Here is a 55,925-nt window from a genome sequence, read left to right as displayed (position 1 = left end):
AACCCGTTGGAGCCTTTACGTGAGCAGTTGCGTCAGTTGCTGCAAGCCAAACTGCAGCTGCTGTCGGAGGAGAACTTCCTCGACCTGGCGCGTATCGCCATTGCCGCGACCATACATTCTCCCGAGCGTGCCCAAGACATGGTGTCGCGCATGGGCCAGCGTGAAGAAGGCCTCACCACTTGGATTCGCCAAGCCCAGGTCGACGGCCGGCTAAAGCCCGTGGAGCCGGAATTTGCTGCCCAGCAAATGCACGGTTTGATCAAGACCTTCGCCTTCTGGCCGCAGGTATCCATGGGGCAGCCAAGCCTGACCCATGAGGAGCAAGCACAGGTGATCGAGTCAGCCCTCGACATGTTCCTGGTTCGCTACCAGGCTTGAGTGCCTGCCACCGGGAGTCGCGGTAAGGCGGGTCACTGCGCCGAGGGAGTGTTCACGAATTTCTGGTGCATCTCGGTGGTCAGGCTGTCGATACGCTCGGTCAGTGCCTTGGTCATTTCCGTCAGGCGGGTGTTCTGCTCCAACAATTCGAGCAATTGCGCCGTATTGTGCGCGGCCTGGGCCTGACGCTCGGTGTTGGCAACGGCCAGGGCTTCGCGATGTTGCGCATCGGCTTCCGCCTGGGCTTTATCCCGAGCGGCCTGGCGGGTTTGCGCCAGCAGGATCAGCGGGGCGGCGTAGGCCGACTGCAGACTGAATGCCAGATTGAGCAAGATGAACGGGTAGGCATCGAAATGAACGACGCCTGACAGGTTCAAACCGACCCAGATCAGCACGATCAGGGTCTGCGCGCCGAGGAACATCGGCGTGCCGAAAAAACGCGCGAACGACTCCGCTCGCAACGCAAAGCGATCATTCCCGAAGGTCGGCCCCAAGTGCGCGTGAGGCCGATGAAAACGCAAGTGATCAACGGGAGCTGCGGGGGTGGATTGGTAAGGGGTCGCCATGATGTTCTCCGCCTGGACTGGTGCTAAAGGCACTATAACCGCTGGACGATCATCATCTAACCCAGCGCGCTCCGCTCGTGAAACATCAGCGCTGCCGCAAACTACGCCCCAACTCGTCGAACAGTGTCACCACCGAACGCAAGGCGCGACAGTCTGGTCGTGTCAGCAGCCAGAGCGCCGTGTCATAGCCCGCCAGCGGTTCGCCGAAGGGGATCAGGCCCTGGTCTTCACCGATCAGAAAGTCCGGCAACGCGGCGACACCCAAACCGGCCCGCGCCAACTCGGCGACTGAGAGCATGCTGTTGCAGCGATAGGCCGGCATCACGCCGGGGAGATGTTGTCGGCGCCAGGCCACGGTGGGGTGATCGGGGAGGAAGTCGTCCGGGGCGATCCAGGTCAGGGCGGCCAAATCATCCAGATTCGCGCCGGGCAGGTAGGCCGGGCTTCCACAGACTCGGTAGACGACATCGCCCAAGTGTCGACCCACCAGATGTTCCGGCGGCGTGCGGGTCAGGCGCAAGGCGATGTCGGCATCGCGGCGACTCAGGTTGGCGAAGTCGTTCGAGGTGCTCAATTCGAGGGTCAATGCTGGATAGGCCGGCATGAACCGCGCCAGTGCCGGCAACAGCAACGCTTGCAGGACCGCATCGGTGCAGGTCAGGCGCACCGTACCGGTGACCACCTCACCGCCCTGCTCCACACCGATACGCGCCGCCTCCAGGGCCTGTTCGGCACGCTCGGCCTGTTCGGACAGCGTCTGGGCCAGGCTCGTGGGCAAATACCCGGCACGGCTTTTTTCGAACAGGGGTTGACCCAGGGCCGCCTCGAGCCGGCGTACCGAGCGGAATACCGTGGACACATCCACGTCCAGCAACCGCGCAGCCCGAGCCAGCGAGCCACCACGGACCAATGCCAGGATCAAAGAGAGATCCGGATATTCCAGACGATAGTGCGCAGCTGCATTGATCACTTGGATAAACGCCAATATTGAGTGCGTGAACGCCAATCTATAGTGGCGGCCAGGAATCAACAAGCGGCGAGCCCTCCATGGAAATCCAGCGTCCTTTGCACATCGCCTTGATCGGCGACCACGACCCGCAGATAACGGCCCATCGGGCCATTCCCATTGCACTTGATCTCGTCAGCAGGCAAACCGGCCATGGCGTCAGCTTTCAATGGTTGGCGACGGATCTGATCGCCAACACTACCCCTCTGGACGACTTCGACGGCATCTGGTGCGTGCCCGGCAGCCCCTACCGAAATGAAAACGGCGCGTTGCACGCCATTCGCTTTGCCCGTGAACAGCGTCGCCCTTTCCTGGGCACCTGCGGTGGTTTTCAGCACGCTGTGCTGGAATACGCGCGCCACGTGATGGGCTGGACCGATGCCGCCCACGGCGAGACCTCCCCTGAAGCGGAACGGGCGCTGCTGACGCCGCTGAGCTGTGCCTTGGTCGAAACCATCGACAGCCTTCAGCTTGTTGCGGGGTCGTTGATTGCCGAGGCCTATGGCCGCCAGACAGTGTTCGAAGGTTATCGCTGCCGCTTTGGGGTCAATCCCGCATTTGAGCGGGATTTGCTGAGCGACCGCCTGCATGCCGTAGCCCGGGATTCGGCCGGCGAATTGCGGGCCGTGGAACTGCGGGATCATCCGTTCTTCGTCGCAACCCTGTTCCAACCCGAACGCGCAGCGCTGGAGGATCGTGTGCCGCCGCTGGTCACGGCCTTTGTCGAAGCGTGTGCGAGGGAGAGGCCATGAGCGGTCAGTATTACGCCGTGATTTTCACCTCCCTGCGTACGGAGGGAGATCAGGGGTATGCCGAAGCTGCCGAGCGCATGGTGGCGCTGGCGAAAGAACAGCCAGGATTTCTCGGCATCGAATCGGCCCGGGGCGAAGAAGGCCTGGGTATAACCGTGTCGTACTGGAGCAGCGAGGCGGCGATTCTGGCCTGGAAGCAACATCCCGAACACAGCGCAATCCGCGAGCGTGGCCGCTCTACCTGGTATGCCTATTGCCATACACGGGTGTGCAAGGTCGAACGGGATTACGCGTTCCGACGCCAGTCCTGACATCCACCACCAATCCCCCTGTGGGAGCGAGCCTGCTCGCGATAGCGGTGGGTCTGCTGGCATCCACGCCGACTGTGCCGACGCCATCGCGAGCAGGCTCGCTCCCACACTTTTCAGCGTCGTGCATCCGAATCACGCCCCACCACAAGTCCCCTGTGGGAGCGAGCCCGCTCGCGATAGCGGTGGGTCTGCCTGCACCCATGCTGATTGTGCCGACGCCTTCGCGAGCAGGCTCGCTCCCACAGGACTTGCGGCGAGGGATCAGCCATCGACCAACTGCCGCACCGCCACGATTTCCGGCAGGTCGCTGCGCGCCATGTACACCCGCAGAGGTTCGGTGAGGTTGAGGCGATCATCGATGTTCTGGTCCAGCAGCAACTGGATCCGGTCGCGCTTGAGGGTCATGGTGCCGTCCGTGACAGGCGCCCAGACGAATTCGCAGGTAGGGATAATGCCGTCGTCCGCCACGTCCATGCCAAAGGCATCTTCGCTGAAGCGCACGATGTATTGGCCGGTCTTGCGGTTCAGGCCGACAAAACCCTTGAGTTGGTCGGCGGCCTGGCAGATCAAGGTTGAAGTGGTGCGCATGGTAAACCTCATGGATGCGTCCCGCTGGACGTCTGATCGATGGTTTACACGCAGGGCAGGCGAATGCTGGTTCAGGTTTCCCTCTGCCGGGGAAACTGCTGCGGCCAAGGGTACTGCAAACCTGCCTGCAAAGGCGTGGGAAAAATCTGTTTCCCGCAGATTTATGTCGGGCTGGCGATAGCGCTCAGAGCGTTCAGTTGTTAAAAGATAGGTTTTGCACAACGACGAAAGGATCTCGAGCATGCCCGTCACCTTCACCCGTAGCGCGTTGATGCTGAGCCTGTTGCTCGGCTTCGGTCAGACACAGGCCGCCGAGGCGCCGAACCCCAAGGCCTTGGCCACCCGCCAAGGTATCCCCCACCCGGCGGTCATCGCCCACCGTGGCGCTTCGTTCGATGCGCCGGAATCCACCGCAGCCTCCTACAAGCTGGCCCGCGACCTCGGTGCCGATTACCTGGAACTGGACCTGCAACGCAGCAAGGACGGCGTGCTGTTCGTCCTGCACGATGACAGCCTGCTGCGCACCACGGACGTCGCGACCAAGTTCCCCGAGCGCAAGGACAGCAGCGCCAACGCATTCACCATGGCCGAGCTCAAGACCCTCGATGCCGGCAGCTGGTTCAACACCGCCTACCCGGACCGCGCGCGCCCAGGGTTCGCGGGGCTGAAGATCCTGACCCTCGATGAAGTCATCGACATCGCCGAAGGTAATCCGCAGCACAAACCGGGGCTGTACATCGAAACCAAGGAGCCGAAGCTGTTCCCCGGCATCGAACGCGACCTGAAGGACAAATTGCAGGACCGCGGCTGGCTGAGCCCGGCCGGGTCCAAGTTGGCCAAAAGCGCCACCGGCGTAGGCCAGGGCAAAGGCAAAGTGGTCTTGCAGACCTTCGAGAAGAGCAGCCTGGAACTGCTGCACAAGGAAATGCCGAAGGTGCCGAAGGTCCTGCTGCTGTGGGTGGGCGAAGGCAACATCGAGCCCAAGTCCAAGGTGACATTCGCCGAGTCCGGTGAAACCGACAAGGCGGCCTACTACGCCAAGCAGCAACCCAAGGACCGCGCCGAGTTCGAGAAATGGGTCCAGTACGCCAAGGCCCAGGGGGCCATTGGTACCGGACCGTCCGCCGCGCTGACCCACGGCGGCAGCCAGAGCTATGCGGACCTGGTGCAGCCATGGATGAACCAATACACCCACGACCAGGGTTTGCTGGTGCATGTCTACACCGTGGATGAGCCGGTGGACTTCAAGAAAGTGATGGATGCCGGCGTGGATGGCATTTTCACCAACCGGGCCAGTGAATTGCTCAAGTACTTCAAGCGTCCCGAAACTGGCAGTGTGACGCAGTTGCTGGAAAAGAACGGCTATTGATCAACTGTGGGAGCAATGCTTGCTCCCACAGACTTCACTGTTCTTGTCCCAACAAACCCTACTTCAGCAGTCCCGCGCAAAGGTTTTCGAATTAAGGGTGAATTAAGTTGCCACAGTTAATCTGGTCCCACTTAAACGACACCCCCAAGGAAAGACCTTATGAAAACTTTGACTGCCCTGTTCACTGCCGCTGCCCTGACTCTCACTGCCGGCCTGGCCCAAGCCGACGTGCGGGTCGACCAGATCCCCCAGCTGGTCAAGGAAGGCAAAATCAAATCCCTTGAATCGATGAACGCAGAAGCCCTGAAGTTGCATCCGGGCGCGACCATCACCGATACCGACCTGGACAATCACTTCAACGGTTATGAGTATGAAGTTGAACTGAAAACCGCCGACGGCAAAGAGTTCGATGTCGACTTCGACGCCACTACCGGTAAAGTCCTGAGCAACAAGCAGGATACTTGATTCATCCGCTGGAAAAGAGCCGTGCAACTTCCCATTGCGCGGCTCTTTTTTTGCCTGGCAGAAACCTGTCGGCTACCCACAACTGTCACAAAACCATCAAGAAGTCTTGCCATGATCTCGCCCAAGTGAACCTGTAGCCACCACAGGCACTTCCCGCCAGCGAGCCTTCATGAACCACAGCATTGACCAAAGCCACCGCGACCCAGACCTGTTCGGCCTGCTCTACGGGTTTCGTTTTCGTCCCGGCGAGCGCGGACGGGAAATCGATTCGGCCCAAGCCCTGCAAAGCCTGCAACAACCGCAAGACGCCGATGAATTCCTCTGGCTGCACCTGAACCTGGCCCATGCCGCCTGCGAGCGCTGGATGAAAAGTCAGCTGGCCTTGCCGCAGGAGTTTTTCGAAGCCTTGCACGAAGGCTCACGTTCGACCCGCATCGAGCATGTGGACTCGGCACTGCTGGCCGTGGTGAACGATGTCGTGTTCAACCTGAGCAACCTGGTCTCCTCGGACGTCTCCACCTTGTGGGTCTGCGTTCATAGTCGATTGATCGTCAGCGCACGGCTGCAACCCCTGCATTCGGTCGACAAGCTGCGCTCATCGGTCAAGGCCGGCGAATGCTTTCGCTCGCCATTGGAACTGCTCGTCCATCTGCTGCGCGACCAGGGCGAAGTGCTGACCCAGATCGTGCGCAAGACCAGCCTCAGCGTCGACCAGATCGAGGATCAATTGCTCTCTTCGCGACTGTCCACCAACCGCGCCGAACTCGGCGCCCAACGCCGGGTACTGGTGCGCCTGCAACGCCTGCTGGCGCTGGAACCGGGCTCATTGCTGCGCCTGCTCAACCGACCGCCGCAATGGCTGCAGAAAGAAGACGTCAAGGAGCTGCGCAAATCCACCGAGGAATTCGCTCTGATCATCAACGATCTCACTGCCCTGGGTGAACGGATCAAGCTGTTGCAGGAAGAGATCGCCGCCAATCTCAACGAACAGACCAACCGCACCTTGTTCACCCTGACGGTGGTCACGGTACTGGCCTTGCCGATCAACATCATCGCCGGTTTCTTTGGTATGAACGTCGGCGGCGTGCCACTGGCCACTGATCCCGAGGGCTTCTGGATTCTTGTAGCGCTGGTGGCCACCTTTACGCTGATCGCCGGTCGCTGGGCGTTTCGCAAGCAAAAGGACCATTGAGATTGACCTGTCTAGACAATCCCATTTGTCGGTGCACCGGGATTTAAAAGTCTTTTTGTCATCTCTCCTGCGGTATCCTGCCCGGGCTTTATGAAAGCGAGGATCTACCAGATCTACCAACAGACTTTGCGAGGAGCGCGATATGCACGAGATTCCTAATCTCCCCTTCCCAAGCCTGCACGACACTGAGCAGACGACCACGCTACAGGCCGGAGGGCAACCAGACGCCCGGCAACCCGAGCCCAAGGAAGCCACTGAACGCCGCCAGGCCGACAGCGAAGACTGATCCACCCGCACCACCAGACCGTGTGGAAAGCGCAGGCTCTGGACGAAAAGCCTTGATACTCGTTCATGCTGCGTTGAAAACAGCCTCGGAATGCTCATGTACTCCAGTACACTGCGCTTCCTCGGCTGTTTTCGCCTTGCCTGACCTTCGTCTCAAGACTTTTCGTACAGAGCCTAAGATGCGCTTTCCATACTGCCTGAATCCCGAGCCCATACCATGACCGATGACACCTCCTCCTTCAGCAAAGCCCAGGCCAGCGTGCTGATCGGCACCACTGAAAAAATGGTCGAAATCTGGATGCGCCTTTCACCCGAGAAACAAGCCGCGCTGCTGGCCCGTTTCGGCACCGAAGAAAATGCCCTCGCCGCACTGGTCACCACACACCTGGTCGCCGGGCAAAACGACGACTGACCGGCAAATAGTTTTACTTTCCCACGCTTCATTCCCACACGCGCCGTTATCATAAGCAGCCTATCTATCCTGCTGCTCCGTGGACCCTTTCCCATGTCAGATTCCCAGCGCCCCCTGGCGGTCACGCTGCAAGTCGTTTCCATCGTCCTCTTCACCTTCATCGGCTATTTGAATATCGGCATTCCCCTGGCCGTGCTGCCCGGGTTCGTCCACGGCGAGTTGGGTTTTGGCGCGGTGATCGCCGGGCTGGTGATCAGCGTCCAGTACCTGGCTACCCTCCTCAGCCGTCCTTACGCAGGCAAGATCATCGACAACCTGGGCAGCAAGCGCGCCGTCATCTTCGGCCTCGCCGGGTGTGGCTTGAGCGGCGTGTTCATGCTCGCGTCCGCCTGGACCCATGAGCTGCCGACCCTAAGCCTGATCAGCCTGCTGATCGGTCGCCTGGTGCTGGGCAGCGCGGAAAGCCTGGTGGGCTCGGGCTCGATTGGCTGGGGCATCGGCCGGGTCGGCGCCGCGAATACCGCCAAGGTGATTTCCTGGAACGGCATCGCCAGTTATGGCGCGCTGGCGATAGGCGCGCCGCTGGGGGTGTGGCTGGTCAAGTCCCTGGGGCTGTGGAGCATGGGCGTCAGCATCATCCTGCTGGCCGTGCTGGGGGTGGCGCTGGCCTGGCCGAAAACCGCCGCGCCCATCGTCGTCGGCGAACGCCTGCCATTCATGCATGTGCTGGGGCGCGTCCTGCCCCATGGCTGCGGCCTGGCCCTGGGTTCCATCGGTTTCGGCACCATCGCCACGTTCATTACCCTGTACTACGCGACCCAGCACTGGGACAACGCGGTGCTGTGCCTGAGCCTGTTCGGCGCCTGCTTCATCGGCGCCCGCTTGCTGTTCGGCAATCTGATCAATCGCCTGGGGGGCTTTCGGGTGGCGATTGCCTGCCTGTCGGTGGAAACCCTTGGCTTGCTGCTCTTATGGCTGGCACCCGATGCGCAGTGGGCCCTGGCGGGCGCGGCGTTGAGTGGCTTCGGTTTTTCGCTGGTATTTCCGGCACTGGGTGTCGAGGCCGTCAACCTGGTGCCGGCTTCCAGCCGTGGGGCGGCGGTGGGCGCCTACTCGCTGTTCATTGATCTGTCGCTGGGGATCACCGGGCCGTTGGCCGGTGCGATTGCGGCAGGGTTTGGCTTTGCCTCGATCTTCCTGTTCGCGGCCTTGGCAGCGCTCGGCGGCCTGGGGTTGAGCGTCTACCTGTACCGGCAGGCGCCGAGGTATCGCGAGGAACGCAATAGAAGCTAGAAGTCTACCTTGCCCCGCCCGGCCTTGATCGACCCGCGCTTGCTCTTGGACTCCAGGCGACGCGTCTTCGACCCCAGGGTCGGTTTGGTCGGGCGGCGCTTCTTCTCGACCTTGGTGGCGCTGAGGATCAGTTCGGCCAGGCGTTCCAGTGCATCGGCCCGGTTCTGTTCCTGAGTCCGGTACTGCTGGGCCTTGATGATCAACACGCCGTCGCTGGTGATGCGGCTGTCACGCAGGGCCAGCAGCCGCTCCTTGTAGAACTCCGGGAGTGACGACGCCGGGATGTCGAAGCGCAGATGCACGGCGCTGGACACCTTGTTGACATTCTGCCCCCCGGCGCCCTGGGCGCGGATGGCCGTCAGCTCGATCTCGGCATCGGGGATGTGCACGTTGTTGGAAATCGCCAGCATGGAAGATGTCCGGTATCAGGCCCCACAGAATACCCCGAATCCCAGGAACAACGCTCCACCCCTGTGGGAGCGAGCCTGCTCGCGATTGCGGTGTGCCAGCCACCAATGACGCTTCTGACCCGACGCCATCGCGAGCAGGCTCGCGCCCACAGAGGGAGAATCAGAAATGACAAACCCGGCACTCGGCCGGGTTTGGGAGTATTTCAAGGATGCCTACTTGGCAGCCGCCATGGTCAATGCATGCTGGGCACTGCGCTTGTTCTTGATCACATAGCACACCCACATGAACACCAGCCACACCGGAATCGCATACACCGAGACCTGGATGCCAGGAATCATCAGCATCACGCCCAGGATGAACACCACGAACGCCAGGCAGATGTAATTGCCGTAGGGGTACCACAGCGCCTTGAACAACGGCACCTGGCGCGTCTGGTTCATGTGCTGGCGGAATTTCAAATGCGAGTAGCTGATCATCGCCCAGTTGATCACCAGAGTCGCGACCACCAGCGACATCAGCAGCTCCAGCGCATGTTGCGGGATCAGATAGTTCAGCAATACCGCCACCAGCGTCACTGCTGCCGAGGCGAGGATCGAACGCACCGGCACGCCACGCTTGTCGATCCGGGCCAGGGCCTTGGGTGCATCGCCCTGCTCGGCCATGCCCAGCAGCATGCGGCTGTTGCAATAGGTACCGCTGTTGTACACCGACAGCGCGGCGGTCAGCACCACGAAGTTGAGGATGTGCGCCGCCGTGTTGCTCCCCAGCATCGAGAACACCTGCACGAACGGGCTGCCGCTGTAGGCATCGCCGGAGGCATTGAGCGTGGCCAGCAGGCTATCCCAAGGGGTCAGGGACAACAGCACCATCAGGGCACCGATGTAGAAAATCAGGATCCGGTAGATCACCTGGTTGATGGCCTTGGGAATCACGGTTTTCGGCTTGTCGGCCTCGGCGGCGGTGAAGCCGAGCATTTCCAGGCCACCAAAGGAGAACATGATGATCGCCATCGCCATCACCAGGCCGCTCACGCCGTTAGGGAAGAACCCACCGTGGGACCACAGGTTGCTCAGCGAAGCTTGCGGGCCGCCGTGACCACTGACCAGCAGGTAGCTGCCCAAGGCAATCATGCCGACAATCGCCACGACCTTGATGATCGCGAACCAGAACTCGGCTTCACCGAAGACTTTGACGTTGGCCAGGTTGATGGCATTGATCAGGATGAAAAACGCCGCCGCCGAGGCCCAGCTCGGGATGTCCGGTGCCCAGTAATGGATGTACTTGCCCACCGCCGTCAGCTCGGACATGCCCACCAGGATATACAGAATCCAGCAATTCCAACCCGACAGGAACCCGGCGAAACCGCCCCAGTACTTGTGGGCAAAATGGCTGAAAGAACCGGCCACCGGCTCTTCGACGATCATTTCGCCCAACTGGCGCATGATCATGAAGGCGATGAAACCGCAGATGGCGTAGCCCAGGATCATCGATGGGCCGGCTGATTTCAGCACCCCCGCCGAACCCAGGAACAACCCGGTACCAATCGCGCCGCCGAGGGCGATCAATTGAATATGTCGATTTTTCAGGCCGCGTTTCAGCTCGCCTGTATTTACAACGGTCATGCGTCACCTGTTTGTTTTTATCTGTGACGAAATCGAACCCGACACGCTTGTGACGTGGCGGAATGAGCAAGGCGGATAACCTTGAAGATGCGTGGGTACGCGAAGGGTCACAGTAAAACGCGGCGCATTGTACACCGCCGACCCTTCGCTGCCAGACACCCTGACAAGGCATGAGGCGCATCTGACCCTCCTCATGGATTGGAAACAAGCCGGCCAACACCCTCTGACACGACGCGTGGAAGGCCGGCTGGAAGGTTTTTCTTACATTCACATGAAGGAGAATTTCTAACCGGGCGCCTGCCTCCTTTTCGTCAGCTTTTCTTTACGATGCGTAACGAATTTTTTCCATGTCGGAATTTTCTGTAAGCCGTCTACAAATTGACGGTAGGAAGCTTCCTAATCAAAAAAACCTGCAGGTCGCTGTTTTTAATAAGCAAAAAAAACCGCGAAAAATAGAACAAAAAGTTCATCTCAAAAAAATAAAATTATTTTTTGCATTACAAAAAACCGTCGGCTAGGTTTTAGCGACTTGCCCAGGCATCGTGCCGGCAAGCCTTTGCGGGGCTTTATGCGGTCAGCTTTCACTCACCGGATTGCCCGCAACTTTCCGTAAAAGTCATCTAGGAGATTCACTATGCAAGCACTGGACAAAGACTTGGAAACCGAACTGCAACTGGACGAATGGTTTGAAGCGCCAACCCATGAAGCCGCCGTTGAAATGATGCAAGCCGACGCCGTCGTTCCGTTCGGCACGGCGATGTGGCCTCTGTAAGCGCAACCCGGCGGAGTTGATCCGGCCGGTCGGCTCCGCCACCTCTAGCAGGTTGTCCGGGACGCTAATCCATCAGGGAAGAAAACAAGTATGGACACACAACGAGCCATCTCACATTTCCTTTACTACCTCGAACACCACCCCGCCCTGGTCGGCATCCAGCCCGCCAAGGTATTGCTCGGCCATACCGCTGGCTACGAAGCACTGACCGGCGCCATCGCCGAACAGGCCGGCAGCGGCTCACCCTTCCGGTTCAGCGCCATGCGCCTGGACCTTGAACCCACCGAACGCTTGTCCAAGGCGATTGCCGACAGCGATCTGTACATTTTCTTCTACGACTCTTCCACCCTGCCCAACCCACGCCCTGACGGCCCGGACTTTGTCCGCGCCCTGCAAGGCGTGATGGCGGACAACTGGAAGAAATCGCTGTTGTTCAAGGACTACGGCGAATATTTCTACGACACCTTCAGCGTCATCCCGCAACGTATCGCCGGGCTCAACAGTCATCTCATCCAGCGCATGTCCCAGGCAAGCACGCTGAGCTTCCAGGACGAGCATGGCTCGTACTTCGATACCGCACTGGACAGCGTCAAGAAGTGGACCGACATCAACGGCCTCGGCAACTACGACCTGGCCCCCGGTGAAATCGCCACCCACAGCGACACCATCAATGGCCGGGTGAGTTTCGTTGGCACATTCCTGAGCACCATCCCGTTCGCACGTAAATATGGTGTGCTGCAGTCGCCGCTGGAGCTGTGGATCGAAGACTCCACCATCCAGAAAATCGCTACCGAGGTGCCAGGCCTGGAACACGACTTCAACCGCTACCTGGACGCCAACCCGTCCAACCGGCGCATCGAGGAGCTGGGGATTGGCACCAACGAAGGGGTCAAGAGCCTGTACGCCCGCAACGCCGGGTTCGAGGAGCGGCATTGCGGCCTGCACCTGGGATTGGGTGGCGGCGCCAAGGGCAGTCATCACCTGGATCTGATTTTCGAGAGCGGTGTGCTGGCGCTGGATGATGAGCCGATGTTTGATGGGCGGTTTGTGCTTTAGTTTTCTGAAGGACTGATGGTGGGGCTACTGGCCCCTTCGCGAGCAGGCTCGCTCCCACAGTTGATCTTCGCCACTGTCCCTTGTGGGAGCGAGCCTGCTCGCGATGACGGTCTCAGCGACACCCCATCACTAAAGCCAGACCAAAAAAAACGCCAACCCTACGGTTGGCGTTTTTTCATGTCGCTTGCAGCGAGAAACTCAAAGCGGCCTCACTCCGGCTTGCGACGCCCGAACCCCGGACGCTGCCCCGAGCCCGCCGGCGCGCCACGACGCTTGCCCGACGGCGCATCACGATCCACCAAGGCGATGGCCGGGCGCTTCTTCGAGGTCGGCTTGGCCGGGCGCTTGACGTCGGCCGGGCGCTCAGCCACCGGTGTACCGCGACCTTCGCCACGCTCAGTCCGGCCGTTGGCCGGACGTGGCGTGCGTGGGCCGCGTTCGCCATCCTGACGAGGCGCAGGCTTGCGGGCCGGACGTTCGCCTTCGATCTGCGGCTCGCGGGGAGCTCGTGGACCAGGCGCTGCGCCTTCAGCCGCCGGACGCAAGGTCCGCACGCGCTCGGTCTTGCCCATCGGGCGGGAGGATTTGCGCTGCATCCGCTCCAGCTTGTCCTTGCTCTTGGCGGTCATCTGCGGCATTGCCACAGGCGTGAGGCCGACCTCGGCCGACAGGATGTCGACTTCCTTCTGACTCATTTCGCGCCAGCGGCCCATCGGCAGGTCGGAGTTGAGGAACACCGGGCCGAAACGCACGCGCTTCAGACGGCTGACCACCAGCCCCTGGGATTCCCACAGACGACGCACTTCACGGTTGCGGCCTTCCATCACCACGCAGTGGTACCAGTGGTTGAAACCTTCACCACCCGGCGCCTGCTTGATGTCGGTGAAACGCGCCGGGCCGTCTTCCAGCACCACGCCGGCCTTCAGGCGCTCGATCATTTCGTCGTCGACTTCGCCCCGTACCCGCACGGCGTACTCGCGGTCCATCTCGTAGGACGGGTGCATCAGGCGGTTGGCCAGCTCACCGTCGGTGGTGAACATCAGCAGACCGGTGGTGTTGATGTCCAGGCGACCGATGTTGATCCAGCGACCTTCTTTCGGACGCGGCATCTTGTCGAACACGGTCGGACGGCCTTCCGGGTCGTCGCGGGTGCAGATCTCGCCGTCGGGTTTGTTGTACATGATCACGCGGCGCACCGTTTCGGCAGCCTCTTCGCGCTTGATCACCTTGCCATCGATGGTGATGGCGTCGTGCATGTCGACGCGCAGGCCCAAGGTGGCATCTTTGCCGTTGACCTTGATCCGGCCCTGGGTGATCCAGGCTTCCACGTCGCGGCGCGAGCCGACGCCGATACGGGCGAGGACTTTCTGCAGTTTCTCGCCTGCGGGGCCGATTTCGTGGCTGTCGTTCTGGTCTTGGTCTTTCATGCTGGGCACCTCCCGGTGTGGTCTTGAAAAGGGTCGTTTGGCGCAAGGTTCGCCAAAGGGTCGCGAATCATACGCCCGTTGAGGCGTTTGCGCATCAGAGACTAGTTGATCGATGGGCTTTCAGTGGGTTTTCCGCCGATCGGTGATCTACTGTCCCTGCATTCCCCTGTGGGAGCGAGCCTGCTCGCGATGACGGCAGCATGCCCAACATTGATGCAAGATTAACGACCGCTATCGCGAGCAGGCTCGCTCCCACAGGGGGGGCGGTGTCAGTTGGATCAATCCTCAAACTGGCGACGTTCGTTTTCGATCGCTTCAGCCAGCGCCCGGGCTTCGGCTTCCTCGTCGCTCAACTCAGGCTCGGGTACGTGCGGCTCAAGGGCAGCAACAGCAGCCAACAGTTTTTCCCGGGCTTCGGCAACTCCGAGAATGTCCTCTTCGGGTTCAGGCTCGGCTGCGGGTTCAACTTCATGGTCAGGCGTTTCGCCCCCGGGTTCCGGACCGTCACGCAGCAAGTCGTCGAAATCGGTCTTGAGCCCCTCCTCCATGGTGTCCAGTTCCAGCAGCAACGAATGGAAACTGGTTTCTTCCTTCGGCTCCTCCGGCTCGGCACTGGCATCGGCCAGGTCCTGCAACCCCTGAGGTACCGGGGCGTCGTCGAATTCGAGCATCGGCTCGGGCTCCAACTCCCGCAGTTCGGCCAGCGGCGGCAGGTCATCGAGGTTTTTCAGGTTGAAATGATCGAGGAAGGCCTTGGTGGTGGCGAACATCGCCGGTTTACCTGGCACGTCGCGGTAACCGACGACCCGGATCCACTCGCGCTCCAGCAACGTCTTGACGATGTGGCTGTTCACCGCCACACCCCGCACGTCCTCGATCTCGCCACGGGTGATCGGTTGGCGGTAGGCGATCAAGGCCATGGTTTCGAGCATCGCGCGGGAATAGCGCTGGGGCCGCTCTTCCCACAGACGCCCGACCCAGGGCGCGAATTTCTCGCGGATCTGCAAGCGATAACCGGAAGCCACTTCCTTGAGTTCGAAAGCCCGCCCCTCGCAGGACTTGCCCAGCAGGGTCAGGGCTTTCTTGAACACGGCCGGCTCCGGCCGCTCGCCTTCTTCGAAAAGCTCGAACAGACGCTCCATCGATTGCGGCTTTCCCGAGGCCAACAGAAAAGCTTCAAGCAAGGGGGCCAGCTCGCGGGGTTCAGTCAGATTCATTGATTTGCTCGTTATTCGGCTCGTGCCCGCACGTGAATCGCTGCGAACGGCTCATTCTGCACCAGCTCGACCAAGGACTCCTTGACCAGCTCCAGGATCGCCATAAACGTCACCACAACCCCCAACCGCCCTTCTTCGGCGGTGAACAGCTCGACGAATGGCACAAAACCGCCACCCTTGAGCCGTTCCAGCACATCGCTCATGCGCTCGCGGGTGGACAGCGCTTCGCGGCTGACCTGGTGACTTTCGAACATGTCACCCCGACGCAGGACTTCCGCCATGGACATCAGTAACTCTTCCAGGCTCACGTCCGGCAGCAACTTACGTGCCCGCGCCTCGGGGGCGTCGAGCTTGGGCACCACCACGTCGCGCCCGACCCGGCTCAAGCCGTCGATGCCTTCGGCGGCGCCTTTGAAGCGCTCGTACTCCTGCAGGCGGCGGATCAGTTCGGCACGGGGATCGTCCTCTTCCGCCTCGACCTCGGCCGAACGCGGCAACAGCATCCGTGACTTGATCTCGGCCAGCATGGCCGCCATCACCAGGTATTCGGCCGCCAGCTCAAGGCGCACCGACTGCATCAACTCGACATAGCCCATGTACTGGCGAGTGATTTCCGCCACGGGAATGTCGAGGATGTTGATGTTCTGCTTGCGGATCAGGTACAGCAACAGGTCGAGCGGGCCCTCGAAAGCTTCGAGGAACACTTCCAGGGCGTCCGGCGGAATGTACAGGTCCAGGGGCATTTCGGTGACCGCCTGGCCATAGACCATGGCGAACGGCAGCTCCTGCTGGGCGCCGGCCTGACTGTCTACCACGGTTTCCACGACGGACATTCAGGCCTCGACCAGGAACGGTGCCGGATCGCCACAACCGACGCGTACCACCTGCGGTTCGCCGTCGGCCAGGTTGATCACGGTGGACGCCTTCATGCCGCCGTAACCGCCGTCAATGATCAGGTCGACCTGATGTTCGAGCAACTGGCGCATTTCATAGGGATCGGTCAGGGGATCGGTTTCACCGGGCATGATCAGCGTCACACTCATCAGTGGCTCACCCAGTTCCGCCAACAGCGCCAGGGCAATCGGATGGCTCGGCACCCGCAGGCCGATGGTGCGTTTCTTCGGGTGCAACAACAGTCGTGGCACTTCGCGGGTGGCGTTGAGAATAAAGGTGTAGGGGCCCGGCAAATGGGCCTTGAGCAGCCGGAAGGTGCCGGTATCGATCTTGGCGAACAGGCCCAACTGCGACAGGTCGCTGCAGATCAGCGCAAAGTTGTGCTTGTCGTCCAGCTGACGCAGGCGCCTGACCCGTTCCACGGCATTCTTGTCACCGATCTGGCAGCCGATGGCGTAGGAGGAATCGGTGGGGTAGACCACCACGCCACCACCACGAATGATTTCCACCGCCTGTTTGATCAGGCGCGCTTGCGGGTTTTCCGGATGAATCTGGAAAAATTGACTCACGTGTTCTACCTGTTCAGACGGCGTCGGTAACAAGATCATGTTTGAATCTACACCAAAGCGGTGGCAGATCTTCGGGCAACGGGCGGTACTCGCCGATCTCGGACCAGCCTCCTGGGCCATGAAAATCACTGCCGGCGGTGACCAGCAGGCCAAACTCCCGGGCCAGAATCGCCAGGCTGCCGACCTGTTCGGCCGGCTGATGGCCATTGACCACCTCCATGGCGTGGCCCCCTGCTTGAATATAGTCGGCTATCAGGCGGCGACGTTTGCTGCGGGTGAAATCATAGTGCCAGGGATGCGCCAGGCTGACCCACGCCCCGGCGGCCCGCAGAGTCTCAACCGTCTGCTCCAGCGTAGGCCAATGCTGCTTGACGTCGCCCAGCTTGCCGGCCCCCAGCCATTTGCGAAACGCGTCGGCGCGGTCCTTGACGAAACCTTCGCGCACCATCCAGTCGGCGAAGTGCGGTCGGGCCGGCGCATTGCCGCTGTCCCCCAGTTCCTGCTGGATCTGCCGGGCGCCCTCCAACGCACCGGGCATACCCTTGAGGGCCAGCTTGCGACTGATCTCCTCGGCGCGCAGCCAGCGACCGTCGCGCAACTGGGCGATGGCCTGGACCAGCGGCGGCGCATCGACATCGAAACCGTAGCCCAGCACATGGATGGTCGCCCCGCCCCAAGTGCAGGACAACTCGACGCCGTTGACCAGTTGCATGCCCAATGCCGTCGCCGCGTTGCGGGCCTCGTCGAGGCCTTCGAGGGTGTCGTGATCGGTCAGGGCCAGGACTCGCACGCCGTGCTCGAACGCCCGCGCCACCACAATTGCAGGCGCCAGGGCGCCATCGGAGGCCGTGCTATGGCAGTGCAAATCAACATTCACGGGGGTTTGTTACCTCAAATCAGCTGGCCCTATCGCGGCCTGGGATGTTTGTTATTATGCCGTCACATCCTGCTTCTGGCTGCCATTGTGAAACAATTCATCGACTTCATCCCGCTTCTGCTGTTTTTCATCACCTTTAAACTTGACCCACGCACCGTCGACATTGCCGGTCAGACCCTGACGGTAGGCGGTATCTACAGCGCCACCGCGGTGCTCATCATCAGCTCCCTGGTGGTCTACGGCGCGTTGTTCATCTCCCAGCGCAAGCTGGAAAAAAGCCAGTGGCTGACCCTGATCGCCTGCCTTGTCTTCGGCAGCCTGACCCTGGCCTTCCACAGCGACACCTTCCTCAAATGGAAAGCGCCGGTGGTCAACTGGCTGTTCGCCCTGGCCTTCATCGGCAGTCATTTCATCGGCGACAGCCTGCTGATCAAGCGCATCATGGGTCATGCCGTCAGCCTGCCGGACGTGATCTGGACCCGTCTGAACATCGCCTGGATCGCCTTTTTCCTGTTCTGCGGCGGTGCCAACCTGTTCGTCGCGTTCACGTTCCAGGACTACTGGGTCGACTTCAAGGTCTTCGGCAGCCTGGGCATGACGCTGCTGTTCCTGATTGGCCAGGGCATCTACCTGTCCCGTCACCTGCACGATGCCGACACCCCCACGCAAAAAACCGAGGACTGACATGCTCTACGCAATCATTGCCACCGACGTCGCCAACTCCCTGGAAAAACGCCTGGCCGCCCGCCCCGAACACCTGGCGCGCCTGCAGCAGCTCAAGGCCGAAGGTCGTATCGTATTGGCCGGCCCGCACCCGGCGGTGGACAGCAATGACCCAGGCGCCGCAGGGTTCAGCGGCAGCCTGATCGTCGCCGAGTTCGACTCCCTGGCCGCCGCACAAGCCTGGGCCGAGGCCGATCCATTCGTGACCGCCGGCGTCTACGCCAATGTCGTGGTCAAGCCGTTCAAGCAAGTCCTGCCGTAAAAATGCTCGAATGCGATGAGTCTGCGCGGCTCATTGCATTCAATTGCTCATTGTTCTCGTTTGCCTGCCGACAACCTGTCTAATCTGTCTAGTCTCGATGGGAATTCAGGAGTGGCAATGCGCAAAGGTCCGTTGTGCCTGTTATGGGTCATGTTGTCGATCGGGGCCCCCGCCCATGGCGAAGAAAGCACCGAGGGCAGTCATTCGACCCCCTTGTCCCTGAGCGCGGGCGGCCAGATCACCGAGCTGCAGCAACGCTTGAAAGACAGCGAACGCCTGCGCGAAGAGCTGACCCAACAATTGCAGAACGCCAACGGCGAACGCGAAACCGCGCTGGTGAGCCGGTTGCGCCAGGAGAACCAGCGCCTGAAGCTGCAACTCAAGGAAGCCCAGTCCAGCACGCTGCCGCGCCTGTTGACCGATCAACAGCAATGGTTCGTCATTGGTGCCGGGGTAGCGCTATTGGCCCTACTCTGCGGTATCTTTGCCAGCGGTGGACGTAGACAGCGTCGGCAATGGCTAAATTGAGTGATTCATGAGCGAGCTGTTACTGATTGATGATGACCAGGAGCTGTGTGAGCTCCTCGGCAGTTGGCTGGGTCAGGAAGGCTTCCAGGTCCGGGCCTGCCACGATGGCCAGAGCGCCCGCAAGGCCCTGGCCGAAACCGCTCCGGCCGCGGTGGTGCTGGATGTGATGCTGCCCGACGGCAGTGGCCTGGAATTGCTCAAGCAACTGCGCACAGACCATCCGGAACTGCCGGTGGTGATGCTGTCGGCCCGCGGCGAACCGCTGGACCGCATCCTCGGCCTGGAACTGGGCGCTGACGATTACCTGGCCAAACCCTGCGACCCACGGGAACTGACCGCCCGCCTGCGCGCCGTGCTGCGTCGCAGTCATCCAACGGCGGTGTCCAGCCAGATCGAACTGGGCGACCTGACCTTCAGCCCGGTACGTGGCGTGGTCAGCATCGATGAGCAGGAGCAGACCCTCACCGTGTCCGAGAGCCGCCTGCTCGAAGCGTTGCTCAAGCAGCCGGGCGAGCCGCTGGACAAGCAGGAACTGGCGCAGATCGCCCTGGGCCGCAAGCTGACCCTGTACGACCGCAGCCTCGACATGCACGTGAGCAACCTGCGCAAGAAAATCGGCCCCCATCCCGACGGCCGCCCGCGCATCGTGGCGCTGCGCAGCCGGGGTTATTACTACAGCCTCTAACCACCCTGCCGACTTGTGGCGAGGGAGCTTGCTCCCGCTGGGCTACGCAGTAGCCCCAAAAAACCTCACACCGTGGTCCATCAGGCCAAACACTGTCATTGCATTGGGAGGGCTTCGCCTCCAACGGGAGCAAGCTCCCTCGCCACAGGTTTATGTCGCCTGTTTTGTCAGCACCACACCAAACCCTCTTTACCCAAGCTTTACCCACCCCTGACCGCCGCTGACCTTGATCTCCGTAATCTGCACACATCCGGAACTGACCGGGAACGAGACAAGGAGATACACCATGCGCAAGACCCTTATCGCTCTGATGTTCGCTGCCGCCCTGCCGACCGTGGCCATGGCGATGCCGGAAGGCGCTGGCCCGATGGGGCCGATGGATGGCCCGCGTCACGGCGGCCAGATGCACGACAGAGGCCCGTACAGCCAACTGGACCTGACCCACGAACAGCGCCAGCAGATCCGCCGGATCATGGGCGAACAGCGTCATGAACGTCAGGAGCTGGTAGAGAAGTACCTGGCGAAACTGTCGCCGGCCGACCAGAAGGCCATGCAGGATGAAATGAAGGCGCGGCACGAGAAAGTCGATGCCCAGATCCGTGGGCTGTTGAAACCTGAGCAGCAAAAAGAGTTCGACGCGATCCAGAAGAAACAGGCCGAGCGTCGCGCCGAGTGGGCCGAATTCAAGGCCTGGAAGGCGCAACAGCCGCAAAAAGCGCAATAATGCATTGACGTTCCCCTGCCCAGCGGCTCCGCGCCGCTGGGCTTTTCCTGTTTCGAGGATTTACCGTGCGTTCATTGTTCTGGCGCATCCTGGCCAGTTTCTGGCTGGCCATCACGCTGGTTGCAGGGCTTTCGATTCTACTGGGCCATGTACTGAACCAGGACGCCTGGATTCTGAGTCGCCATCCAGGGCTCAACACCCTGGCCGAAGAGTGGACACAAACCTACGAAAGCCAGGGCGAAGATGCCGCGCAGGAAATTCTGCAACAGCGCAAACGCCAGTATCACATTGACGTCCAGGTGCTCAACGAAAGCGGCGACCCGGTGGTGCGTGGAACCTTTCCACGGCGTGCCGCAGCCTTCGAGGCACGGCAGAACAACGACGACCGACGCCTGCCCTGGCGGCGCCTGACCGACGAGTTCACCAGCGCCAAGACCGGCGACACCTACCTGTTCATCTACCGCATCCCCCATCCCGAGCTGGACGCCTGGCACCGCGACAGCCTGCTCTGGCCCCTCAGTGCCCTGGGGATCGCCCTGGTGGTGCTGACCTTGTTCAGTCTGCTGGTGACCTTCTCCATCACTCGCCCGTTGAACCGACTGCGCGGCGCCGTGCATGACCTGGGACAAACCACCTACCAACAGAACAGTCTCGCCAAACTGGCCAACCGCCGCGACGAATTCGGGGTACTGGCGACAGACTTCAACCGCATGGGCGCGCGCTTGCAAAGCCTGATTGGCAGCCAGCGACAGTTGCTGCGGGACGTGTCCCATGAACTGCGCTCGCCCCTGGCCCGGCTGCGTATCGCCCTGGCGTTGGCGGAGCGGGCCGGCCCCCAGGAGCGCGAAGCGCTATGGCCACGCCTGACCCGCGAATGCGATCGCCTGGAAGCGTTGATCAGTGAAATCCTGGTGCTGGCCCGGGTCGATGCCGACAATGCCGGTGCCGAAGAGATCGATCTCAACGGCCTGCTGGTCGCTCTGCAAAAAGATGCACAACTGGCGTCCCCGGAACAAAGCGTGCAATTGAACGCCGAGCCGAACCTGACCCTCAAGGGCTGGCCGACCATGATCGAGCGAGCGGTGGACAACCTGCTGCGCAACGCCCAGCGCTTCAGCCCCGCCGGGCAACCCATCGAGATACGCGCGGTGCGCCAGGGTGAACGGATCCTGGTGAGCGTGCGTGACCATGGGCCGGGAGTGGAAGCCGAACACCTGGGCCAACTGGGCGAGCCGTTCTATCGCGCTCCCGGCCAGACCGCCGCCGGTCATGGCCTGGGCCTGGCGATCGCGCGCCGTGCAGCCGAACGCCATGGTGGTGCGCTGGTACTGGCCAACCACCCCGAGGGTGGGTTCATCGCGAGCCTGGAGCTGCCGTTGGTGCCGGGGGCGGTTGTCCAGCCATAAGACATTGCAAATAGCCCCGTGGCGAAGGCGCTTGCTCCCGCTAGATTGTCAAGCAGGAGCAAGCTCCCTCGCCACACTTGATCAGCCAAGCCTGGTATGAGGCGACGCATCCGCCTCGTTGCTTCAATGCCAAGACTGTCATATCGCTTTGATCAGCCACCCCGTTGCATAGTCGTGATCCTGGGAGAGTGAATCAGTCTCTCCCGTTAGAGGATTAATGGAATACTCTCGTCTGTCGCCAGGGGCTGAGTTTGACGTCCATGAGCGAACACTACCCAAACCTGGATCGCCGTCATGGGTAGTTCGAATGGCCCCCCATGTCTGCAGGTCAGGAATCACCCCCCCATTGTTCACCGCAGCCCCCCAACAATTCCAATAGGTGTGCCATTTGTAGACATCACCCATGCCCATAAGCATCCAGACACCGGAGGTAGTGACTGGATAGGCAACACTTCCACCGATTTGATCACGAATGGTTATCGTGGCGGCCCCCGAGAACCTTGATACAACTCGCGGATGTTCCGATGAAAAAATCTCAGCCACATCTGGGTCGCTGGAAGTATAGATATAGGGGGGCACACCTCCGGACGGTATCCGCTCCACATATGCCCCCACTGGTGGGCGCACTGGAAATTTAGCGGTTCTATAAATTCTCGTACTGAGAACGGCGTGGCTGGTATCGATCGTCATGGCCTGCACCACGGTCAATCTCCAAGGCGGCGACACTGGATTGCTCCGGTAGATCGCCCGGGCGGTGAGGCTATGACCTCCCGTGACGAGCCCGCTCAGGGTGCCATTCCACAAACCATTGCCACCGACCTCCAAGGTGCTTTTGTATTCATCGTTGTCGAAAATTTCCACCTTCGTGTTGGGCGTCGCTTCGCCGGTCAGTTTTATGCTGGTCGCCAGGGTGTAGCCACCATCGGAGATGGGGGCGTCGCTGGAATCCTTGACCGAGGTGATGAGGGGTGTTTCCAGCACCACGGACTTGATCGAGTAAGTGCGCAGGGGAAAGGCGATGGCCTTGACGACTTCAGGCGACTTGTCGAAGGTCACTTCCAGCATCAGGGTCAGGTCCGAGCGATCGCGCAAAAGTTGCAGTTGGCCTCGGGGAACCGGCTTGGACAGTCCAGTCCTCACCTCCTCCGTAGTCACGCCTGTGGCGGCTTGCAAGGTGATCGTATGCTTCGTACCGTCGCTCTTGATGCCCTCGCAGCGTAGCCAGACCTTCTGGTCGAGAGCCATGAGCGGCCATGGAGCAACCTTCAGATTCGCGTCACCGGCGAAACTGGCCAGATCAAGCTCGGGGCCTGCGCCAGCATTGGCCGCTTCGAGGATCAGCGGTGTCGGCAGATCGCCCTGGGCGATGTCGCGCACGTTGAGCAGCAACGGTTCGGAGGGCGTGGCGCTGGCTCGCTTATTCCGCACAACGGTATAGGTCACTGTCACCTGCTTGCCGAGATTGAAGGCCAGGACCTCGACGGGGATCGGAACCTCCTTGTCACCAACGACGCCAACGTCCTCAGTCGGGGTGGTGTAGGAACCGGCGCCGGCCGTCCCCGCCCAAGTCACGCTCAGTCCGTCGCTTCCCAGCATGCCGTCATATTGCCTGACCACCACGGTCAGCGCGTCTTTTGCATCCACTGGGTCGAGGCTGTTGCCGTTCGCCTCCTTGACGCTGGGCGGACGAAGATCCAGCCCGCCCTCGCCAATAACGGTGGCCCTGGCAGTTTTCGAGGTGCCGACCAGTGCCGTGTTTCTGAGCAATCGGTAGGACGCCTGTACCGTACTGCCCGCAATCACCTTGTCGTTGGGAATCATCAAGACACAAGCTTGTTTTTGCCCGAGCCCATCGGTTTCAACCGTGCCTGTCGCAGAGGCGACAACATCCGGCTGGCCAGCAACCTTCGCGACATAGGTCGCCTCCACCGTGTCCCCTGGCATGAAACGGGAGTCACCGGTCAAGACAATCAACAGCAACGGGTTGGCACCCAGCTTGTCGAGATCGATGGTGCTTGGGTCGTCGCCGGCATCACTGGCAATTTCCCGCGGGATCGGCTGCGGCAGTCGGGTACCGGCCTGGTCGACATCCACTACCTGCACGGCCGACCACGGGGCGTCGGGGTCCGGGGAGTTGTTGAGCTGGTCGTTGACGGTGAAGGAAAACTTGAATTCGGGATCGTCGCTCAGGTCTGCACTGGTGACGTCGAAACACACCGTGGTCGGGGTCGACGAGCCATGGGCCGGTGGCGCGGGGGCTTCGCTGACGCTGACGGTGTGATACACGTCATGACCGTTGCAATTGAGCCGGATGCGGTCATAAGCCCGGCAATACGGATAAGCCACGCACACCGTCGCCCGGGTAAAACCGGGCCCCACGCCGTTCTTGATTTCGTCCGGCAGCAGCAACACGAGCTCGGAATGCGCATTGTCGCCGGGCGTCGCATCCTCGATGCCGGGGCGGATACTGTTGTACAGAATTTCCAGCGGAGGCTCTGAGCTCCCTAAGTTATTACTGCCGCGAGTCACCGTGTAAGTCAGCCGATTGACAATGCCTACCAACAATTTGGCGTGCGGGATGTACAACGTGACCATGTCATCGACGCCTTGAGTCTGATCGCTATCCAGGGCCAGTTCGCCGTTCAAGTTGATAGAGACCGTATCGCCTCCCTGCTGTCCCTGATAAGGATCGACCTCTACTGCGCACCCCATGGGCTCCAGGTCATAAACATGCTTGGGTACGCCATAATGAGCGCCTGTTACGGGGGTGGTGGCGCGGGGCAGCCTGGGCGGGCTCAGGACCAGTATGGTTTGATCGGCAGTGGTCGATGAGTCGCTCATGATGCACCCCTCTTCATTGGAAAGTGATGGACTCCAGGTCACTATCACATCTCGGGAGCGCGGGCTTGGCTACTGTCAGAACCTACAGGTGGGGACGAGTGGTCAGGTCGGGGCTGGCTGGACGCTAGAACCAGGCCGAGTAAAACACCGCCTATGTCGCCCGGATTACCCTAAACCAAACGATAATTCCTCTTATTCAAAGTTCCCCATCCTGTTAGACTTTGCGCCCTCGTTTCACTCGTCTTCCGGGATGCTCGATGCCGTCGTTGCCCCTTCTATGCACGCTGTTCATGACACTGGCCACGGCCATGGGCCTGACTGCCTGCGACGATGCGCCGCGCTTTACCCAGGCCGAGCCCGGTGAAGCGCGGTCCGGCGGCGCCGCGACGGTACGCAAGGCCGACCAGAACGCATTCTCCCTGCCCTCGGCCAACCTGCCGCCCTCGCGACGCGTGGACTTCAGCGTCGGCAACAGTTTTTTCCGCAGCCCCTGGGTGATCGCCCCGTCGACCACCACCGCACGGGACGGCCTCGGGCCGCTGTTCAATACCAATGCCTGCCAGAATTGCCACATCAAGGACGGTCGCGGCCATCCGCCGACGCCGGACGCGACCAACGCGGTGTCGATGCTGGTGCGCCTGTCGATCCCTGATGCGCCGTCCTACGCCAAGCTCATCGAGCACCTGGGCGTGGTGCCGGAGCCGGTCTATGGCGGGCAACTGCAGGATATGTCCGTACCCGGCGTCGCCCCGGAAGGCAAGGTGCGGGTTGACTATGCACCTGTCCCGGTGCGCTTCAAGGACGGCACGGTGGTGGAACTGCGCAAGCCGAGCCTGCAGATCAGCCAGTTGGGCTACGGCCCGATGCACCCCGACACGCGTTTTTCCGCCCGCGTCGCGCCACCGATGATCGGTTTGGGACTGCTGGAGGCCATCCCCGACGAAGCCATCCTGGCGAACGCCGAAGCCCAGGCGCGGGAGAAGAACGGCATCGCCGGCCGCCCGAACCAGGTCTGGGACGATGTCCAGCAGAAAACCGTCATGGGACGTTTCGGTTGGAAGGCCGGACAGCCCAACCTCAACCAGCAGAACGTCCACGCGTTCTCCGGCGACATGGGCCTGACCACAAGCCTGCGGCCGTTCGACGATTGCACTGAAGCCCAGGTCGATTGCAAGCGTGCGCCCAACGGCAACGGCCCGGACGGCGAACCGGAGGTGAGCGACAACATCCTGCGGCTGGTGCTGTTCTATAGCCGCAACCTGGCCGTACCGGCGCGCCGGGAGGTGAATTCACCCCAGGTACTGGCCGGCAAGAATCTGTTTTTCCAGGCCGGTTGCCAATCGTGCCACACCCCCAGATACACCACCTCCGCCAACGCCGCCGAGCCGGAGTTGGCGAACCAGGTCATCCGTCCTTACACCGACCTGTTGTTGCACGACATGGGCGAAGGCCTGGCCGACAACCGCAGCGAGTTCAAGGCCGGCGGCCGTGACTGGCGGACCCCGCCGCTGTGGGGTATCGGCCTGACGGAGACCGTCAGCGGCCACACCCAGTTCCTGCATGACGGGCGCGCCCGCAACCTGCTCGAAGCCGTGCTGTGGCATGGCGGCGAAGCGCAAGCGGCGCAGCGCCAGGTTTTAGCATTCAATGCCGAGCAACGCGCCGCGTTGCTGGCTTTCCTGAATTCCCTTTAAACAATTTTCCGAAACGGGAGTCCGACATGTTCCGTCCCAAGTTGTTGTTCACCAGCCTGGCCGCCATCGCCCTCGGAGCCTGCTCGCCGCAGGACCCGCAAGCCGTCACGTCGGCCGCCATCGCCAAGCAAGTGATCCTGCCGACCTACAGCCGTTGGGTCGATGCCGACCGGCAACTGGCAAGCAGCGCCCTGGCGTTCTGCCAAGGCAAGGAAAACCTGGACACTGCCCGTGCCGACTTCCTCAAGGCACAAAAGGCCTGGGCCGAGTTGCAACCGCTGCTGATCGGTCCGCTGGCCGAAGGCAACCGCGCCTGGCAGGTACAGTTCTGGCCGGACAAGAAAAACCTGGTGGGCCGTCAGGTCGAGCAACTGGTCGAAAGCCAGCCGCAGATCGACGCCGCCGGCCTGGCCAAATCCAGCGTCGTGGTCCAAGGTCTTTCGGCCTATGAATACCTGCTCTTCGACGCCAAGATCGACATGGCCGACAGCGCGCAGAAAGCCAAGTATTGCCCACTGCTGATGGCCATCGGTGAACGCCAGAAACAACTGGCCGAAGAGATCCTGTCACGCTGGAACACCAACGACGGCATGCTCGCCCAGATGAGCAAATTCCCGAACCAGCGCTATGCCGATTCCCACGAAGCGATCGCCGATCTGCTGCGGGTCCAGGTCACCGCCATCGACACATTGAAGAAGAAACTCGGCACCCCGATGGGCCGTCAGACCAAGGGCGTGCCGCAACCTTTCCAGGCCGATGCCTGGCGCAGCCAGTCGTCCCTGCAAGGCCTGGAAGCCAGCCTCAAGGCGGCCAGGACGGTCTGGGTCGGCGTGGATAACAAGGGCCTGCGCGGTCTGCTGCCGAGTGACCAGAAACCCTTGGCAGACAAGATCGACGCCGCCTATGACGCCTCGTTGAAGCTGTTCGCCAGCACCCAGCGTTCGCTGACCGAAATGCTCAACGACGACGCCGGGCGTCAGCAACTCAACGATTTGTACGACAGCCTCAACGTCGTCCATCGCCTGCATGAAGGCGAACTGGCCAAGGCGCTGGGCATCCAACTGGGCTTCAATGCCAACGACGGTGACTGATCATGTTTCGACGTCAGGCCCTGGCACTGGGCAGCTTGCTGCTCGGCGCCGTTACCCTGGGTGGCTGGACGCTGTTCAAGCAAAAGGACACCCCTGCACTGCTGCTTTCGGCACGGGACGATAGCGACGGCAAGCACTACGCCGTGGGTTATCGACTGGACGGCACACGAGTATTCGCCACCCAGGTCGACCAGCGTTGCCATGACATCGTCAATCATCCATCGCAGCCGGTGGCGCTGTTCGTTGCCCGTCGCCCGGGCACCGAAAGCTACCTGATCGACCTGCGCGACGGTACGTTGCTGCAGACCATCACGTCCTTGCCGAACCGGCATTTCTACGGCCACGCGGTGATCCATCGCAGCGGCGAATGGTTGTACGCCACCGAGAATGACACCTCTGATCCGGGACGCGGCCTGTTGGGTGTGTATCATTTCGAAGGCGAGCGGCTGGTGCACAGCGGCGAAATCCCCACCCATGGCATCGGCCCGCACCAGGTGTCGTGGATGCCCGACGGCGAAACCCTGGTGGTGGCCAACGGCGGTATCCGCACCGAAGCCGAAAGCCGGGTCGAGATGAACCTCGACGCCATGGAACCCAGCCTGGTCCTCATGCGGCGCGACGGCACGCTGTTGAGCAAGGAAACCCTCCCTCAATCGATGAACAGCGTGCGCCACCTGGGCATCGCCAGTGACGGCACCATCGTTTCCGGCCAGCAGTTCATGGGGGATGCCCACGAGTCCTCGGAGCTGGTGGCGATCAAACGTCCGGGCCAGCCCTTCAAGGCGTTTCCGGTGTCCGAACAGCAATTGCAAGCCATGGGGCATTACACCGCCAGCGTCGCCGTGCACAGCGACCTGCGCCTGGTCGCGCTGACGGCCCCTCGTGGCAATCGCTTTTTCATCTGGGACCTGGACAGCGGTGAAGTCCGCCTGGATGCCCCTCTGCCGGATTGCGCCGGGGTGGGTGCGGTGGCGGATGGTTTCGTCGTGACCTCGGGTCAGGGGCGTTGCCGCTATTACGATTGCCGACAGGCTCAACTGGTGGCAAAACCGTTGGACCTGCCGGCGGGGCTCTGGGACAACCATTTGCATCTGGCCTGATCGAACGGGGGCGACACTATCGATGCAGCCCCTGTATTTCAGGAATATTCCTACGCGACACAGGCCTTCCGGGATCTGGAATCCCCAGCACACTCAGAGTAATGTGCCGGCCTGAATGTCTTTTCTAACGCCTGTCCAAGGAAGTGGAACATGCTACGACGCCGCATGCTGATCATGTTGGGTGTTGTCCTGTTGGTGGTGCTGTTGCTGGGCGGCTATAAGGGCTTCTCCATCTACCAGCAGATCCAGTCGTTTTCTGTGCCGAAACCGCCAATCGGTGTTGCCGTGGCCAGCGCCACCGATCAGCCCTGGCAGAGTCGACTGCCGACCGTCGGCAGCCTCAAGGCGTTGCAAGGCGTGGACCTGAGCCTGGAGATTGCCGGGACCGTGCAGAAGGTGCTGTTCCAGTCCGGACAGAAGGTCAAGGCCGGCCAGCCGCTCCTGCAACTGGACAGCGAAGTCGAAAATGCCCTGCTGGAAACCGCCGAGGCCGACCTGGGCCTGTCACAACTGGACTTCGGCCGCGGCCGGCAACTGGTGGGCAGCCAGGCGATCTCCAAGGGCGAGTTCGACCGACTTTCGGCGCAGTTGAAAAAGAACCAGGCCACGGTCAACCAGCTCAAGGCGTCGCTGGACAAGAAACGCATCGTCGCGCCGTTCAGCGGCACCATCGGCATTCGCCAAGTGGATGTCGGTGATTACCTCGCCAGCGGCACGGTCATCGCCACCCTGCAGGACCTCAGCAGCCTCTACGTGGACTTCTACGTCCCCGAGCAAACGGTGCCGAGGCTGGCGGTTGCCCAACCGGTCAACGTCGGCGTCTCGGCCTACCCCGGCCAGACGTTCGTCGGCGCCATCAGTGCCATCAACCCCAAGGTCGAGGACAGCACCCGCAATGTGCTGGTACGCGCCACCCTGGCCAACCCCGACGGCAAGCTGTTGCCCGGCATGTTCGCCAACCTGCAGGTAATCCTGCCGGAGGTGGCGGCCGGAATCGTCGTGCCGGAGAGCGCCGTGACCTACACCCTCTACGGCAACTCCATGTACGTGGTCACACAGAAGAAAACCGCCGACGGCAATGTCGAGAAGGACGACAAGGGCCAGCCGGTCCTGATTGTCGAACGGCGCTTCGTCGAGACCGGCGAACGCCGTGACGGGCTGGTGCTGGTTACCAAGGGCGTGCAGAGCGGCGAACAGGTCGTGATCGCCGGCCAGATCAAACTGGATAACGGTACCCACATCGCCATCAGCGACGACAAGACCCTGACCGAACAGAACAGCCCGCGACCCGCGGACTGATCAAGGAATCCCCATGGCTTTTACCGATCCGTTCATCCGCCGTCCGGTGCTCGCCACCGTGGTCAGCCTGTTGATCGTGCTGTTGGGCTTCCAGGCCTGGAGCAAGCTGCCCCTGCGCCAATATCCACAGATGGAAAACGCCCTGATCACAGTGACCACCGCTTACCCCGGGGCCAACGCCGAAACCATCCAGGGCTACATCACCCAGCCGATGCAACAGAGCCTGGCCAGCGCCGAGGGCATCGACTACATGACGTCGGTCAGCCGCCAGAATTTCTCGGTGATATCGGTCCACGCCCGCATCGGCTCCAACAGCGACCGGCTCTTCACCGAACTGCTGGCCAAGGCCAACGAGGTCAAGAACCAACTGCCCCAGGATGCCGAGGACCCGGTGCTCAGCCGGGAAGCCGCCGATGCCTCGGCTCTGATGTACATCAGCTTTTTCAGCAAGGAACTGAACAACCCGCAGATCACCGACTACCTGTCACGGGTGATCCAGCCCAAGCTGGCGACCCTCCCGGGCATGGCGGAGGCGGAAATCCTTGGCAACCAGGTCTTCGCCATGCGCCTGTGGCTCGACCCCGCCAAGCTCGCCGGTTTCGGCCTGACCGCCGCCGATGTGACCAACGCCGTGCGCCAATACAACTTCCTCTCGGCGGCGGGCGAGGTGAAGGGCGAATACGTGGTCACCAGCATCAATGCCAACACCGAACTCAAATCCGCCGAGGCCTTTGCCGCGATACCGCTCAAAACCGACGGTGACAGCCGCGTGCTGCTGCGGGATGTGGCCCGGGTGGAGATGGGCGCCGAAAACTACGACACCATCAGTTCCTTCGGTGGAACGCCCTCGGTGTATATCGGGATCAAGGCTACGCCCGGGGCGAACCCGCTGGACGTGATCAAGGAAGTGCGCAAGATCATGCCGGAAATGGAGGCCCAGTTACCGACGAACCTCAAGGCCGAGATTGCCTACGATGCGACCCTGTTCATCCAGGCATCCATCGATGAGGTGGTGAAGACCCTGTTCGAGGCGGTGCTGATCGTCATCGTCGTGGTGTTCCTGTTTCTCGGCGCCCTGCGTTCGGTACTCATCCCGGTGGTGACCATCCCGCTGTCGATGATCGGCGTGATGTTCTTCATGCAGTTGATGGGCTACTCGATGAACCTGCTGACATTGCTCGCCATGGTGCTGGCTATCGGCCTGGTGGTGGACGACGCCATCGTCGTCGTGGAGAACATCCACCGGCACATCGAGGAAGGCAAGAGTCCATTCGATGCAGCGCTGGAAGGCGCTCGGGAAATCGCCATGCCGGTGGTCTCGATGACCATCACGCTGGCGGCGGTGTATGCGCCAATCGGCCTGCTCGAAGGCCTGACAGGAGCACTGTTCAAGGAGTTTGCCCTGACCCTCGCCGGGGCCGTGGTGATTTCCGGGATCGTCGCCCTGACCCTGTCGCCCATGATGTGCGCCATGCTGCTGCGCCACGACGAGAATCCTTCGGGGCTGGCCCATCGGCTGGACATGGTCTTCGAGCGCTTGAAGAACCGGTACCAGCGCATGCTTCACGGCACGCTCAATACCCGGCCGGTGGTGCTGGTGTTCGCCGTGATCGTCCTGCTGCTGATTCCGGTACTGATCATGTTCACCAAGTCCGAACTGGCCCCCGACGAAGACCAGGGCATCATTTTCATGATGGCTACGGCGCCGCAGCCGACCAACCTCGACTACCTGAACACCTACACGGGCCACTTCCTCGAAATCTTCAAGGAGTTCCCGGAGTACTACTCTTCGTTCCAGATCAACGGCTACAACGGCGTGCAATCCGGTATCGGCGGTTTCCTGCTCAAGCCCTGGAACGAACGCAGCCGCACCCAGATGGAAATCCTGCCTGATGTCCAGGCCAAGCTGGAAAGCATCCCGGGTCTGCAGATCTTCGGTTTCAACCTCCCTTCCCTGCCCGGCACCGGTGAAGGCCTGCCCTTTGACTTCGTCATCAACTCCCCGAAGGAATACGCGACGCTTCTGGAAGTGGCCGAGCGAATCAAGAAACGCGCGGTGGAATCCGGAAAGTTCGCGTTCATGGACATTGACCTGGCCTTCGACAAGCCCGAAGTCGTCGTCGACATCGATCGTGACAAGGCAGCCCAGATGGGCGTCTCGATGCAGGACCTGGGCGGAACCCTCGCCACCTTGCTGGGGGAGTCGGAGATCAACCGCTTCACCCTCGAAGGACGCAGCTACAAGGTCATTGCCCAGGTCGAACGGCCATTCCGGGACAATCCTGCCTGGTTGAACACTTACTACGTGAAAAATGCCAAGGGTGAATCGCTACCGCTATCGACGCTGATCAAGGTCAGCGACCGGGCTCGCCCGCGGCAACTCAATCAGTTCCAGCAACTCAATGCGGTGAGGATTTCCGGCTTCCCCATCGTGAGCATGGGCGAGGCCATCCAGACCGTGCGCCAGATCGCCCATGAAGAAGCACCGGTGGGGTTTGCCTTCGATTATGCAGGAGCCTCGCGCCAGTTCGTCCAGGAAGGCAGTGCCTTGTGGGCCACTTTTGCCCTGGCGCTGGCGATCATCTTCCTGGTGCTGGCTGCACAGTTCGAAAGCTTCCGTGACCCTCTGGTGATCCTGGTGACGGTACCGCTGTCCATTTGTGGCGCACTGATCCCGCTGTTCCTCGGCTGGTCGAGCATGAACATATACACCCAGGTGGGATTGGTGACGTTGATCGGCCTGATCAGCAAGCACGGGATTCTGATCGTTGAGTTTGCCAACCAGTTGCGCAGGGAACAGGGCCTGACGCCACGGGAAGCCGTCGAGCAGGCCGCGTCTATTCGTTTACGGCCAGTGCTGATGACCACCGCCGCCATGGTGTTTGGCATGGTGCCGCTGATCCTCGCCACTGGCGCCGGAGCGGTGAGCCGCTTCGACATCGGCACGGTCATCGCCACCGGCATGTCGATTGGCACCCTGTTCACGCTGTTCGTATTGCCTTGCATCTACACGCTGCTGGCCAAGCCGGATAAAGCCTGACTCCTATTGAAGGGGATCCCTGTGGCGAGGGGATTTATCTGTGGCGAAGGAGCTTGCTCCCGCTGGGTGGCGGAGCCGCCCCAAACCCATCCCGATCCACCTGACATCAAGTTGCAGAGCTTCAGGGTTGCTCTGCAACCCAGCGGGAGCAAGCTCCCTCGCCACAGACGTTTCAACCACTTCCCAACGCACAAAAATAAAGGCCTCGCAGATGCGAGGCCTTTATTTGGGCTTCGTGACTCTCAACTCTGCGGCCTCACGCCCTGAGAAAGACTGAACATGAACAGCAACAGGTCATTATCCGGTCGGACGACCTCGCTGGCCTTGGCCACCCGAGGTAAAGGGCAGTGAGCATCAGAGTTGGAGGCACTGAGTATCTGAGAACGGGGCTGTTCCCATACAGCCACCGCCATTGATGCAACTGCCAGGGCTCCAACTAAAAACACACCTCTAGCAATTTCCAGTTTCATCGTTATAAGCCTTTGATAGCGCTGCCAAACGCCGTCTCATAAAAGTAGACGAGTTTCTTCCAGTCAGAATCGCTGAACGACGAATGGCGTCGCAGCTGCTTCATGTCATGGGATGCAGCCCGTCGGGCGGTCAGGCGCCGGCGACACTTCTCTAGATCCAGTAGCGCCACTTCGGGCTTGGCCGCCTCGCCCTCCCCGGTCACACGCACAAAAACATGCTTGATGTAGATGCAGCTGTGTTGCCATCGCCCTTTGTGCATGCGGGCCAGGTTTTCGGCCAGCTCCTGAAGGATCTGGTCATGCACCGCTTCGCCATGACGCTCGCGGCCACCGCCGGCATACCAGTGTTCGATCTCCTCGAACCCCTCAAGCGCACGAGTCACCAACAACGCCCGCCACTTATGGTCCGGGTCCGGTTGGGCCGCACAGAAAACCAGCTCGGGTACCCGGACGTTGAGTCGAGGCAACGCCAGGAGCGCGTCCTGTTCACGCAGCACGGTCGGACGCCCGAACGGATGCAGCCAACTGCGATAAATGTGTCCAGTCTGGCGCTTGGCATAAAGCAGTTCGCCATCCTTGCTGATGATCCGTTGTACGCCACTTTCGCCGCCACGACGCACATTGGGCTCTTCTACCCACTCACCTTGCATGCTCCAGAAATGCTCGAAGCTGTTGTGGGAAATCTCCTGGGTTTTTGCTACCTGCGCAACCATGCTGTTACCTCTTGCGTAATACATAAACTCGCCACATGGCATAGAGCGGTAGGAAGTCCAGTTGTTCCTGGATACGAAACCCTGCCTGCCGAAACTCCTCCTCTACTGTAGCGACCGGTAACACAAATCGATTCTGGTAGTCTTTCTGCCCACGGTTACGCTCCTGACGCTTGCGTTTCCAAGCCTTGAAATTGCCATCGACCCACAATGAAATAATCACGCTGTCGCGGCTGACACGCGCGAATTCCTTCAGAATGGCCAGTCGATGCGCGGGTTCACCGATGTGATGAAGCAGGCGCATGCAAAAAATGCTGTCGACGGCGTTATCAGGCAAGGCAATGTCGAATGCAGAAGTGTGCAAGGGTTGTACCCGTTTTACGACATCGGCGGGTTGAGACTCCATTGCAGTCTTGATCATCGCCTCGGAATTGTCCGCGCCGATGATAACGCGATTCGGTTTTTCGGCCAGCAAGGACCAGAAGCGCCCGGCACCGCAAGGCAGATCCAATACCAGCCCCGGGTCACCGGCAAGTGCCAATGCACGCTTGGCCAGTTGTTGATCTCGCTGATTGGAGAGACGGCGACTCAAGCCGCTTCGATGCTTATGAAAGTATTTCTGAGCATGCTGCTCGTCGTACTTTTCGGAAAAATCGAGCTTGATAGGTTTAGACATAAGAGGACCTCCTTTTCAGACAGGCCCAACCTTATGAATCGGTGTGTCATCGCTTTGTGAAAAAAAAGTTATGCAATCTTCTCAATGATTACAAGATTTTTCAAAGCGAGCTCACTTCTGCGGATTCAACTCAACCTCGAAACGGCAACCGTTGGGCTCCATCGTACTGAGACTCACCATCCAGCCCTGGTTCTCGCAAATCCGCTGTACCAGCGACAGCCCCAGCCCAAGCCCCTCACCGCGCTTTTCATTGCCGCGCACGAACGGTTCGAACATCGCCTCGCGCTTCTCCTCGGGAATACCCACGCCGCTGTCCTCCACCACGAATCCGGTGCCGTAGAGGGTGAGACGGATAAAGCCCTGGTCAGTGTAATGCAGGGCGTTGCGCAGCAGGTTGCCCATGACCGCCGTCAGGAACGTGGCGTTATAGAGGGTGTCGAGGGGCTGGCCCGGTTCGAAAATCAGTGTCAAACCTTTGGATTCGATGGCCGCACGCCACGCGCCAAGGAGATTTTCCGCCACCTGACCAAGGGTCAGGCGAGGCGACATGCCGTTGTCCTCGCGCTGAGCCCTGGCAAGCATCAGGAACGTTTGCACCAGTTCGCGCATCTCCTCACTGGCGCGGCTGATGCGCTCGACCTGGGTGCGCCCCCGTTGATCCAGTGCCGGATTTTCCAGCAACAGTTCGCAGGAGGTCGCCAAGACCATCAACGGCGTGCGCAACTCATGGCTGACATCACTGGTAAACAACCGCTCGCGCGTCAGGGCCTGGCGCAGCCGCCCCAGCGTCGCGTCGAACGCCACCGCCAGTTCACCCACTTCATCGGCGGCATAATCAGGCGCCAACGGAGGGGCGAGTCCGAGAAGCTGGTCGCGGTGTCGCACTTGCCGGGCCAAACGCACCACCGGCGCCATCACCCGACGCGCCAGGATCCAGCCGAGGAACACCGCCAATGCCAGGCTGAGCACGAAGCCCACCAGCACCACGGCGAACAGCACCCGCTCGCGTTCTTCGAAGTCGCTCTGGTCCTGCAGCAACACGTAATGCCGGCCGTCAACGATCTCCACCATGGCGTGATAGGACAATTGTTCGCGAAACACCTCGTGGAAGCCGGGCTCCAGATGGCGCAGATCCTTGGGCAATTCGAAGTCACCCTGGCCGCCGCTGAAATAGAACAATTGATCAGGTTCCGGACGATGATTCCAGTCCGAGACACTGTCCATCAGCAGCAGGCGTTGCAGGTCGCCGCCCAACCCGGAGGAAATCAACTTCTCCTCCACCAGGTGCACCGTTGCCACGATTCCCATGGCGAACGCGCCGGCCACCAATGCACTCATCAACGCAAACGCGATGATGATCCGTTGGGCAAGGCTCTGCTTAAACTCCATCGCGGCCCTCGGCCAGGCGATAACCGACACCGTGCACGGTATGCAACAACGGCTTGTCGAACGGCTTGTCAATCACTTGGCGCAATTGATGGACATGGCTGCGCAGGCTGTCGCTGTCCGGGCAATCATCGCCCCACAAGGCCTCTTCAAGAATTTCCCGACGCAATACGTGGGGACTCTTCTGCATCAGCACCGCCAGCAACTTCAGGCCGACCGGGTTGAGCTTGAGCAGTTTGCCCTCGCGGGTCACCTCCAGGGTATCGAGGTCATAGCTCAGGTCACCGACCTGCAACGCACGCCGCCCGCCCCCCTGGGCCCGGCGCATGACCGCTTCGATCCGCGCCGCCAGCTCCGACAGGGCAAAGGGTTTGATCAGGTAATCATCGGCCCCGGATTTGAAGCCCTGCAGGCGGTCATCCAGTTGATCCCGGGCGGTGAGCATGATCACCGGCGTATCCCGCCGGGCATCTTCGCGCAGGCGCTTGCACAAGGTGTAGCCGTCGATGCCCGGCAGCATGATGTCGAGCACGATCAGGTCGTAATGCTCGGTCGCAGCCAGGTGCAGGCCCGACAGACCGTCCTGGGCGCAATCGACGGTATAGCCCTTGAGCCCCAGGTAATCGGCCAGATTGGCCAGGATGTCGCGATTGTCTTCGACCAATAGAATTCGCATGGGCACCTCTGCGTATACGGTTAACAGCCGTCTTGGCCCGCGCAGCTTACGGCCAATGACGACTCAGGACCAGTGACCTGTACTCGAATTGACCGTACAGGCCACCAAGGCTGTAGACGACATGCGTCAATGCCTTCGAGGGATAACATTATTGATGCGTTTTTCACTATCGGTTCACAAACTGACTACAGTGTGGGGATAATACTTTCGCGCTATCGGTTTGATATATAAGGAATGTAGTAAATGGACTTTTTGAAAATGGCGCCCATGCGCTTTTTGCTGCTGATCACCGGCGCCTGGCTGGTGGTGTTTCTCCTGACCCGAACCGTTTTGCTGTTGGCACACCTGGATGAATCCGGTGGTGGCACCCTTTCGGTCTTCGGCATTGGCCTGTTGTATGACTTGGGCTTCCTCGCCTATGCAATCCTGCCGATGGGCCTGTACCTATTGCTTTGCCCTGCGGCCTTGTGGCGCCGTCGCGGCCATCGTTGGTTTCTTCAAGGACTGTTGACGATCAGTTTGTTCGCCATGCTGTTCACCTCGGTGGCCGAATGGCTGTTCTGGGATGAGTTCGGCGTGCGCTTCAACTTCATCGCTGTCGACTACCTGGTCTACTCCGATGAGGTGTTGAACAACGTGCTGGAGTCCTACCCGATCGGCACCCTGCTGACGATTCTCGCCGTACTGGCGGTGGGTTTGAGCCTGGCCTTGCGCAAACCGTTCAAGGCCGCGCTGGACGCCCCATTGCCAACTTTGCGCGGACGCCTGCTCAATGCGTTGGGCCTGATGGCCGTCGCCGGCCTGAGTCTGCAACTGCTCAGCCAGGATGCACCACGGGCCCAGGGTGGCAACGCCTATCAGAACGAGCTGGCGAGCAACGGCCCGTACCAGTTCTTCGCTGCGTTCCGTAACAACGAACTGGACTACGGACAGTTCTACAGCACCTTGGCCCCGGCCACCGTCGCCCAGCAGATTCGCGCCGAACTGAACGAGCCCAATGCACGCTTCATCGGTGAAGACCCACAAGACATCCGGCGGACAATCGATAATCCCGGCCCCCTCCGCAAACCGAACATTGTGCTGGTGACGATCGAAAGCCTCAGCGCCAAATACCTGGGCAGCAACGGTGACAAACGTGACCTGACCCCCAATCTGGACGCCTTGCGCAAGCAAAGCCTGTATTTCAATAACTTCTACGCCACCGGCACCCGTACCGACCGCGGCCTGGAAGCCATTACCCTGGCCATTCCGCCGACGCCGGGACGTTCGATCGTCAAGCGTATCGGCCGGGAAAGCGGCTTTGCCAGCCTGGGCCAACAATTGAGCGCGATCGGCTACGACAGTGTGTTCGTCTACGGTGGCCGCGGCTACTTCGACAACATGAACGCTTTTTTCAGCGGCAACGGTTATCGTGTCGTCGATCAGAGCAGCGTCGAAGAATCCGAAATCCACTTCAAGAATGCCTGGGGCATGGCCGACGAGGACCTGTACAAGCAGACGTTGAAGCTGGCCGATGCCAACTATGCCAAGCAACGGCCGTTTCTATTGCAACTGATGACGACCTCCAACCATCGCCCTTACACCTATCCGGAAAACCGGATCGATATCAAATCCGGCAATGGCCGGGATGGGGCGGTCAAGTACACCGACTATGCCATTGGTCAGTTCCTGGAACAGGCTCGGCAGAAACCGTGGTTCGATAATACGATATTCGTCTTCGTGGCCGATCACACTGCAGGCAGCGCCGGCAAGGAAGACCTGCCGATCAGCAATTATCAGATTCCATTGTTCGTTTACGCGCCAAAGCTGATCGAGCCACGTGAAAACGACCAACTCGCCAGCCAGATCGATCTTGCGCCGACCTTGCTCGGGTTGCTGAACCTGGATTACGAGTCGACGTTCTTCGGTCGCAATCTGTTGCAGGACAATCCGTTACCGCCCCGTGTCGTGGTCGGCAACTACCAGCATCTGGGCATGTTCGACGGCAAGGATCTGGCGATCCTCAGCCCGCGTCAGGGGCTGCGTCGGCATGATGATGCGTTGACCGAAAGTCGCGAGTCCCGGGCAACCAGTGACGATCCTTTGATCAGCCGCGCCATTACGTATTACCAAACCGCCAGTTATGGCTTCAAACAACAGCTGCTTGGCTGGAGAGCACCCATGGAGGGTGTCGAGCAAGTCAGCGAACGTTAACCGAACTGCCCCGGGAGGATGGCCCGGGGTATTTTCTTTTGTGCAGGACCTGTCATGCCGTCAAGTGTTTTACGCTCTTCCCCTCGCCCGCTGAACTTCTGGCTATGCCTGGGCATTCCCGCCGTTACAGCGATCATTCTGATCCTGCTGGAATGGACCGACCTGGACATGGACCTGGCCCAGCTGTTCTATGACCCCACCGCTGGCGACTTCATCGGGCGACACAGTTTTTTCCTGGAAGACATCCTCCATGACCGGGCGAAACAAGTGGTTATCGCTTTTTCGGTGTTTTCCATCGTCGGCTTCATAAGCGCTTTTTTTGTCACCCGGCTTAAACCCTTCAAACGTGAGTTGGGCTGCCTGGTGCTATCCCTGGCACTGGCGACATCTTTCGTCACGCCGATGAAGGCGGTGACAGCGGTGCAATGCCCCTGGAGCCTGAAGGAGTTCGGCGGCAAGGAAACCTACAGTGAATTGCTGAGCCCGCGTCCAGACACCAACAAACCGGGCAGGTGCTGGCCGGGGGGGCACGCCGCTACCGGATTTACCCTGTTCGCACTGTTCTTCGTATTGCGCGACCGCAGGCCGCGTCTGGCCCGGCGGGCCTTCGTATTTGCCTTCACCCTGGGAACGGTATTCTCCATAAGCCGGATGATGCAGGGGGCGCACTTCTTCTCACACAACGTGTGGACAGCCGTGTTCTGCTGGCTGATTTGCCTGGGATGCTATTACTTCGTCCTGTACCGGCCGGGCACGAGAGCAGAACCCATGGTCGAAGCACAACCGGTCAATGCTTGAGCAGCATCCGACTGAAACCTGGAAGCCGAGCTTGCTCGCGATGACGACGGGACATCCGACATCATTGCAAAAGGATCCACCGCTATTGCGAGCAAGCTCGGCTCCCACAGAAATTGGCTGAATAGCGAAAGTATTTCCAACACCAGCCAATAAAAAACCCCGCCTGCTTTCGCAGGCGGGGTTTTTTAGTACCGGGGTAAGGCTGGCTTACATCATGCCGCCCATGCCACCCATGCCGCCCATGTCTGGCATGCCGCCGCCAGCTGGAGCGTCTTCCTTGATTTCAGCGATCATCGCCTCGGTAGTGATCATCAGGCTGGCAACGGAGGCCGCAGCCTGCAGAGCCGAACGAGTCACTTTGGCCGGATCCAGGATACCCATTTCGATCATGTCGCCGTATTCGCCGGTAGCAGCGTTGTAACCGTAGTTACCCGAACCCTGCTTGACCTTGTCGACCACAACGCTTGGCTCGTCACCGGAGTTGGCAACGATCTGACGCAGCGGAGCTTCGACAGCGCGACGCAGCAGGGTGATACCGACGTTCTGATCGGCGTTGTCGCCTTTCAGTTCGCTGATGGCCTGCAGGGCACGAACCAGCGCCACGCCACCGCCAGGTACCACGCCTTCTTCGACGGCTGCACGAGTGGCGTGCAGGGCGTCTTCAACGCGGGCTTTCTTCTCTTTCATTTCAACTTCGGAACCGGCGCCAACCTTGATGACAGCAACACCGCCGGACAGCTTGGCCAGGCGCTCTTGCAGTTTTTCACGGTCGTAGTCGGAGGAAGTCTCGGCTACCTGTGCACGGATCTGGGCAACGCGAGCCTGGATGTCAGTCTCAACGCCGGCACCGTCGATCACGGTGGTGTTTTCCTTGGAGAGGATCACGCGCTTGGCGTTACCCAGGTGCTCCAGGGTGGTGCTTTCCAGGCTCAGGCCGATTTCTTCGGAGATTACGGTACCGCCGGTCAGGACGGCGATGTCCTGCAGCATGGCCTTGCGACGGTCGCCGAAACCTGGTGCCTTGACGGCAGCAACCTTGACGATACCGCGCATGTTGTTCACAACCAGGGTCGCCAGGGCTTCGCCTTCAACGTCCTCGGCCACGATCAGCAGTGGGCGGCCGGCTTTGGCAACGGCTTCCAGCACTGGCAGCATTTCACGGATGTTGGAGATCTTCTTGTCGACCAGCAGGATCAGCGGGCCGTCGAGCTCGGCAACCATGGTGTCCGGCTTGTTGACGAAGTATGGCGACAGGTAGCCACGATCGAACTGCATGCCTTCAACGACGGACAGTTCGTTTTCCAGGCCCGAGCCTTCTTCAACGGTGATCACGCCTTCTTTACCGACTTTTTCCATGGCTTCGGCAATGATGTCGCCGATGGAGTTGTCGGAGTTGGCCGAGATGGTACCCACCTGAGCGATGGCCTTGGAGTCGGCGCACGGCTTGGACAGGGCCTTGAGTTCCTTGACGATGGCGATGGTCGCCTTGTCGATACCGCGCTTGAGGTCCATCGGGTTCATGCCGGCAGCGACGGCTTTCAGGCCTTCGTTGACGATCGATTGCGCCAGGACGGTGGCGGTGGTGGTGCCGTCACCGGCATCGTCGTTGGCACGGGAGGCAACGTCTTTGACCAGCTGCGCGCCCATGTTTTCGAAACGGTCCTTGAGCTCGATTTCCTTGGCTACGGAAACGCCGTCCTTGGTGATGGTCGGAGCGCCGAAGCTCTTCTCGATGATCACGTTACGGCCTTTCGGGCCCAGGGTCGCTTTTACTGCGTCAGCCAGGACGTTGACACCGGCGAGCATTTTCTTGCGGGCGGAATCGCCGAATTTAACTTCTTTAGCAGCCATGATCGATATTCCTTAAATACTGTGTAGTAGCGGGAAGATGAGCGGGGAAATCAGCCTTCGAGAACAGCGAGGATTTCGCTCTCGCCCATTACCAGTAGTTCTTCGCCGTCGACTTTTACTGTGTTGCTGCCGGAGTAAGGGCCGAACACGACCTTGTCACCCACTTTCACGGCCAGCGCACGCACTTCACCGTTGTCCAGCACACGGCCGGTACCTACAGCGAGAACTTCACCGTGGTTGGCTTTCTCGGCAGCCGAACCTGGCAGGACAATACCGCCAAGGGATTTCTTCTCTTCTTCGCTGCGACGGATGACGACGCGGTCATGCAGAGGACGAAGCTTCATTGTCGATCTCTCCTAATTTTGGTTTTCATCGGCCGGTGTAGTCCCGGCGGGTTTAACAAAAGCCGGCAGAGCCGGGTGCGGTTCGTCAGTCGAACCGCGGAAGTCTGTCCGGTGTTGCCACCGGAAACCTTGCGGTGACCGATACATAAGGGCGTACAGGGGGATTACAAGGGCCGGATCGAAAAAAATTCTTCTTCGAGACGAAAACGAACACGGCACCCGAAGGTGCCGTGCGGTGGGTTTTACTTGGAATCGCGGTGTTCGAACTCGCCTTCGATCACATCGGGTTCGCGGCCCAGGGGTTCTCGCGGCGCCGGACCACCACGGGGCTGGAGGTCGTCGGCGAAAGCCCGCTGGCGCATCGCCTGTTCTTCGGCACGCTGGCGCATCTTGTTGGCCAGCAATCGACGGGTAAACGGCAGCAACATGATCAGGCCCACCACGTCGCTGATGAAGCCGGGCAGGATCAGCAGACCGCCGCCCAGGGCCAGCATCAGGCCTTCGAGCATGGTCTGGGCAGGCAGCTCGCCGCGGCTCAGGCTTTCACGGGCACGCAAGGCCGTGGCGAGGCCGGCGATGCGCAGCACGAACACGCCGAGCATCGAGCCGAGAATGACCAGCAGCAGGGCCGGGAAAAACCCGATCGCACCGCTGACCTTGACGAATACGAACAGCTCCAACACCGGGAACAGCAGAAAGAGCAATAAAAAAGGGCGCATCAAATGGTTTCCTCAACGCAAGAATGCCTGGTGGCCTGTACGAATTAGCCACACAGGCCACTGGCTATGAAAACCTAAATGACGTCGCTCTTTCGTGAATTCAAGCATCGGCCTCTGCATTTTTCGGCCATTCTTCGGCGTGGGCCAGATAAACCAAGGCTTCGCGAACTTGTGTCGGCGTATTGCAAGTCGCTGGAAATGCCAGCCAATGCAGTCCCTGACCAATGCGCAGGTGCATGCCTTCGCTGTCGATGCCCACCAGTTGCGCCGCTTCGGTCCTGGGCAGATCGGCCAGATCGACGTAATGGGCGATGGCCTTGGCGTGATCCGCATTCATGTGTTCGACCATGCTCGCCTCGGCTTTGCCGGCAAAGGGGTTCGGCACGGTGATCCGATCAATCCAGTGAATGGCCCCAAAGCCGCCGATGTAACGATGACGCACCGGATCGAGCACCCAGAAATCGAAATCGTGGGCCTTGTGGTAGTTCTGCGATTCAGGGAAGTAGCGATAGTAACGCTCGGCGGCAGCGTCGATGGCGGCGCTGTCTGCAAGTTTCCGCGCTTCGGCCAGGTAGGTCAGGCGCCCCACGGCCTGTACGTCTTCGGCGCCCCGCTCGCCCACCAGCATGGAGCACTTGGGGTCCTTCAGCAGATTGTGGGTGTGCTGGGCGATGCGGCTGATCAGGATCAACGGCCGCCCTTGCTCGTCCAGGCAATACGGCACCACGGACCCGAACGGAAAGCCAGGCATGGATTTGGAATGGGTGGAGAGCATTCCACGGTATTCCTTGAGCAGTAATTCTCGGGCATGCTTGGCAGCGTCAACGCTCAATTTATGACTCCTTCGATGAAATTCGTCTAAAAACGCTCAGACACCTGGATATACGAATGCAACTCACTGACAAAGTAATCATTATCACCGGCGGTTGCCAGGGTCTGGGCCGCTCCATGGCTGAGTATTTTGCCGGCAAAGGCGCGAAACTCGCCCTGGTGGACCTCAACCAGGAGAAACTCGACCAGGCCGTTGCCGCTTGCGTGGCCAAGGGCGTCGAAGCCCGGGCCTACCTGTGCAACGTCGCCAACGAAGAACAGGTAAGCGACATGGTGGCCCGGGTCGCCGAGGATTTCGGCGCGATCCACGGGTTGATCAATAACGCCGGGATCCTGCGTGACGGTCTGCTGCTCAAGGTCAAGGACGGCGAAATGACCAAGATGAGCCTGGCCCAATGGCAAGCCGTGATCGACGTCAACCTCACCGGTGTATTCCTGTGTACCCGTGAAGTGGCGGCGAAAATGGTCGAGCTGAAGAACAGCGGCGCCATCATCAACATCTCGTCGATTTCCCGGGCCGGCAACATCGGCCAGACCAACTACTCGGCCGCCAAAGCCGGTGTGGCCGCCGCCACCGTGACCTGGGCCAAGGAACTGGCGCGCTACGGCATTCGTGTGGCCGGCATCGCACCGGGCTTCATCGAAACCGAGATGACCCAAAGCATGAAACCCGAGGCCCTGGAAAGAATGACATCCGGCATTCCACTCAAGCGCATGGGCCGCCCCGAAGAAATCGCTCATTCAGCGGCCTATATCTTCGAGAACGACTATTACACCGGACGGATCCTGGAGATGGATGGCGGGTTGCGGATGTAAATCTGCCGCCAAAACTGGTGTGGGAGCGAGCCTGCTCGCGATGGCGGCGTGTCAGTCAACGCGAGGTTTGAATGTAATTCCGCTATCGCGAGCAGGCTCGCTCCCACAGGATTTGCCTCCAACCCTGTCAGTCGTCGCTGACAGTAATGTTCGGCATCGCCGGTGCAGCCGCTTCCTGCAACACGATCCGCGCGCCCACATGGCGGGCCAGTTCCTGGTAGACCATGGCGATCTGGCTGTCCGGCTCGGCGATCACCGTCGGCTTGCCGTCGTCGGCCTGCTCGCGGATCAGCATCGACAGTGGCAGCGAAGCCAGCAACTCTACGCCGTACTGGGTCGCCAGTTTTTCCCCGCCGCCTTCGCCGAACAGATGTTCAGCGTGCCCGCAGTTCGAACAGATGTGCACCGCCATGTTTTCCACCACGCCCAGCACCGGGATGTTCACCTTGCGGAACATCTCCACCCCCTTGCGGGCATCCAGCAGGGCCAGGTCCTGGGGGGTGGTGACGATCACCGCGCCGGCCACCGGGACTTTCTGCGCCAGGGTCAGCTGGATATCGCCGGTGCCCGGCGGCATGTCGATCACCAGGTAATCCAGGTCGCCCCAGGCAGTCTGTGTCACCAGTTGCAGCAAGGCACCGGATACCATCGGCCCGCGCCAGACCATCGGCGTGTTGTCGTCGGTCAGGAAGGCCATGGACATGACCTCCACACCATGGGACTGGATCGGCACGAACCATTTCTGGTCCTTGACCTGCGGCCGGGTGCCCTCGGCAATGCCGAACATGATGCCCTGGCTCGGACCGTAGATATCCGCGTCGAGCATCCCGACCTTCGCCCCTTCACGGGCCAGCGCCAGGGCCAGGTTGGCGGCGGTGGTGGACTTGCCCACGCCGCCCTTGCCCGAGGCCACGGCGATCACGTTCTTGACGTTTGCCAAGCCCGGCACCTGCGCCTGGGCCTTGTGGGGAACGATCACGCTGGTGACATCGACCTTGGCGGTGGTCACACCGTCCAGGGCCTCGATGGCCATCTGCAGCATCTGCGCCCAACCGCTCTTGAACAGATCGGCGGCGTAGCCGATTTCCAGCTGGACACTGACCCGCTCACCCTGGATATCGATAGCGCGCACGCATCCGGCGCTGACCGGGTCCTGGTTCAGGTAGGGGTCGGTGTATTGGCGAAGGACGGCTTCCACCGTTGCGCGATTGACGGCGCTCATGGGCAACTCCGATAGCAGGACTTGAAAAACAGGTCGCTATCCTAGACCCGATTACCGATATGTGAATACTTTTGTGGTGAGGGATTTAGCGAAACGTCGCACCGCCCCGCTGGGGTGCGAAGCGCCCCAGTCCGCCAACTGGGATCAGCCTGGCGCACCGAGTCGGCTGATTTCAGGGCTGCTTCGCAGCCCCGCGGGGATGAATCCTCTCGCCACAGTTCACACTTTAGCCACCCCGAAACCGGCCCGAAGGATGAAAAAAAGCCGCCGCCGCTTTATAGTGGCCGACCTCCGTTTCATCAAGTAGCCGAGCCCCATGTCCGAGCCACGCAAGATTCTCGTCACCAGCGCCCTGCCCTATGCCAATGGTTCGATTCACCTCGGCCATATGCTGGAGTACATCCAGACCGATATGTGGGTGCGCTTCCAGAAACATCGCGGCAACCAATGCATCTATGTCTGCGCCGACGACGCCCACGGTTCGGCCATCATGTTGCGTGCGGAAAAGGAAGGCATCACCCCGGAACAACTGATCGCCAATGTCCAGGCTGAACACAGCGCCGACTTTGCCGAGTTCCTGGTGGGCTTCGACAATTTCCACTCCACTCACGCCGAAGAAAACCGTGAGCTGTCGAGCCAGATCTACCTGAAGCTGCGTGACGCCGGGCACATCGCAACCCGTTCGATCACCCAGTATTTCGACCCGGAAAAGAAAATGTTCCTGGCCGACCGCTTCATCAAGGGCACTTGCCCGAAATGCGGCACCGAAGACCAATACGGCGACAACTGCGAAAAATGCGGCGCGACCTACGCACCGACCGACCTGAAGGATCCGAAATCGGCGATCTCCGGCGCGACCCCGGTGCTCAAGGACTCCCAGCATTTCTTCTTCAAGCTGCCGGACTTCCAGGAGATGCTGCAGGCCTGGACCCGCAGCGGCACCCTGCAGGACGCCGTAGCCAACAAACTCGCCGAATGGCTCGACGCCGGCCTGCAACAATGGGACATCTCCCGCGATGCGCCGTACTTCGGCTTCGAGATCCCCGACGAGCCGGGCAAGTATTTCTACGTCTGGCTGGATGCGCCCATCGGCTACATGGCCAGCTTCAAGAACCTCTGCAACCGCACGCCGGAGCTGGACTTCGACGCGTTCTGGGGCAAAGACTCCACCGCCGAGCTGTACCATTTCATCGGCAAGGACATCGTCAACTTCCACGCCCTGTTCTGGCCCGCGATGCTCGAAGGCGCCGGCTTCCGCAAGCCGACCGGCATCAATGTCCACGGCTACCTGACCGTCAACGGTCAGAAGATGTCCAAGTCCCGCGGCACGTTCATCAAGGCCCGCACCTACCTGGACCACCTGTCGCCGGAATACCTGCGCTACTACTACGCGGCCAAGCTTGGCCGTGGCGTCGACGACCTGGACCTGAACCTCGAGGACTTCGTCCAGAAGGTCAACTCCGACCTGGTGGGCAAGGTCGTCAACATCGCCAGCCGTTGCGCCGGTTTTATCCACAAGGGCAACGCCGGTGTTCTGGTGGCGGGTAACGCCGCACCGGAGCTGACAGACGCGTTCCTGGCCGCCGCGCCAAGCATCGCCGAAGCCTACGAGGCCCGCGACTTTGCCCGCGCCATGCGCGAGATCATGGCCCTGGCCGACCGTGCCAATGCCTGGATCGCCGACAAGGCACCGTGGTCGCTGAACAAACAGGAAGGCAAGCAGGACGAGGTCCAGGCGATCTGCGCACTGGGCGTCAACCTGTTCCGCCAACTGGTGATTTTCCTCAAGCCGGTGCTGCCGCTGCTGGCCGCCGATGCCGAGGCGTTCCTGAACGTCGCGCCGCTGACCTGGAACGATCACCAGACCCTGTTGAGCAATCATCAGTTGAACGAGTTCAAGCCACTGATGACCCGCATTGATGCCGCCAAGGTGCAAGCGATGACCGATGCCTCCAAGGAAGACCTGGCCGCCAGCCAGACCGACACCGGCGCTGCAACCGGCAACGGTGAACTGGTCAAGGACCCGCTGTCGCCGGAAATCGAGTTCGACGCGTTTGCCGCCGTCGACCTGCGCGTGGCGCTGATCGTCAAGGCCGAGGCCGTCGAAGGCGCCGACAAGCTGCTGCGCCTGACCCTGGACATCGGTGATGAGCAACGCAACGTGTTTTCCGGCATCAAGAGTGCCTACCCGGACCCGGCCAAGCTCGAAGGCCGGTTGACGATGATGATCGCCAACCTCAAGCCTCGCAAAATGCGCTTCGGCATATCTGAAGGCATGGTGATGGCGGCGGGTCCCGGCGGTGAGGAAATCTATCTGTTGAGCCCGGACAGCGGCGCCAAGCCGGGTCAGCGGATCAAGTAAGACGACTGCACGCTGCACCGATCCCACAGACGCTTTGCAAGCGGCTGTGGGATTTTCATATCTGGCCTGCCAGATAATGCCTAATCTTGTACCAGGTCCTTTTGTCGCCTAAATACATCATGTCCGACATCCTTCTCACATTGCTCGGCACTGCCCTGATCAACAACCTGGTGTTGCATTGGCCCCTGGGCGTCGATCCGCTGCTGAAGGCTGGCGGAAGACGCCAGGTCCATGCCCTGGGCCTGGCCTCGACATGCCTGATGCTGATGGTCGGCACCCTGGGTTACCTGATCGACCATTGGCTGCTGGTCCCGCTAAACCTGACGTCACTGCGCCTGTTCGCATGGCTGCCCTTGAGCGTCCTGTTGATCGGGCCATTGCTGCGCCTGTTGGCGCGTTGGCTGCCAGCACTGCCGTTCGGGGGGTTGTGGCCGTTGTTGCTAGGCAACGCCGGCATACTGGGCGTCACGCTGCTCAATAGCCAGGACGATCAGGGACTGGCCCACGCCATCGCCTTTGGCCTGGGTGCCGGACTGGGCTTCTGGCTGGTGTTGAGCCTGTTCGACGATTTGCGCCAGCGCACCTTCAATAACGATATCCCCTTGCCCTTTCGAGGTCTGCCTGTTCAGTTGATTGCCATCGGGTTGATGGCGGTGGCGTTCCTTGGATTACGCGGGCTGGTCAAAACATGAACCTGATTCAACGTATCGACGCCCTGCTACCGCAGACCCAATGCGGCAAATGTGGCCATCCGGGGTGCAAGCCCTATGCCGAAGGCATCGCCGAGGGCGAGCCGATCAACAAATGCCCACCCGGCTCAAGCGAAACCATCGCCGCGCTGGCCGACCTGCTGAAAATACCGGTGCTGGAACTGGATACCAGCCGTGGCTCGGCCCCTGCGCAAATAGCCTTCATCCGTGAGGCCGAATGCATCGGGTGCACCAAGTGCATCCAGGCCTGCCCGGTGGACGCGATTGTCGGCGCGGCAAAGCTGATGCACACCGTCCTCATCGACGAATGTACGGGCTGCGATCTCTGCGTGGCCCCCTGCCCGGTCGACTGCATTGAAATGCGGCCCTTGCCGATGGCGACCGTGGTGCCGGTTGTCGGAGGCCTGGCCTTCAGCCTAGAGGAACAACAGGCACGTACCGCCAAGCGCAACCATGCCCGGCGGCGCTTCGAACAGCGCAATGCGCGTTTGCAGCGCGAAGAAGAGCAGCGTCAGGCGGAACGCCTGGCCCGTACCCAGCACGCCGCCAAAACCCAAGCCCAGCCCCAGGCAATGGATCCGGTGCAAGCCGCACTGGAACGGGTACGCGCGCAAAAAGCCGCCAGCGCCGATGCCGCGCTGAAAAAGGCCAAGGTCGACCTGGCCATGAGCCGGACACAATTGAACAAATCCTTGAAAGCGTTCGGCCATCCGCCGACTTTTGAGCAGCAGTCGCAATTGATTGTGCTGCAACGCCAGTACGAAGCGGCAGAGCAGGCCCTGGCACAGTTGGAAAGCAGCGTACCGCCGGCCGCACCCACCGCCGCACCGGCACCGGATGCCGAACTGAAGCGGGCGAAGATTCAATTGGCGATGCGCCGCGCCGAACTCAGCAAAGCCCGGGCGGCGGCAGCCCCGGACGCAGACGTACAGGCGTTGGAGCAGGCGGTAGAAAATGCCAAACGCCAGGTGGACGCCCATGCCACTTCCTGAGGCCCCGGATGAGCGGCTACGGCACGCGATGACGCGCGTGCTGTTGGCCACGCTGCCCGGTGTGCTGGCATTGATGTGGTTTCATGGCTGGGGCGTGGTACTCAACTTGCTGCTGTCCGGGGTCACCGCATTGGCGGTCGAAGCACTGGTGCTGCGCTTGCGGCATCGACCGCTCAAACCCGAACTGAACGACGGCAGCGCGCTGGTCAGCGCCACATTACTGGCCCTGGCCTTGCCAGCCTATTGTCCATGGTGGCTGACGGTGACCGCGGCCGCTTGCGCCTTGTCGTTCGGCAAGCATCTCTGGGGCGGCGTCGGCACCAATCCGTTCAACCCGGCCATGCTCGGTTATGCCCTGGTGCTGGTGGCGTTTCCCGCCCACATGAGCCAATGGCCAATGCCCCACAGCGTCGGCTTGCTTGAAGGCCTGCAACAGGTGTCAGGCGTTCATCCCACACCCGATGCCTGGGCCGGCGCGACAGCGCTGGACAGCCTGCGCGTCAACAAAAGCCTGACCATCGATGAGTTGTTTGCCAGCAATCCCGCGTTCGGACGTTTTGGCGGGCGCGGTGCCGAGTGGATCAACCTGGCGTTCCTGGCAGGCGGCCTGTTCCTGCTGCAACAACGTGTATTCAGCTGGCATGCGCCGGTGGGCATGCTGGCCGGCCTGTTCGCCATCAGCCTGTTGTGCTGGAACGGCTCCGGCTCGGACTCCCACGGTTCACCGCTGTTTCATCTGCTGACGGGAGCAACCCTGCTGGGGGCTTTTTTTATCGTGACCGAACCGGTTTCGGGGCCCAAGGCGCCGCTCGCACGCCTGCTGTTCGGCATAGGCGTGGGACTGCTGCTCTACCTGATCCGCATCTGGGGCGGCTACCCGGATGGCGTGGCGTTTGCGGTGCTGCTGATGAACCTCGGGGTGCCGGCGCTGGAGCGTTTCGTCGAAACACGGCAAGGACGGCAAGCGCCATGAGAAATCCCGGCGGCCTCGTCATCCTGGCGCTGCTGATCTCCCTCGGTCTCGGCACCACTTACATCATGCAGGTCGGCACTGCCGAGCGCATCGAGGCCCAGCAACAGACCCTCGCGAACAGAACCCTGCTCGAAGTGCTGCCGACCGACCTGTACGACAACCAACCATTGGCACAGCCGGTTTTAACGGGTCCGATCCCCCTGGCCCATAGCACGCTGCTGGGCGGCTACCTCGCGACCCATGCCGGCCAGCCCGCCGCCGTGCTGTTACGCAGCCAGGCGTTGGGCTACGAAGGCAGTATCGAACTGCTGATCGCCATCGACCCGTCAGGCCGTCTGCTGGGGGTGAAAACCCTGCGCCAGGCCGAGACACCAGGCCTGGGCGCGGCCATTGCCGGCTGGCCGAATGCCTGGCTGCAGAGCTTCAACGGCAAATCCCGTGAAGCCCCTAACGACAACGGCTGGGCCTTGAAAAAAGACCAGGGACAATTCGATCAACTGGCCGGCGCAACGGTGACCTCTCGGGCAGTACTCCAGGCCGTACACGATGCGCTGCGCTATTTCGACGAACACAAGGCACCCTTGACCGGAGGCGTTGCCCATGAATAGACCGTCACTGACCCACGGCCTGCTGCTCGTGCCTTTGGTCGGCGCCAGCCACTCATTGGTCAATGCGCTGGGCCTATGGATGGCGTGGACGCTGATCAGCGGCAGCCACGGCTTGGCAATGGGTCTCCTGCGGCCGCGCCTGAGCGCCTATCAGCGCTTGCTGACCTCTGTCGTCCTGGCCGCTACCCTGACCGCCTGCGCCAGTCTCGCCGCGCAGGCCTGGTGGCTGGAAGGGTACCGGCCGTTGAGCCTTTACATCGGCTGGATAGCCTTGAGTTGCGTGGCGCTGGAACACGACCGTTCTTTCACCGAGCCGCGCCTGTCAGGCTATCTCACGCTGACGGGGCTGTTCGGTCTGTTGATGCTCGGCTTGGGCGCCTTGCGCGAACTGATCGGCAACGGTACGCCATTGGCCTTGCTTGCCCCCGGCGGGTTCCTGCTCCTTGGCCTTCTGCTGGCCGCCTACCAGGCTTGGATGCCTGCCAAAACCCAATCAACCCTCGAGGAAACGCCGCGCCCATGAACGCCGCAAAACGCCTGGAAATATTTCGCCGCTTTCACGAAGACAATCCCGAGCCGAAAACCGAGCTGGTCTATTCCTCGCCGTTCGAGTTGTTGATCGCGGTGATCCTCTCTGCCCAGTCCACCGATGTCGGCGTCAACAAGGCCACGGCCAAGCTGTTTCCGGTGGCCAACACTCCAGAGGCGATCCATGCCCTGGGCGTCGAGGGACTGTCCGAATACATCAAGACCATCGGCCTGTTCAACAGCAAGGCGAAAAACGTGATCGAAACCTGCCGCTTGCTGATCGAGCGCCATGGCAGTGTCGTTCCCCAGACCCGCGAGGCGCTGGAAGCCCTTCCCGGCGTAGGCCGCAAGACCGCCAACGTGGTGCTCAATACCGCATTCCGCCAGTTGACCATGGCAGTGGACACCCACATTTTCCGTGTCAGCAACCGAACCGGCCTGGCGCCGGGCAAGAATGTGGTGGAAGTGGAGAAGAAACTAATGAAGTTCGTGCCCAAGGAGTATCTCCTCGACTCCCATCACTGGCTGATCCTGCATGGACGCTACGTCTGCCTGGCACGCAAGCCCCGCTGCGGCAGTTGCCGGATTGAAGACCTGTGCGAATACAAGGACAAGACCTCTGACGATTGAGTCGTTATTGCTTTTATAGATTCATCGATTGAAAAAATCTTTTTTACCCGCTCGTGGTTTATCGATATAAGGTGCCCCAAAGGCAGTCTTAGCCTGGAGTCGAACCCATGAGTACTGGCAAAGAACAACTGGATGTAGAAGACGATTTCATCGCCATTGAAACCGAAGACGCCGAACCGGTGGTGGAAGTGCCCAAGACCAATCTGAGCAAACGCCGAACCATCGATAACCTGCTGGAAGAGCGTCGCCTGCAGAAGCAACTGGCCGATTACGACTTTGACCTCTGACACGTAAAAGCCTCCCTGGTGGAGGCTTTTTACTGAGTACGCGTGACCTGAACCTCACACCAACCCGTTACGCTGTGCCAGCTCGATCAAGTCGACCAGCGAACGGGCATTGAGCTTCAACAACAAACGGGTCTTGTAGGTACTGACGGTCTTGTTGCTCAAAAACATCCCATCCGCAATTTCCTTGTTGGTTTTTCCACGAGCCAGTTGCTGCAGCACCATCATTTCTCGTCCGGACAAGCGATCCACCATATCGGACTCGCTGGCATTGCCCAGACTCGAACGCACCGTGTGCAGCGCCTGGTTGGGAAAGTAGCTGTAACCGGAGAGCACTGCTTTTATTGCACTCAACAATTCCGTCAGATCCTGTTGCTTGCACACATATCCGGCCGCCCCCGTCTGCATGCATCGCATCGAAAAATGTCCGGGTGCCTGGGAGGTCAATACCAGCACTTTCAACGGTGATGGGTTGGAGGTCAGACGCGCGATGACCTCCAGTCCGTCCAGTTTCGGAATACCAATATCCAGGATGACAATATCAGGGGCTTGCTCCCGGGCAAGTTGTAACGCATCGACGCCGTTATCCGTTTCGGCAATAACTTCATAACCATGACGCTCCATTAGTAAACGTACAGCAAGACGAATGACGGGATGATCATCGACGATCAGCACTTTATTCATGGGCAAATCCAACTTCGCTGTTCGAATTTTTAGAGCAGGCACAATAGCCTAGTCATTTCTACCTTGGCATGCCGCGCCCCCTGGCCGCCCACACCGAAAGACGCAACCTACAGGCAACACAGAAAATTCCTACAAATTCTCGCGAAAATAATGTGCCATGAATGGGTCCGCAGAAAGCAGGCGGCGCTTTCACCGTTCCCGCCCCCCTATGAGTAGCGCGGGTTTTACCCAATGGGAGCGTTCTTTTTACATAGAGAGAGAAACTCGGCCGCTCATAAAAAGTAACCGAATTATTTATCCATAAACCGCATTTTCCCCTGCCCCCACCGCTAATTTCCTATAAAAGGACAGAACCATCAAATACGACGACTACAACAAAACACCAATACTTCATACATGCACGCTAACTAAACCGACGCACTTATTAAACTTCACCCTACTCAAACTATCGAACTGGATCACTCATGAGCATTCACCATGAACAAGTCTTTGAAAACCATTGCAAACCCCATGACTCTCATCGCCATATTCGCCACCTTATCCGAAACCTCCGCGGCGATTTCCTTGCCATTTCTGGATGATCAGGATCGTAAATATTATCTGTGGTTCCTGATCAGCTTTCCTTTTTATCTCCTGCTTCTTTTTTTCGTCACGCTTAACTTCAACTATCGTTCGTTATATTCCCCTTCCGACTTTCGCAAGAACAAACACTTCGTCAGGACCATGGATGACCCGAGGTGCCGTGGCAAACGCGTGTTCCGCCGCCCCCACAAGATAAAAAAATGGCGGATGCGCCTGCTGCGAAGAAAGCACGATCAACGGCGGGTGATTTTTCTCGTATGCGCCCCTTCGGAACGGCTGATCGAAGTCGATCGAGCCAAACGTTCCAAACAGACTGCCGAGCATGCAGAGGTAGTCGTATACGTCATGTACAGCCGCGACAGGGCTGGCGTTGTGCAGGACGGATGAAGGATCTGGAGAAAGCGCCGCAACGGAGCACAGCACAGATAGGGAAGGCAAAAAAAACGGCCTGCTCAGGGCAGGCCGTTTTCACATCGGCAGGATCAGAACAGCTTGCGACCCTTGTTCGCCGCAATGCGCATGCGCAAGGCATTGAGCTTGATGAACCCGGCCGCGTCGGCCTGGTTGTAGGCACCGCCATCCTCTTCGAAGGTCGCGATGTTGGCATCGAACAGCGAATCGTCGGACTTGCGCCCGGTCACGATCACGTTGCCCTTGTACAGCTTCAGGCGTACGACACCGTTCACATTGACCTGGGAGGCGTCGATCATCTGTTGCAGCATCAGACGCTCAGGGCTCCACCAGTAACCGGTGTAGATCAGGCTGGCGTACTTGGGCATCAGCTCGTCTTTGAGGTGCGCCACTTCGCGGTCCAGGGTGATCGATTCGATTGCCCGGTGAGCGCGCAGCATGATGGTGCCGCCAGGGGTTTCGTAGCAACCACGGGACTTCATGCCGACATAACGGTTCTCGACGATGTCCAGACGACCGATGCCGTGTTCGCCACCGATACGGTTCAGGGTCGCCAGCACAGTGGCCGGGCTCATTTCCACGCCGTCCAGTGCGACGATATCGCCGTTGCGGTAGGTCAGCTCCAGGTATTGCGGAGTATCCGGGGCCTTTTCCGGGGAAACGGTCCAGCGCCACATGTCTTCTTCGTGCTCGGTCCAGGTGTCTTCCAGCACGCCGCCTTCATAGGAGATGTGCAGCAGGTTGGCATCCATCGAGTACGGGGATTTCTTCTTGCCGTGACGCTCGATCGGGATCGCATGCTTCTCGGCGTAATCCATCAGTTTTTCACGGGACAGCAGGTCCCACTCGCGCCACGGGGCAATGACTTTCACGCCGGGCTTGAGGGCATAGGCGCCCAGTTCGAAACGCACCTGGTCGTTGCCCTTGCCGGTGGCGCCATGGGAAATGGCGTCGGCGCCGGTTTCGTTGGCGATTTCGATCAGGCGCTTGGCGATCAGCGGACGGGCGATGGACGTACCGAGCAGGTACTCGCCTTCGTAAACGGTGTTGGCACGGAACATCGGAAACACGAAGTCGCGGACGAATTCTTCGCGCAGGTCATCGATGTAGATCTCTTTGACGCCCATGGCCTGAGCCTTGGCGCGTGCAGGCTCGACTTCTTCGCCCTGCCCCAGGTCAGCGGTGAAGGTCACCACTTCGCAGTTATAAGTGTCCTGCAGCCACTTGAGGATCACCGAAGTGTCCAGGCCGCCGGAATACGCCAGAACGACCTTGTTTACGTCCGCCATGCCATCACTCCACGGGTTGTACGGAAAGCCGTGAAGTCTAACGTCCAGCGCAGATAATTTACAGAGGCGCGACAGCTTATGACGACGAAGCGACAGATTATGTCAGCCGCGCGACGATTAAATCGAATCAGGATGTCCGCGCGGTGGCCGGAACCGGGCTCGGCGCCGATGTCTTGGCCGGCGCAGCCGTGGGCGACGGGGCCTTGGCGGGTGCGGCTGCCGGCGCTGGAGCCTTGGCCGGAGCCGCTGCGGGCGCGGGTGCTGGCTGAAGGGCAGGTTGAGGTACCAGCGCTTCGGTGGGGGACACACGCGACAGCTGGACGAC

The 55,925-nt window shown here is 60.4% G+C and carries 58 protein-coding genes (2 of these 58 running past the window's edge); 34 read left to right on the top strand and 24 right to left on the bottom strand.

The genetic code is table 11. The features are described 5' to 3' along the window. Positions 1–378: the 3' portion of a TetR/AcrR family transcriptional regulator gene (locus tag CGA22_RS19630; protein WP_041023374.1), read on the top strand. The gene continues 231 nt to the left of window position 1, outside the view; only the last 378 of its 609 coding nucleotides appear in the window; its start codon lies off the left edge, out of view; it ends in the stop codon at positions 376–378. A 32-nt stretch (positions 379–410) separates the two neighbouring features. Here the strand turns inward: CGA22_RS19630 and CGA22_RS19625 are convergent, their stop codons facing one another. Both CGA22_RS19625 and CGA22_RS19620 read right to left on the bottom strand, forming a co-directional pair. Further along, complete coding sequence (locus tag CGA22_RS19625) at positions 411–944, bottom strand: DUF1003 domain-containing protein (RefSeq protein ID WP_041023375.1); 534 nt, start codon at positions 942–944, stop codon at positions 411–413. Positions 945–1,029: 85 nt separating this feature from the next. Next, complete coding sequence (locus CGA22_RS19620; RefSeq protein ID WP_084213785.1) at positions 1,030–1,977, bottom strand: LysR family transcriptional regulator; 948 nt, start codon at positions 1,975–1,977, stop codon at positions 1,030–1,032. A 14-nt stretch (positions 1,978–1,991) separates the two neighbouring features. Between CGA22_RS19620 and CGA22_RS19615 the strand changes: the two genes are divergently transcribed. Both CGA22_RS19615 and CGA22_RS19610 read left to right on the top strand, forming a co-directional pair. Continuing rightward, positions 1,992–2,702, top strand: a complete 711-nt coding sequence (locus CGA22_RS19615; RefSeq protein ID WP_041023376.1) for a CTP synthase — start codon at positions 1,992–1,994, stop codon at positions 2,700–2,702. Beyond that, positions 2,699–3,013: an antibiotic biosynthesis monooxygenase family protein gene (locus tag CGA22_RS19610; RefSeq protein ID WP_041023377.1), complete on the top strand. Its 315-nt coding sequence runs from the start codon at positions 2,699–2,701 to the stop codon at positions 3,011–3,013. The genes CGA22_RS19615 and CGA22_RS19610 overlap by 4 nt, the downstream gene beginning before the upstream one ends. A 261-nt stretch (positions 3,014–3,274) precedes the next feature. Here the strand turns inward: CGA22_RS19610 and CGA22_RS19605 are convergent, their stop codons facing one another. Continuing rightward, on the bottom strand, positions 3,275–3,601 hold the full coding sequence (locus CGA22_RS19605; protein WP_041020756.1) for a DUF2025 family protein: 327 nt from the start codon (positions 3,599–3,601) through the stop codon (positions 3,275–3,277). 241 nt (positions 3,602–3,842) lie between these two features. Between CGA22_RS19605 and CGA22_RS19600 the strand changes: the two genes are divergently transcribed. The 6 genes from CGA22_RS19600 (at position 3,843) to CGA22_RS19575 (ending at position 8,617) form a co-directional block, all read left to right on the top strand. Further along, positions 3,843–4,970: a glycerophosphodiester phosphodiesterase gene (locus tag CGA22_RS19600; RefSeq protein WP_041020757.1), complete on the top strand. Its 1,128-nt coding sequence runs from the start codon at positions 3,843–3,845 to the stop codon at positions 4,968–4,970. A gap of 159 nt (positions 4,971–5,129) precedes the next feature. Next, entirely contained in the window at positions 5,130–5,435 is a 306-nt protein-coding gene (locus tag CGA22_RS19595; protein ID WP_007963131.1) for a PepSY domain-containing protein, read from the top strand. A gap of 169 nt (positions 5,436–5,604) precedes the next feature. Next, positions 5,605–6,627 carry a transporter gene (locus CGA22_RS19590; RefSeq protein ID WP_041020758.1) on the top strand — a complete coding sequence of 341 codons (1,023 nt, stop codon included), beginning with the start codon at positions 5,605–5,607 and terminating at the stop codon, positions 6,625–6,627. A gap of 142 nt (positions 6,628–6,769) precedes the next feature. Beyond that, a complete protein-coding gene (locus CGA22_RS19585; protein WP_162843596.1) occupies positions 6,770–6,913 on the top strand; it encodes a hypothetical protein in 144 nt (47 codons plus the stop codon). A gap of 216 nt (positions 6,914–7,129) precedes the next feature. Then, entirely contained in the window at positions 7,130–7,324 is a 195-nt protein-coding gene (locus tag CGA22_RS19580) for a hypothetical protein (protein WP_041020759.1), read from the top strand. Between the two features lie 93 nt (positions 7,325–7,417). Beyond that, complete coding sequence (locus CGA22_RS19575) at positions 7,418–8,617, top strand: MFS transporter (protein WP_041020760.1); 1,200 nt, start codon at positions 7,418–7,420, stop codon at positions 8,615–8,617. Here the strand turns inward: CGA22_RS19575 and arfB are convergent. Beyond that, the gene (arfB, locus tag CGA22_RS19570) at positions 8,614–9,027 is read right to left on the bottom strand and encodes an alternative ribosome rescue aminoacyl-tRNA hydrolase ArfB (RefSeq protein ID WP_041020761.1); all 414 of its coding nucleotides are present in this window, start codon (positions 9,025–9,027) and stop codon (positions 8,614–8,616) included. The two genes, CGA22_RS19575 and arfB, sit on opposite strands and share 4 nt — an antisense overlap. Before the next feature lie 213 nt (positions 9,028–9,240). Further along, positions 9,241–10,650 (bottom strand): amino acid permease, encoded by a 1,410-nt coding sequence (locus CGA22_RS19565; protein WP_041020762.1) that lies wholly within the window; start codon positions 10,648–10,650, stop codon positions 9,241–9,243. A gap of 634 nt (positions 10,651–11,284) precedes the next feature. Between CGA22_RS19565 and CGA22_RS19560 the strand changes: the two genes are divergently transcribed. Together CGA22_RS19560 and CGA22_RS19555 are read left to right on the top strand one after the other, a co-directional pair. After that, positions 11,285–11,422, top strand: coding sequence for a hypothetical protein (locus CGA22_RS19560; RefSeq protein ID WP_003178782.1), 138 nt, complete (start codon positions 11,285–11,287; stop codon positions 11,420–11,422). Between the two features lie 90 nt (positions 11,423–11,512). After that, positions 11,513–12,478: a leucyl aminopeptidase (aminopeptidase T) gene (locus tag CGA22_RS19555; RefSeq protein ID WP_041020763.1), complete on the top strand. Its 966-nt coding sequence runs from the start codon at positions 11,513–11,515 to the stop codon at positions 12,476–12,478. A gap of 209 nt (positions 12,479–12,687) precedes the next feature. Here CGA22_RS19555 and rluB read toward each other — a convergent pair whose 3' ends face one another. From rluB to CGA22_RS19530, 5 genes are all read right to left on the bottom strand, one after another. After that, positions 12,688–13,905, bottom strand: coding sequence for a 23S rRNA pseudouridine(2605) synthase RluB (gene rluB / locus CGA22_RS19550; protein WP_041020764.1), 1,218 nt, complete (start codon positions 13,903–13,905; stop codon positions 12,688–12,690). 278 nt (positions 13,906–14,183) lie between these two features. Next, positions 14,184–15,122: an SMC-Scp complex subunit ScpB gene (gene scpB / locus CGA22_RS19545; protein ID WP_041020765.1), complete on the bottom strand. Its 939-nt coding sequence runs from the start codon at positions 15,120–15,122 to the stop codon at positions 14,184–14,186. 11 nt (positions 15,123–15,133) lie between these two features. Continuing rightward, entirely contained in the window at positions 15,134–15,832 is a 699-nt protein-coding gene (locus CGA22_RS19540) for a segregation and condensation protein A (RefSeq protein WP_173668659.1), read from the bottom strand. A gap of 123 nt (positions 15,833–15,955) precedes the next feature. Further along, on the bottom strand, positions 15,956–16,585 hold the full coding sequence (locus CGA22_RS19535; RefSeq protein WP_024779546.1) for an L-threonylcarbamoyladenylate synthase: 630 nt from the start codon (positions 16,583–16,585) through the stop codon (positions 15,956–15,958). A 13-nt stretch (positions 16,586–16,598) separates the two neighbouring features. Next, entirely contained in the window at positions 16,599–17,462 is an 864-nt protein-coding gene (locus CGA22_RS19530) for a PHP domain-containing protein (RefSeq protein WP_041020767.1), read from the bottom strand. Between the two features lie 87 nt (positions 17,463–17,549). Between CGA22_RS19530 and CGA22_RS19525 the strand changes: the two genes are divergently transcribed. The 6 genes from CGA22_RS19525 (at position 17,550) to CGA22_RS19500 (ending at position 21,790) form a co-directional block, all read left to right on the top strand. Continuing rightward, positions 17,550–18,146, top strand: coding sequence for a septation protein A (locus CGA22_RS19525; RefSeq protein ID WP_041020768.1), 597 nt, complete (start codon positions 17,550–17,552; stop codon positions 18,144–18,146). 1 nt (position 18,147) lies between these two features. Beyond that, on the top strand, positions 18,148–18,447 hold the full coding sequence (locus CGA22_RS19520; RefSeq protein WP_041020769.1) for a YciI family protein: 300 nt from the start codon (positions 18,148–18,150) through the stop codon (positions 18,445–18,447). 117 nt (positions 18,448–18,564) lie between these two features. Then, positions 18,565–18,975: a translation initiation factor 2 gene (locus tag CGA22_RS19515; protein WP_041020770.1), complete on the top strand. Its 411-nt coding sequence runs from the start codon at positions 18,565–18,567 to the stop codon at positions 18,973–18,975. Positions 18,976–18,982: 7 nt separating this feature from the next. Next, positions 18,983–19,660, top strand: coding sequence for a response regulator transcription factor (locus CGA22_RS19510; RefSeq protein ID WP_024779541.1), 678 nt, complete (start codon positions 18,983–18,985; stop codon positions 19,658–19,660). A gap of 286 nt (positions 19,661–19,946) precedes the next feature. Further along, positions 19,947–20,384 carry a Spy/CpxP family protein refolding chaperone gene (locus tag CGA22_RS19505; RefSeq protein WP_041020771.1) on the top strand — a complete coding sequence of 146 codons (438 nt, stop codon included), beginning with the start codon at positions 19,947–19,949 and terminating at the stop codon, positions 20,382–20,384. Between the two features lie 65 nt (positions 20,385–20,449). Beyond that, complete coding sequence (locus tag CGA22_RS19500; RefSeq protein WP_041020772.1) at positions 20,450–21,790, top strand: sensor histidine kinase; 1,341 nt, start codon at positions 20,450–20,452, stop codon at positions 21,788–21,790. Between the two features lie 138 nt (positions 21,791–21,928). On the opposite strand, the gene CGA22_RS19495 is transcribed toward CGA22_RS19500, so the two are convergent. Beyond that, positions 21,929–24,631 (bottom strand): hypothetical protein, encoded by a 2,703-nt coding sequence (locus CGA22_RS19495; RefSeq protein ID WP_052435077.1) that lies wholly within the window; start codon positions 24,629–24,631, stop codon positions 21,929–21,931. Between the two features lie 257 nt (positions 24,632–24,888). Between CGA22_RS19495 and CGA22_RS19490 the strand changes: the two genes are divergently transcribed. The 5 genes from CGA22_RS19490 to CGA22_RS19470 all read left to right on the top strand — a co-directional run bounded on the left by CGA22_RS19490 (position 24,889) and on the right by CGA22_RS19470 (position 32,855). Then, on the top strand, positions 24,889–26,325 hold the full coding sequence (locus CGA22_RS19490; protein WP_041020773.1) for a di-heme oxidoredictase family protein: 1,437 nt from the start codon (positions 24,889–24,891) through the stop codon (positions 26,323–26,325). A 26-nt stretch (positions 26,326–26,351) separates the two neighbouring features. After that, positions 26,352–27,416, top strand: a complete 1,065-nt coding sequence (locus tag CGA22_RS19485; RefSeq protein ID WP_041020774.1) for an imelysin family protein — start codon at positions 26,352–26,354, stop codon at positions 27,414–27,416. Between the two features lie 2 nt (positions 27,417–27,418). After that, positions 27,419–28,516: a DUF1513 domain-containing protein gene (locus CGA22_RS19480; protein WP_041020775.1), complete on the top strand. Its 1,098-nt coding sequence runs from the start codon at positions 27,419–27,421 to the stop codon at positions 28,514–28,516. Between the two features lie 150 nt (positions 28,517–28,666). Continuing rightward, on the top strand, positions 28,667–29,815 hold the full coding sequence (locus tag CGA22_RS19475) for an efflux RND transporter periplasmic adaptor subunit (RefSeq protein WP_041020776.1): 1,149 nt from the start codon (positions 28,667–28,669) through the stop codon (positions 29,813–29,815). 13 nt (positions 29,816–29,828) lie between these two features. Next, positions 29,829–32,855 (top strand): multidrug efflux RND transporter permease subunit, encoded by a 3,027-nt coding sequence (locus CGA22_RS19470; RefSeq protein WP_041020777.1) that lies wholly within the window; start codon positions 29,829–29,831, stop codon positions 32,853–32,855. Positions 32,856–33,097: 242 nt separating this feature from the next. Here the strand turns inward: CGA22_RS19470 and CGA22_RS27175 are convergent, their stop codons facing one another. The 5 genes from CGA22_RS27175 to colR form a co-directional block, all read right to left on the bottom strand. After that, complete coding sequence (locus CGA22_RS27175) at positions 33,098–33,325, bottom strand: hypothetical protein (RefSeq protein ID WP_041020778.1); 228 nt, start codon at positions 33,323–33,325, stop codon at positions 33,098–33,100. Positions 33,326–33,327: 2 nt separating this feature from the next. Next, on the bottom strand, positions 33,328–34,038 hold the full coding sequence (locus CGA22_RS19465; protein WP_041020779.1) for a lipopolysaccharide kinase InaA family protein: 711 nt from the start codon (positions 34,036–34,038) through the stop codon (positions 33,328–33,330). Between the two features lie 4 nt (positions 34,039–34,042). Continuing rightward, positions 34,043–34,711: a class I SAM-dependent methyltransferase gene (locus CGA22_RS19460; RefSeq protein WP_188258681.1), complete on the bottom strand. Its 669-nt coding sequence runs from the start codon at positions 34,709–34,711 to the stop codon at positions 34,043–34,045. Between the two features lie 111 nt (positions 34,712–34,822). Next, positions 34,823–36,100, bottom strand: coding sequence for a sensor histidine kinase (locus tag CGA22_RS19455; protein ID WP_041024884.1), 1,278 nt, complete (start codon positions 36,098–36,100; stop codon positions 34,823–34,825). Further along, a complete protein-coding gene (gene colR / locus CGA22_RS19450; protein ID WP_025215158.1) occupies positions 36,090–36,773 on the bottom strand; it encodes a two-component system response regulator ColR in 684 nt (227 codons plus the stop codon). The genes CGA22_RS19455 and colR overlap by 11 nt, the downstream gene beginning before the upstream one ends. 243 nt (positions 36,774–37,016) lie before the next feature. Here colR and CGA22_RS19445 point away from each other — a divergent pair, with 243 nt between their 5' ends. After that, entirely contained in the window at positions 37,017–38,966 is a 1,950-nt protein-coding gene (locus tag CGA22_RS19445; protein ID WP_041024885.1) for an LTA synthase family protein, read from the top strand. A 54-nt stretch (positions 38,967–39,020) separates the two neighbouring features. Beyond that, entirely contained in the window at positions 39,021–39,764 is a 744-nt protein-coding gene (locus tag CGA22_RS19440; RefSeq protein WP_041024886.1) for a phosphatase PAP2 family protein, read from the top strand. 207 nt (positions 39,765–39,971) lie between these two features. On the opposite strand, the gene groL is transcribed toward CGA22_RS19440, so the two are convergent. The 4 genes from groL to CGA22_RS19420 form a co-directional block, all read right to left on the bottom strand. Further along, positions 39,972–41,615: a chaperonin GroEL gene (gene groL, locus CGA22_RS19435; protein WP_024779526.1), complete on the bottom strand. Its 1,644-nt coding sequence runs from the start codon at positions 41,613–41,615 to the stop codon at positions 39,972–39,974. Between the two features lie 50 nt (positions 41,616–41,665). Continuing rightward, positions 41,666–41,959 (bottom strand): co-chaperone GroES, encoded by a 294-nt coding sequence (locus CGA22_RS19430; RefSeq protein WP_024779525.1) that lies wholly within the window; start codon positions 41,957–41,959, stop codon positions 41,666–41,668. 242 nt (positions 41,960–42,201) lie between these two features. Beyond that, positions 42,202–42,678 (bottom strand): FxsA family protein, encoded by a 477-nt coding sequence (locus CGA22_RS19425; protein WP_188258680.1) that lies wholly within the window; start codon positions 42,676–42,678, stop codon positions 42,202–42,204. A 100-nt stretch (positions 42,679–42,778) separates the two neighbouring features. Continuing rightward, positions 42,779–43,510, bottom strand: coding sequence for a HugZ family protein (locus tag CGA22_RS19420; protein WP_041022734.1), 732 nt, complete (start codon positions 43,508–43,510; stop codon positions 42,779–42,781). 56 nt (positions 43,511–43,566) lie between these two features. Between CGA22_RS19420 and CGA22_RS19415 the strand changes: the two genes are divergently transcribed. After that, positions 43,567–44,325, top strand: coding sequence for an SDR family oxidoreductase (locus CGA22_RS19415; protein ID WP_024779522.1), 759 nt, complete (start codon positions 43,567–43,569; stop codon positions 44,323–44,325). Between the two features lie 127 nt (positions 44,326–44,452). Here the strand turns inward: CGA22_RS19415 and apbC are convergent, their stop codons facing one another. Next, a complete protein-coding gene (gene apbC / locus CGA22_RS19410) occupies positions 44,453–45,547 on the bottom strand; it encodes an iron-sulfur cluster carrier protein ApbC (protein ID WP_041022735.1) in 1,095 nt (364 codons plus the stop codon). Between the two features lie 316 nt (positions 45,548–45,863). On the opposite strand from apbC, the gene metG reads away from it, so the two are divergent. The 8 genes from metG (at position 45,864) to CGA22_RS19370 (ending at position 52,637) form a co-directional block, all read left to right on the top strand. Next, positions 45,864–47,909 carry a methionine--tRNA ligase gene (metG, locus tag CGA22_RS19405; RefSeq protein WP_041022736.1) on the top strand — a complete coding sequence of 682 codons (2,046 nt, stop codon included), beginning with the start codon at positions 45,864–45,866 and terminating at the stop codon, positions 47,907–47,909. 119 nt (positions 47,910–48,028) lie between these two features. Beyond that, positions 48,029–48,601: an Rnf-Nqr domain containing protein gene (locus tag CGA22_RS19400; protein ID WP_041022737.1), complete on the top strand. Its 573-nt coding sequence runs from the start codon at positions 48,029–48,031 to the stop codon at positions 48,599–48,601. Then, on the top strand, positions 48,598–49,611 hold the full coding sequence (gene rsxB / locus CGA22_RS19395) for an electron transport complex subunit RsxB (protein WP_041022738.1): 1,014 nt from the start codon (positions 48,598–48,600) through the stop codon (positions 49,609–49,611). Before CGA22_RS19400 ends, rsxB begins: the two co-directional genes overlap by 4 nt. After that, complete coding sequence (locus tag CGA22_RS19390) at positions 49,598–50,584, top strand: RnfABCDGE type electron transport complex subunit D (RefSeq protein ID WP_041022739.1); 987 nt, start codon at positions 49,598–49,600, stop codon at positions 50,582–50,584. The genes rsxB and CGA22_RS19390 overlap by 14 nt, the downstream gene beginning before the upstream one ends. Next, positions 50,581–51,192: an RnfABCDGE type electron transport complex subunit G gene (locus tag CGA22_RS19385; protein ID WP_041022740.1), complete on the top strand. Its 612-nt coding sequence runs from the start codon at positions 50,581–50,583 to the stop codon at positions 51,190–51,192. Before CGA22_RS19390 ends, CGA22_RS19385 begins: the two co-directional genes overlap by 4 nt. Beyond that, complete coding sequence (locus CGA22_RS19380) at positions 51,185–51,715, top strand: Rnf-Nqr domain containing protein (protein ID WP_041022741.1); 531 nt, start codon at positions 51,185–51,187, stop codon at positions 51,713–51,715. Before CGA22_RS19385 ends, CGA22_RS19380 begins: the two co-directional genes overlap by 8 nt. Continuing rightward, the gene (nth, locus tag CGA22_RS19375; protein WP_041022742.1) at positions 51,712–52,350 is read left to right on the top strand and encodes an endonuclease III; all 639 of its coding nucleotides are present in this window, start codon (positions 51,712–51,714) and stop codon (positions 52,348–52,350) included. The genes CGA22_RS19380 and nth overlap by 4 nt, the downstream gene beginning before the upstream one ends. A 107-nt stretch (positions 52,351–52,457) precedes the next feature. Further along, positions 52,458–52,637 (top strand): PA3496 family putative envelope integrity protein, encoded by a 180-nt coding sequence (locus tag CGA22_RS19370; protein ID WP_139647744.1) that lies wholly within the window; start codon positions 52,458–52,460, stop codon positions 52,635–52,637. A 54-nt stretch (positions 52,638–52,691) separates the two neighbouring features. Here CGA22_RS19370 and CGA22_RS19365 read toward each other — a convergent pair whose 3' ends face one another. Next, positions 52,692–53,318 (bottom strand): response regulator transcription factor, encoded by a 627-nt coding sequence (locus tag CGA22_RS19365; protein WP_041020234.1) that lies wholly within the window; start codon positions 53,316–53,318, stop codon positions 52,692–52,694. A 477-nt stretch (positions 53,319–53,795) separates the two neighbouring features. Here CGA22_RS19365 and CGA22_RS27170 point away from each other — a divergent pair, with 477 nt between their 5' ends. After that, positions 53,796–54,287 (top strand): hypothetical protein, encoded by a 492-nt coding sequence (locus CGA22_RS27170; RefSeq protein ID WP_041020235.1) that lies wholly within the window; start codon positions 53,796–53,798, stop codon positions 54,285–54,287. A gap of 95 nt (positions 54,288–54,382) precedes the next feature. On the opposite strand, the gene CGA22_RS19355 is transcribed toward CGA22_RS27170, so the two are convergent. Continuing rightward, positions 54,383–55,600, bottom strand: a complete 1,218-nt coding sequence (locus CGA22_RS19355) for an argininosuccinate synthase (RefSeq protein WP_024779511.1) — start codon at positions 55,598–55,600, stop codon at positions 54,383–54,385. 127 nt (positions 55,601–55,727) lie between these two features. Then, positions 55,728–55,925, bottom strand: the final stretch of a protein-coding gene (locus CGA22_RS19350; RefSeq protein ID WP_041020236.1) for a flagellar protein MotY. Its footprint extends 825 nt past the window's final position; the window shows 198 of its 1,023 coding nt (coding positions 826–1,023); its start codon lies off the right edge, out of view — the gene reads right to left on this strand; it ends in the stop codon at positions 55,728–55,730.

The sequence above is a fragment of the Pseudomonas sp. PSB18 genome, from assembly GCF_014596565.1.
Classification (GTDB): Bacteria; Pseudomonadota; Gammaproteobacteria; order Pseudomonadales; family Pseudomonadaceae; genus Aquipseudomonas.
Note: the sequence above shows the minus strand (reverse complement) of the source record. Positions and strands in the feature narration are given on the sequence as shown.

Excerpts from the sequence above, each read along its gene's own strand:
- CGA22_RS19445 (WP_041024885.1), top strand. The coding sequence starts at position 37,017 with ATGGACTTTTTGAAAATGGCGCCCATGCGCTTTTTGCTGCTGATCACC.
- CGA22_RS19355 (WP_024779511.1), bottom strand. The coding sequence starts at position 55,600 with ATGGCGGACGTAAACAAGGTCGTTCTGGCGTATTCCGGCGGCCTGGAC.
- CGA22_RS19385 (WP_041022740.1), top strand. The coding sequence starts at position 50,581 with ATGAGAAATCCCGGCGGCCTCGTCATCCTGGCGCTGCTGATCTCCCTC.
- nth (WP_041022742.1), top strand. The coding sequence starts at position 51,712 with ATGAACGCCGCAAAACGCCTGGAAATATTTCGCCGCTTTCACGAAGAC.
- CGA22_RS19505 (WP_041020771.1), top strand. The coding sequence starts at position 19,947 with ATGCGCAAGACCCTTATCGCTCTGATGTTCGCTGCCGCCCTGCCGACC.
- CGA22_RS19380 (WP_041022741.1), top strand. The coding sequence starts at position 51,185 with ATGAATAGACCGTCACTGACCCACGGCCTGCTGCTCGTGCCTTTGGTC.
- CGA22_RS19600 (WP_041020757.1), top strand. The coding sequence starts at position 3,843 with ATGCCCGTCACCTTCACCCGTAGCGCGTTGATGCTGAGCCTGTTGCTC.
- CGA22_RS19590 (WP_041020758.1), top strand. The coding sequence starts at position 5,605 with ATGAACCACAGCATTGACCAAAGCCACCGCGACCCAGACCTGTTCGGC.
- colR (WP_025215158.1), bottom strand. The coding sequence starts at position 36,773 with ATGCGAATTCTATTGGTCGAAGACAATCGCGACATCCTGGCCAATCTG.
- CGA22_RS19415 (WP_024779522.1), top strand. The coding sequence starts at position 43,567 with ATGCAACTCACTGACAAAGTAATCATTATCACCGGCGGTTGCCAGGGT.
- CGA22_RS19485 (WP_041020774.1), top strand. The coding sequence starts at position 26,352 with ATGTTCCGTCCCAAGTTGTTGTTCACCAGCCTGGCCGCCATCGCCCTC.
- CGA22_RS19460 (WP_188258681.1), bottom strand. The coding sequence starts at position 34,711 with ATGTCTAAACCTATCAAGCTCGATTTTTCCGAAAAGTACGACGAGCAG.
- CGA22_RS19440 (WP_041024886.1), top strand. The coding sequence starts at position 39,021 with ATGCCGTCAAGTGTTTTACGCTCTTCCCCTCGCCCGCTGAACTTCTGG.
- CGA22_RS19515 (WP_041020770.1), top strand. The coding sequence starts at position 18,565 with ATGCGCAAAGGTCCGTTGTGCCTGTTATGGGTCATGTTGTCGATCGGG.
- CGA22_RS19430 (WP_024779525.1), bottom strand. The coding sequence starts at position 41,959 with ATGAAGCTTCGTCCTCTGCATGACCGCGTCGTCATCCGTCGCAGCGAA.
- CGA22_RS19615 (WP_041023376.1), top strand. The coding sequence starts at position 1,992 with ATGGAAATCCAGCGTCCTTTGCACATCGCCTTGATCGGCGACCACGAC.
- CGA22_RS19585 (WP_162843596.1), top strand. The coding sequence starts at position 6,770 with ATGCACGAGATTCCTAATCTCCCCTTCCCAAGCCTGCACGACACTGAG.
- scpB (WP_041020765.1), bottom strand. The coding sequence starts at position 15,122 with ATGAATCTGACTGAACCCCGCGAGCTGGCCCCCTTGCTTGAAGCTTTT.
- CGA22_RS19470 (WP_041020777.1), top strand. The coding sequence starts at position 29,829 with ATGGCTTTTACCGATCCGTTCATCCGCCGTCCGGTGCTCGCCACCGTG.
- groL (WP_024779526.1), bottom strand. The coding sequence starts at position 41,615 with ATGGCTGCTAAAGAAGTTAAATTCGGCGATTCCGCCCGCAAGAAAATG.
- apbC (WP_041022735.1), bottom strand. The coding sequence starts at position 45,547 with ATGAGCGCCGTCAATCGCGCAACGGTGGAAGCCGTCCTTCGCCAATAC.
- rluB (WP_041020764.1), bottom strand. The coding sequence starts at position 13,905 with ATGAAAGACCAAGACCAGAACGACAGCCACGAAATCGGCCCCGCAGGC.
- metG (WP_041022736.1), top strand. The coding sequence starts at position 45,864 with ATGTCCGAGCCACGCAAGATTCTCGTCACCAGCGCCCTGCCCTATGCC.
- CGA22_RS19400 (WP_041022737.1), top strand. The coding sequence starts at position 48,029 with ATGTCCGACATCCTTCTCACATTGCTCGGCACTGCCCTGATCAACAAC.
- CGA22_RS19365 (WP_041020234.1), bottom strand. The coding sequence starts at position 53,318 with ATGAATAAAGTGCTGATCGTCGATGATCATCCCGTCATTCGTCTTGCT.
- CGA22_RS19565 (WP_041020762.1), bottom strand. The coding sequence starts at position 10,650 with ATGACCGTTGTAAATACAGGCGAGCTGAAACGCGGCCTGAAAAATCGA.
- CGA22_RS19610 (WP_041023377.1), top strand. The coding sequence starts at position 2,699 with ATGAGCGGTCAGTATTACGCCGTGATTTTCACCTCCCTGCGTACGGAG.
- CGA22_RS19480 (WP_041020775.1), top strand. The coding sequence starts at position 27,419 with ATGTTTCGACGTCAGGCCCTGGCACTGGGCAGCTTGCTGCTCGGCGCC.
- CGA22_RS19520 (WP_041020769.1), top strand. The coding sequence starts at position 18,148 with ATGCTCTACGCAATCATTGCCACCGACGTCGCCAACTCCCTGGAAAAA.
- CGA22_RS19490 (WP_041020773.1), top strand. The coding sequence starts at position 24,889 with ATGCCGTCGTTGCCCCTTCTATGCACGCTGTTCATGACACTGGCCACG.
- CGA22_RS19455 (WP_041024884.1), bottom strand. The coding sequence starts at position 36,100 with ATGGAGTTTAAGCAGAGCCTTGCCCAACGGATCATCATCGCGTTTGCG.
- CGA22_RS19575 (WP_041020760.1), top strand. The coding sequence starts at position 7,418 with ATGTCAGATTCCCAGCGCCCCCTGGCGGTCACGCTGCAAGTCGTTTCC.
- CGA22_RS19495 (WP_052435077.1), bottom strand. The coding sequence starts at position 24,631 with ATGAGCGACTCATCGACCACTGCCGATCAAACCATACTGGTCCTGAGC.
- CGA22_RS19510 (WP_024779541.1), top strand. The coding sequence starts at position 18,983 with ATGAGCGAGCTGTTACTGATTGATGATGACCAGGAGCTGTGTGAGCTC.
- CGA22_RS19625 (WP_041023375.1), bottom strand. The coding sequence starts at position 944 with ATGGCGACCCCTTACCAATCCACCCCCGCAGCTCCCGTTGATCACTTG.
- CGA22_RS19370 (WP_139647744.1), top strand. The coding sequence starts at position 52,458 with ATGAGTACTGGCAAAGAACAACTGGATGTAGAAGACGATTTCATCGCC.
- CGA22_RS19605 (WP_041020756.1), bottom strand. The coding sequence starts at position 3,601 with ATGCGCACCACTTCAACCTTGATCTGCCAGGCCGCCGACCAACTCAAG.
- CGA22_RS19475 (WP_041020776.1), top strand. The coding sequence starts at position 28,667 with ATGCTACGACGCCGCATGCTGATCATGTTGGGTGTTGTCCTGTTGGTG.
- CGA22_RS19390 (WP_041022739.1), top strand. The coding sequence starts at position 49,598 with ATGCCACTTCCTGAGGCCCCGGATGAGCGGCTACGGCACGCGATGACG.
- CGA22_RS19595 (WP_007963131.1), top strand. The coding sequence starts at position 5,130 with ATGAAAACTTTGACTGCCCTGTTCACTGCCGCTGCCCTGACTCTCACT.
- CGA22_RS19580 (WP_041020759.1), top strand. The coding sequence starts at position 7,130 with ATGACCGATGACACCTCCTCCTTCAGCAAAGCCCAGGCCAGCGTGCTG.
- CGA22_RS27175 (WP_041020778.1), bottom strand. The coding sequence starts at position 33,325 with ATGAAACTGGAAATTGCTAGAGGTGTGTTTTTAGTTGGAGCCCTGGCA.
- CGA22_RS19560 (WP_003178782.1), top strand. The coding sequence starts at position 11,285 with ATGCAAGCACTGGACAAAGACTTGGAAACCGAACTGCAACTGGACGAA.
- CGA22_RS27170 (WP_041020235.1), top strand. The coding sequence starts at position 53,796 with ATGAACAAGTCTTTGAAAACCATTGCAAACCCCATGACTCTCATCGCC.
- rsxB (WP_041022738.1), top strand. The coding sequence starts at position 48,598 with ATGAACCTGATTCAACGTATCGACGCCCTGCTACCGCAGACCCAATGC.
- arfB (WP_041020761.1), bottom strand. The coding sequence starts at position 9,027 with ATGCTGGCGATTTCCAACAACGTGCACATCCCCGATGCCGAGATCGAG.
- CGA22_RS19555 (WP_041020763.1), top strand. The coding sequence starts at position 11,513 with ATGGACACACAACGAGCCATCTCACATTTCCTTTACTACCTCGAACAC.
- CGA22_RS19465 (WP_041020779.1), bottom strand. The coding sequence starts at position 34,038 with ATGGTTGCGCAGGTAGCAAAAACCCAGGAGATTTCCCACAACAGCTTC.
- CGA22_RS19425 (WP_188258680.1), bottom strand. The coding sequence starts at position 42,678 with ATGCGCCCTTTTTTATTGCTCTTTCTGCTGTTCCCGGTGTTGGAGCTG.